Genomic DNA, 55,567 nt, shown 5'->3' with positions numbered 1-55,567 from the left:
GTCGGCAATCCGGATTCGCACCTCGCCGGGTTCCAGTGTCGTCAGGCCGACAACACCGGAGCTGATCCACTGAACCTCCAGGTGTTCCAGCGCCGGAAAGCGGTCTGTCAGCGGTGTGGTCAGCGTGTTTTGGTCAGCAAGCCCGTTGCAGGACAGCGACTGGAAAATTTCGAGATCACTGTGGCCGTTGGCAGTATGGCCCTGCTGCCGGCTTGTCTCGGGCCAGGCGCTCTGAACGCTGGCCTCCTCTGTTATGCAGTTGCCCTCCACAGTGTTGACCAGCGGCGTTGATGTTGCCCACTGTTCCAGACCCGCCAGCTGTTGGCGCTGCTGCCCGGTGCGTGGCGAGTGCTCGAGGCCCAGCAGGTTATAGGCAGGAGAGCGCAGAATGACCTCCGCGGTATTACCGTCGATGGCAATCTGGAGCACGGCGTGCCCGTGTTGATGGGCGCCGGGATTATCTGCGGCGTGCGTAACCACCGGAGCCAGCAGGATGCCTGCAAGTGCCGCGGTTACCCGGGAGGCGCTGTTTTTGTGCATGGCTTGTTCTCGTTCGTAATTGATATGTTATAACATTTTCAATCTGGCGTAAGAGAAAAGCAAGCCCCGTCTGCCCCGGTATTCGTGCCAGGATTTCCCCGGAATGCTAGGATAGAGTCCTCATCGGGGCGCAGCTCCGGCACGTATCTGAACGTGAAACCCACTGTCTGAAGGAATTTGCCTGTTCATGTCCGAAACCGATACCTCTGCAGCCCACGGGGCTGAATTCGAGCTCTGGGCCAATGTGTTTACCGCACACAAAGCATTCAGTCACCCTTCTGAACTGCACGGCGTGCTGTGTGGCCGTCTGGCGGCCGGCGCCCGAATTCAGGAAGCGGACTGGCTGGCCATGGTATGCGAGCACATGGGGCTGGCGGATGAGGCCGCACAAGAGTCGGATGATCTCGCAACGTTCATGAATGAGGCGTACGGCAAGGCGTTGCAACAATTGCAGTCTACCGATATGAGCTTCCAACCGTTGCTGCCGGACGATGAATACGCGCTGGAGCAACGGCTTGAAGCGCTGGTGGCCTGGGTTCGCGGGTTTCTTGAGGGAATGGCGCTGGCGGCAGGTGCGTCGCTGGGGCAGGCCCCGGACGAGATCCGCGAACTGATCGAAGACATGGTGGCCATCAGCCAGCTGTCTGAAGACGAAGAAGCGGATGACGAGAGTGAGCAGCAGTTGCTCGAAATTACCGAATATGTGCGTCTTGGGGCGTTGTCGGTGTTTACCGAATTCAATGCGCCGGCGAAGCCGGCAGGCGATGCGCCCACTTTGCACTGATCAGGAGCTTGTATGGCTGTGACGATTTCCACGAGAGAGTTTGCCGAGCGCCGCCGCAAGTTGATGGATCGAATGGCGCCAGACAGTATCGCTATTCTGCCGGCGGCGCCGGAGCGGGTTCGAAATCGCGATGTGTTGCATCCTTTCCGCCAGGACAGTGATTTCCAGTATCTGACCGGCTTTGGCGAACCCGAGGCCGTGCTGGCGATCATACCGGGCCGCGAACACGGCGAAGCGGTGCTGTTCTGCAAGGAGCGGCACCCGGAGAAAGAGCTCTGGGACGGTTTTCTGGTTGGCCCTGAGGGCGCGATCGAGCGCTATGGTCTGGACGATGCCTTTCCCATCGCCGATATCGACGACATCCTGCCAGGCATGATCGAGGGGCGCAGCCGGGTCTATTACCCACTGGGCAAGGATCCGGCGTTTGATACCCGGGTTATGGACTGGCTCAAGGTTATCCGCAGCAAGGTGCGCTCCGGCGCTCACCCGCCGGGGGAGCTGGTGGCGCTGGAGCATTTGCTTCACGACCTGCGGTTGTACAAGAGTGCGGCGGAGATAAAAGTCATGGCCAAAGCCGGTCAGATCAGCGCCGAGGCCCATCGCCGTGCCATGAAGCGAGCTCGCCAGGGAGGTTACGAGTACAATCTGGAAGCTGAGCTGATTCACACGTTTATGGCGCACGGGGCTCGCTCTACCGCCTATCCTTCGATAGTGGGCAGTGGTGCGAACGGTTGCATCCTGCATTACATCGAGAACGCGGCGCCGTTGAAAGACGGCGATCTGGTACTGATTGATGCCGGCTGCGAGCTCGAGTGCTACGCCTCGGATATTACCCGGACTTTTCCCGTCAGTGGCAAGTTCAGCCCAGAGCAGAAAGCCGTGTACGAAGTGGTGCTGGCGGCCCAGTACGCTGCGATTGACGCAGTGAAGCCGGGTAATCACTGGAATCAGCCCCACGAAGCGGCGCTCAGAGTGCTCACGCAGGGGTTGATCGACCTGGGCCTGCTCTCCGGCAACCTGGACGACGCTCTGGCAAACGAGGCCTACAAGCCGTTTTTCATGCATCGTACCGGTCACTGGCTGGGGTTGGATGTCCATGATGTGGGCGATTACAAGGTGGGCGATGCCTGGCGGGTACTGGAGCCTGGAATGGCGCTGACGGTGGAGCCCGGCTTGTATATCGCGCCCGATAACACCAACGTAGATGCTCGCTGGCGTGGCATTGGCATTCGTATTGAGGACGATGTGGTGGTGACCAAAGACGGTTGCCGCAATCTGACCGAAGACGTGCCCAAGTCCATCGCCGAGATTGAAGCCCTGATGGCAGGTTGACACTTTGGACAGCAAAACCGTGGATACTGATCTGATCATTGCTGGTGGCGGCCTGGCCGGGGCCACGCTGGCGCTGGCGCTGGCGCGGCTGGTTCCCGAGCTGAAGGTGACCGTGGTCGAGAGCTTTCCGCTTTCGCCCGAGGCGCCGCCTGAAGATTACCAGCCCAGTTACGACAGCCGCTCGACCGCGCTGGCCTGGGGTTCGCGGTTGATCTTTGAACAGTTGGGGCTCTGGCAACGGTTATCCGAGCACGCCACCCCCATTCGTCACATCCATGTGTCTGACCGCGGCCGGTTCGGTGCTACCCGTTTGCACGCGGAGGAGCATGGGCAGGATGCCCTCGGGTATGTGGCCGACAACCGCTGGATGGGGCTTTGCCTGATGCGCGCCCTGGGTGATACCGGGGTGCGCTGGCAGGCGCCGGCAGCGGTGACGGGTATGCAGCCGTTGGCCGGCGGCGTGAAAGTCGCCATTGATCAGGAGGGCGAACACCGGGAACTGACGGCACGATGCCTGGTGGTTGCCGATGGCGGGCGCTCGGGCCTGAGGGAGAAACTCGGTTTTGTTCCCCGCACTGAGCCCTACGGCCAGAATGCCCTGATTGCCAATGTATCCACCAGCAACAGCCACCAGTTCACCGCGTATGAGCGTTTCACCGAGAGCGGGCCGATGGCGCTGTTGCCCCACGGTGCTCCAGGCCAGGCCGGTCATCAGTCGGCGTTAGTCTGGACGCTGTCAGACGACAGGCTGGACCATGTGCTGGCCATGTCGGATGAAGAGAAATGCCAGGCGTTGCAGGATCGCTTCGGATGGCGCCTGGGGCGTTTTACCCGCATTGGGCAGTGCCATCATTACCCTCTGAAACTGACCACCGTGGATGAACCGGTGCGCCCGGGCGTTGCCTTGGTGGGCAATGCGGCCCACGCGCTGCATCCGGTGGCCGGGCAGGGGTTCAACCTGGCACTGAGAGGCTTGATGGCACTGGTGGAACAGTTTCGTCGTGCCGTGGATGACGATATTGCCATTGGCGACCTGGCTGTTTTGGGCCGGTACCAACAGCGGCATCGTCAGGATTGGCGGCAGACGGTGCAGTTCTCTGACTCGTTGATCCGGATTTTCGGCCAGTCCCTGGCACCAGTGGCCGTCGCCCGGGACGCTGGCCTGGTCGGGCTGGATCTGCTGCCAGGCGCCAAACGCCGGTTCGCGCACCAGGCCATGGGCACCGGAGGGCGAAAGATCCTGGCCGGCGTTGATTCACCCGTAACGGGGACAAAGCATGATGACTGGTAATTCGGTGCAATCGGACCGTTTTGATGTGCTGGTGGTTGGCGGCGGAATGATTGGTTCGGCGTTGGCCCTCGGGCTGGCTCGCCAGGGATGGTCGACCGCGCTGGTTGATGGAATGCCCGCCGCGGAGTTGCTATCGCCGGTTGAAACCGCCGGACAGGTTGATGATTTCGAGCCCCGGGTCAGTGCCATCTCGCTGGCCAGCCAGCAGCTGTTGGAAGCGCTGGGTGCATGGCGGCACGTGCAGGGCGGCCGACATTGTGCCTATCGGGGCATGACCGTCTGGGATGCCGAGGGCACCGGGCGAATCCACTTCGATGCCGCAGAATTGCACACCGATGCCCTGGGCACCATTGTCGAGAACCGATCGATTGTCCGGGCTCTGTATACCGAGCTGGCGAATAGCGATGTCGCGTTGTTTGACGCTGTGCAGGTGCGTGGCTGGAAGCCGGAGACCGGAATTGAGCTGGAGGATGGCCGTACGCTGGGCGCGACACTGGTGGTCGGGGCCGATGGTGGCCAGTCGCGGTTGCGACAGTGGGCCGGCCTGGCAACGCGGGAGTGGGACTACAACCAGCAGGCTATTGTATGCACCGTACGTACCCGGCAGCCACACCAGTACACCGCGTGGCAGTGTTTCTCCACCACCGGACCACTGGCGTTTCTGCCCCTGCTGAACGAGGCCGGCGATGCCCATTTCTGTTCCATCGTGTGGTCCCAGGATACGGTGGAAGCCCGGCGCCTGATGGCGCTTGACGCCGAGACGTTCCGGGCAGAGCTCGAACGCGCCATTGAACAGCAGTTGGGGCCCATTGAAACCGTATCGCGCCGTTTTGCCTTCCCCTTACGACAGCGCCACGCCAAAGATTATGTCACCGCAGGGCTGGCGCTGGTGGGCGATGCGGCCCATACCATCCACCCGCTCGCAGGGCAGGGGGCCAACCTCGGTTATGGTGATGTGGCAGCCCTGCTGGATGAACTGGGCCGGGCCCGGCGCCTGGTGCTGTCTCCGGCTGACCAGGCCGTGCTGGGGCGGTATCAGCGCCGCCGCAAAGGTGAAAATCTGAGCATGATGGCGGCGATGGAAGGGTTCAAGCAGCTTTTCGCCCGGGATGAGCTGCCGTTCAGATGGCTGCGCAATACCGGTATGCGCTGGCTGGACAATCTGGCACCGCTGAAAAATCGCGTTGCTGCCGAGGCCATGGGCATCAAACGCTAACGCTGTTCCATTCCTGGCAGCCGAAACTGTTCTCCGGCCGCGTGTTTTCGTAAACTCCGCGCGCTCTTTTCTAATCTGCAAAGGAACTGTTTATGGCTGCCTCCAGTCTGCTTGTCTTGCTTGATGATATTGCCACCGTACTGGATGACGTGGCGGTGATGACCAAGGCCGCCACCAAGAAAACCGCGGGGGTGTTGGGCGATGACCTTGCACTGAACGCGCAACAGGTCACCGGAGTGCGCCCGGCCCGCGAAATTCCGGTGGTCTGGGCGGTTGCCAGGGGCTCGCTGGTTAACAAGGCCATTCTGGTGCCGGCGGCGCTGGCGATCAGCTTCTTTGTTCCCTGGCTTATTACCCCTCTGTTGATGCTCGGTGGCGCTTTCCTTTGCTATGAGGGCTTTGAAAAGCTTGTTCATAAGTTTTTTCACAAAGAGGAAGAGGCCCAGCGCCGGCAGGCCCGGCGTGACGCGCTGAAACGCCCTGAAGCCGATATGAAGGCACTCGAAAAAGACAAGATCAAAGGCGCCATTCGCACAGATTTTATTCTTTCGGCGGAAATCATCGCCATCACGCTCGGCACTGTTGCAGACAAGAGCTTCGGGATGCAGTTTGCGGTGCTGACTGTCGTGGCTTTGATGGTGACAGTCGGCGTTTACGGGCTGGTGGCGGGCATTGTCAAGCTGGATGATGCCGGCCTTTATCTCAGCCAGAAAGCCAGTGCCTTCGCCCAGAAACTGGGGCAGGGCATTTTGTGGCTGGCGCCCTGGATGATGAAAACCCTGTCGGTGCTGGGCACCGTGGCCATGTTTCTGGTGGGTGGCGGTATCCTCACCCACGGCATCCCGGTGGTATCTCAAACCATTCATCATTGGGCTGAAGCGATGTCTGGGTTGCCTATGGGGCTGGTGACCATGTTGGGCGATGGGGTTTTCGGGTTGCTGGCAGGGGCATTACTGGTGGCGGTTATAACCCCCATAGCCAGGGTCTGGTCGCGTCGGGAAGGGTGACCGTTTTATGGTCGGGCCACCGTCGTGTCAGAGACAGGGGTCGAATAGCCGGCTAACCAGCACCGGCACGGCGGTTTCCACCCGCAGAATCCTGGGGCCGAGATGCACGCTTTGGCAGCCGGCTTCTTCCAGCTTTCCGACTTCGTAATCGGTAAATCCACCCTCAGGGCCGATGCACAGAGCGGTTGGCTCATTGAGGTGGGTGGGGCAGGGGGTGGCCATGCCCGGATGTGCCACCAGGGCGTGCTTGCCGGCCAGCAGTGCCGGCAACTCATCTTCAACGAAGGGTTTGAACAGCTTGCGGATATGCACCCGGGGCATCACCGTGTCTTTTGACTGTTCAAGCCCGAGTGCCAGGTTTTCTCTCAGATGCTCGTCCGAGAGCCAGGGGGTTTGCCAGAAGCTCTTTTCTACCTTGTAGCTGTTGATCAGCCAAAGGTCTTTTACGCCCAGCGACGCGCAGGTCTGCAGGACGCGCCGGAACATCTTGGGCCGGGGCATGGCCAGAATCAGGGTCAGTGGTAACGCCGCCGGCGGCGTCTGGTCCAGCACCACCTGCAGCTCGGCCTCGGTGTCGGTCAGAGACCGTATGTCGCCATAACCCATCAGACCGTTTACTCGGCCGACCGGGATGCGATGGCCCTCGCCCGCCTTGAGCACAGTCTTCAGATGATCCAGGCGACGCCCGGACAGCCGGACACAGTCGGGGGCAATGAAGTCTTCCTCAAACAACAGAGCCAGGTTCATCAGGCTTCAGGCTCTTCCTCGCTGGCTGCCACACGCTCACGGTGAGCCAGGCGGCCGAACAAAATACCGAACTCAAAGAGAACCCACATGGGGAGGGCCAGCAAGGTTTGCGAGATGATATCCGGCGGTGTCAGCAACATACCGATGATAAAGCAGCCCACCACAACGTATGGCCGCTTCGCCGCCAGGTCTGAGGGTGTGGTCGCACCGGAAAGAATCAGCAAGACGGTGGCAATCGGGATTTCAAAGGCAATACCGAAGGCGAAGAACATCTTCAGCACGAAATTCAGATAACTGCTGATGTCGGGGAGCTCGACGATGCCCTCGGGGCCAATGGCGGTGAAAAAGCCGAACACCAGCGGAAATACCACGAAATAGGCGAACGCGGCGCCGGCGTAGAACAGTAGAACCGAGGTGAAGAGCAACGGAAAGGCCAGGCGCTTCTCGTGGGCATAAAGCCCGGGGGCGACGAAGCTCCAGAGCTGGTACAGGATAACCGGAATGGCCACGAACACCGCCAGCACCAGTGCCAGTTTCAGGGGGGCGAAAAACGGCGAGGTGATGTCGGTGGCGATCATGGTCTGGCCCACCGGCAACAAGTCCCGCAAAGGCTGGGACAACAGCAGATAAAGCTCGTTGGCAAACGGGTAGATGATGGCAAAGCAGATAATCACTGCCAGTACCATTTTCAGGAGCCGGTTGCGCAGTTCAAGCAAATGCTCGATCAGGGGCATATCCGGCTGTTCACTCGATGTCGGCTGACCGTTTGGCGTAGAACTCATGAATCCTTATCCGAAGGGCTGGATGCGTCGGTCTTGCGATGGCGGTTATCGGCCGGTTTATCGATATTGGCCTGCCCTGGCGCGTGGGCATTGTCTGCATCGCTGCGGCCTTCAGCGGCGGAGCGTGGCGTTTCCCGATCGCCCGCCGGTGCCGGGCGGACTTTGGCTGCCGGGTCGTCTGGCAATATCATGTGCTCGTACTTTTTGGCTTCATCCAGTGCGCCACGCACGGTTTTCTCGACATCGTCCAGGCCGACATCGCCGGCCTTGCGCAGTTCTTCACGCAATTCCTCGGCTTTCAGCTGTCGATCAAGCTCGGAGGTGAACTGGCTGACCATGCGCCGGGCACCGCCAACCCAGCGGCCCGCTGCCCGTGCCGCTGTCGGTAAGCGCTCGGGGCCGAGCACAAGCAATGCAATCACGCCGCAAATCAGCAGCTCCAGAAAGCCGATGTCGAACATTCAGATGGTGCTCAGCCTTGTTTTTCTTTGGGCTTTTCTTCGGCCGGTGTCTGCTGCTCGGCGTTCTGCTCTTCCAGTGGTTTCTGGTCTGCAGATTTTTCCTCCTCGTCACTCATGGATTTTTTGAATCCACGGATGGCGCCGCCGAGGTCGCTGCCGATGTTGCGGAGTTTCTTGGTTCCGAACAGGAGGATGACGATGCCGAGTACGATGAGAAGTTGCCAGATACTGATACCCATAAGGGTTCCTCATTCAAATGTTGCTGTTCAGGTTATTGTACGCCAACCGCGACCCCATGCGGAAATACCCGTTAGGGGTACTCCCTCATGATTTCCGCGACGCCTTTTCTTCCAGGCCTGACAGATCGAAGCGACCGGCAAGCTCCTCCAGAACGTCCTGCGGGCCCAGGCCCAGTCGCGACAGCATCACCATGCTGTGAAACCACAGGTCGGCTGTTTCGGAGACCAGCGCCCGGGTTTCTCCGGACTGTTCCGCATCTTTGGCGGCCAGCAGGGTTTCAGTGCACTCCTCTCCGACCTTCTCCAGAATCTTGTTCAGCCCCTTGGCGTGCAGACTGGCGACATAAGATGTGTCGGGAGCCGCTTGCTTCCGTTCTTCGAGAACCTGTGCCAGTCGTTCCAGTACATCACTCACGTTGTCTGCTCCTCAGTTACTGCCGTAGATGCTGGCCGGGTCTTTCAGTACCGGATCGGTACTTACCCACTGGCCGTCTTTCAGGGACCGGTAAAAACAGCTCCGCCGACCAGTATGGCAGGCAATACCCCCTTTTTGTTCCACTTTCAGCAGAATGACGTCGGCATCGCAGTCAAGCCGGATGTCCTTGAGCACCTGCTGGTGGCCGGAGCTCTCTCCTTTGCGCCATAGTTTGCCCCGGGACCGGGACCAGTACACAGCCTGAGCTTCTTCTACCGTCAGCTGCAGGGATTCCCGGTTCATCCATGCCATCATCAGGATATCGCCGGTTTCGGCGTCCTGGGCGATGGCAGGCACCAGGCCATCGTCTGTCCACTGGATGTCGTCAAGCCAATCAGGCTGGACGACGTTAGCGCTGGAATCTTGCATATTGATGAATCCTGATTCTTTGATGGTTCAGCGGCTGCCCCGGAGCATGACGCCAGTGGCGCCGGCAAGCAATGCCCAGCTCCAGACCGGCAGATCAGCCGCCCACTGGCTTGCCTGTGGCTGGCTGCCCAGGATCGCAATGCCTGCCAGCATGGCGGCAACGAACCCGCGCCGCCAGCGGCGTTCGGTGCGTTGCTGCTGCTCTTTCATCAGCGCCAGTGTGGCCCGATTCTGTTCTTCGGTCGGGCCACTGGCGCGCAACTGCAGCAGCGCATCATGCACCAGCTGGGGCATTTCCGGAGATTGCTCGAGCCAGGACGGCAAATGGCTCTGCAACGACTTGATCAGGCCGGAGGGGCCAACGCGTTGGCGCATCCAGTTTTCCAGAAACGGCTGCGCCGTGCTCCACAGGTCCAGATCCGGATACAGCTGGCGGCCCAGGCCCTCGACGTTCAACAACGTCTTCTGCAGGAGTACCAGCTGCGGCTGCACTTCCATGTTGAACCGCCGGGCAGTCTGGAACAGGCGCAGCAGGAAATGGCCGAACGAAATGTCTTTCAGGGGGCGCTCGAAAATGGGTTCACATACCGTGCGGATGGCCGCTTCAAACTCGTTGACCCGGGTATCCGCGGGCACCCAGCCGGACTGGATATGCAGTTGCGCGACCTGGCGATAGTCCCTGCGGAAGAAGGCGAGCAGGTTGCGGGCCAGATAGCTCTGATCATCCGGTGCGAGCGTGCCGACAATGCCAAAATCAATGGCAATGTATTTCGGGTCGGCGGGGTTGGTGACATCCACGAAGATATTGCCCGGGTGCATATCGGCGTGGAAAAAGCTGTCGCGGAACACCTGGGTGAAGAAAATCTCGACGCCCTTTTCCGCCAGGACTTTCATGTTGGTCCCCGCCGCCTCCAGAGCCGGAACATCGGCAATGGGAATGCCGTGAATCCGCTCCATCACCAGCACCGATTTGCGGGTGTAGTCCCAGTCGATAAACGGAATGTAGATCAGTTGGGAGTTGTCGAAATTCCGGCGTAACTGGCTGGCGTTGGCCGCCTCCCGCTGCAGATCCAGTTCATCGTGAATGGTGGAGTCGTAGTCTGCGACCACCTCCACCGGATGCAGGCGCTTGCCTTCAGACCAGTATTTCTCCAGCAGACCAGCCATCAGATACATCAGGGCCAGATCCTGGCGAATCACTTTTTCAATGCCCGGGCGCAGGACCTTGACCACCACCTTTCGGCCATTGGGCAAGGTGGCCGCATGAACCTGAGCGACCGAGGCCGAAGCCATCGGGTCTGCCGAAAACTCGGCAAACAGTTCGGACACCGGAGCGCCAAGCGATTGCTCGATGATGCCCCGGGCCTGGTTGCTCGGGAAGGGCGGCACCCGATCCTGCAGCTGTTTCAGGGAGGCCGCCATGTCGTCGGGTAGCAGATCCCGGCGGGTAGAGAGAATCTGGCCGAATTTGACAAACACCGGCCCAAGTTCTTCCAGCGCCAGGCGCAACCGGTCACCACGGCTCAGTTTCGGTTGCGGAAACAGGTGCCAGGGGGCCAGCAGAAAGAAAATCTTCAGGGGCGTTGGTAATTCAGACAGCGGTAAGAATGTGTCCAGCCGGTAGCGGCAGAATACCCAGGCAATTCGGAACAAGCGTTGCAGGCGGGTCACAGGGTCTCCGTATCGTTGTTGCTGCCGGGTAGTGCCAGTTGGTTTAGGCGCGCTTCCAGGCGTTCGGTGCGCAGGTTCAGTTCATCAATGTCCCGGAATGTCGCTTCCAGTTCTCGACGGCCGGGCAGCGCGCGGCTCTCCTCGTGGATGTATTCTTCCACGTTGGCATTCATGGTCTGGATGGCTTGCCGGCTCCACTTGACCGAATGCCGGATGCGCCTGCCGAGAAAGTGGGCAGGTACATCGCCAAGGTGACCGGCCATGGCGGCTTCCCAGTCCGGTTGCAGTTGGTCAAGGGCCCGCTGCAGCTGATGGGCGAGGGCGGTATCGCCTGCAACGGTCAGGCGCTCGTCGGCGAATACCCGGTCATCTCCCAGGGCCAGTGCAGCGAATGCCACCGGGCGTCCGCAGATGGTAAGCACCGGTGACTGCTCTGTGGTGCTGCTCACCCGCACCCGTCGCTCGCCAACGCGATCCAGCGTCCAGTGCACAGTCAACGGCCCGGTAACGGTGAATCGTACCGGCCCCGAAAGGGCTTCCAGCAGGGCGCGCTGGCCTGCCGGGTCCAGTCCCAGTGCCCGGTTCAGTGCGCCCTCGATTACGGCGCCAACGGCGGACAGCAGAGTCGGGCCGGGAAACATCAGGGCTTGATTCCCACGTGCAGGGCCACGATGCCCCCGGTCATGTTGTAATACTTGCAGTTCACCAGGCCGGCATTTTCCATCATACCTTTCAGAGTTTCCTGATCCGGATGCATACGGATGGACTCGGCCAGGTACTTGTAGCTTTCGCTGTCCCCGGCAATCAGCTGTCCCATCAGGGGCAGAGCGGTGAAGGAATAGGTATCGTAGGCCTTGCTCAGCAGCGGGTTGGTGGGCTTGGAGAACTCCAGCACCATCACCTTGCCCCCTGGCTTCAGAACCCGGGCCATATCCCGCAGCGCCTGGTCTTTATCGGTGACGTTGCGCAGGCCAAAGGCAATGGAGACCGCCTGGAAGTTGTTGTCCGGGAACGGCAGATGTTCGGCATCGGCCTGCACGTACTCGATGTTGCCAGCGTAGCCCCGGTCCGTCAGCCGGCTACGGCCCACTTGCAGCATGGACGCGTTAATGTCGGCGAGCACCACTCTGCCGGAGGGGCCGACCAGATCCGAGAATTTCATGGTCAGGTCACCGGTACCCCCGGCAATGTCCAGCACCTGATGGCCGGGGCGGACACCGCTGAGCTCGATGGTAAAGCGCTTCCACAGGCGATGGATGCCCATGGACATCAGGTCGTTCATGAGATCGTACTTGCCGGCCACACTATGGAAAACCTGGGCCACCTGGCCGGCTTTCTGGCTCTTTGGTACATCGCGGAAGCCGAAATGGGTCACTTCGTCCGGGCCATTGCCTGGGGTGCCCGGTGCTTGCTGCTCACTCATGGGAGTTGGTCCTGTCAGAATCTGAATGCCATATTCTAACCGTTGAGGTCTTGGCTACAAGTTTGTTCGCGGCTTACACTGTAAAACCGTTTCCAAATTACCGAGAAAACTGATTCATGTCTGTTATCGATATCCATCGCGCCCATTCCCTGGACAAAGAACACGCCCGTGCAGCGGCCGAAGCTCTGGCCAAAGACTTGTCCCGGCAGTTCGACGTCAATTATCAGTGGGAGGGTGACCTGCTGAAATTCAAGCGCAGCGGTGTCAAAGGGCAATTGGATCTCTCCGAGCACGACTTGCACGTGCATCTGGAGCTCGGTCTGATGTTACGGCCGTTCAAGTCCCGTATTGAGCAGGAGATTCACTCCCAGCTGGATCAGATTATCGGAGCCTGAGCCGCACTAGAGGTCATCCGGCAGCTGAAAGGGGGCGGGGTGACCGGCCAGAATGTTGTCCATCACCCGTTGCTCCCGGCTGATCAGGCGATGGATCAGGGCATCCACCCGATCCATCTTCCGAAAGGCGCTGTAGCCCCGGTGGAGAAAGCTGTGCAAATCGCCCAGGTCGGCCATCTCAGCCGGGCCCCGGGCCATCGACAGTAGCCAGCCCAGCGACCGGTTGCGAACGTAGCGATCCAGTTCATGGCCGGTTTCGGCCACCAGTGCCAGTTGGCGCTTGCGGACGGGTAGCTGGCCGCTGGTCCGGTAGGCATCGCAATAGCGCTGATCATCCAGGCAGCCAGCGCTGATCCCCTGTTGATCCAGCTGTTCCGCCAGTTCCAGATCCAGACTTTGGGTGATCAGGTTCAGCTCGACCAGGCCCGAGAAGGTGGCGAGCAGGTGATCGGGCAGCCATTTCACCATTTTGGGGAAAACCCGATCGATATTGTCGTCCCGGCGGGTCATGCCCGCGGGGGCATAGAGATCGGTCAGCAGAAATTCCAGGCCGGTGTGATACCCCGGGTGCCGGTAAAGGTCCTGGTGGGTGCGCTTCAGTCGCCCGGCTTGCCAGTCTGCAATCCTGTGGGCGTTATCCCGCAACGAATGAGCCGCCTTGTGCTGGCGAAAATCGTGATACTCCAGCAGCAGACGCTTCAGTCGATGGGCGTTTTCCGTCTGGACCTCGGTGGCTACCAGCCGTTCGCGATACATTGCACACTCCAATCAACCGGGCGGAAAAACACCAGTTTATCGAAGCGGCAGGGAACGCGCACCTGCCGGTTGCCTGCGGGCTCAGGCCTGGACGATGGCTCCCAGGGTTTCCAGGCCGGGGACCCACTCTTTGCTGTCGAGAATGATGAAATGGCTTGGGGCTTCGGTTTCCACGATGCGCATGGTGGTGGGGCTGGTTCGGGCGCTGGCGATCATGGCCTGACGATCGAGAATCCGGTCGGTTGCCGGAATCAGGAAGGTGCCATGGCGGACATGGCGGTAAACGGAGGTGTCAGTCCGTGCCATCCATTCCATGATGTTCTCGATGTTGCGAACGATGGTCAGGTGGTCTTTGGTGGCGTAGAACAGTTTGCCCAGCAATTGCCGCTTGCGCGGGTTCATGCGGCCGAAGAAGGTTTGCCCGTAGGCAGACTGGGGGGCGCTGTTGATCAGGCGGATCAGCCAGGGCCACATACCATGGCTGACGGGCTCGAGCAGCGTTGTCACCAGGGCGTGGATTTTGCCCTGGGGTAGTACCGGTGCTTCCAGTACCACTTCCACGTTGTCATAAAGCTCCGGCCGTTGCTTTATTGCCTCCAGAATCACCGCCCCACCCCGGGAATGCCCGTGAACCCGAACGTTATCGGTGCTTGGCAGGTTCTGCAGTGCCTGATTCAGCAGGCAGGCATCGTATTCAATGGTGCCTTCAAGGTGTTTGACCGGGACTTCCCACTCCGGATTCTCCGGTGTGACGCCATTAACCGGGATATGGTAATTGCTGCAAGTGAGCAGGATCAGTTCGGTGGTCGGGCCATCGTAAGCCTGGGTGAAGTAGCAGTGATTCTCCAGAAAACCATGAACACCGATCACCGTGTGTTCGGCAGCGCCACTGTGATTGCGCACAGACACGGCTCCGCGGCCCAAGCGATAAACGCGACCGGAGAACATTTCCGAGTAGGCGCTCTCAATCGGTTTGATCAGTTTGCGAACATGACTGGCTTTCATGACTCATCTCCCTCCGGCCGCTTTTATTGTGTTTTGGTTGTGCGGTGCCGGTTTGACATTTGTACCGCGAATGCCGAACGGATTTAGTGGCCCCCGTGCCTCAGAAAGAAGAGTGCCGGGGCCAACGGCCTGATGCGGACGACAGGCTATAACCATTGCATCGGGCGTTATAACCAGTATAGGACTGAACAGTTACTCACGTGTAATTTTTTGTAACTCTGTGCGCCATGCAGGATGATGGAGCGGGTATGCCGACTCTGGCACAATGCCCGATTGGTTTTCTTTTCAGCAGGCACGTTATGGATCGGGGATAATCAGATTTGAGCCAGGAGCAATCGCATCTCATGCTGCCTTCGGATTCGGCCTGGCTGGCTCTGGAGCGGTCTGATAACCCGATGACCATTACCATCATGCTGCGGGTCGATGGGCTCACGTCCGGCCGTTTCCGGGAGTTTCTTACCGTTTACTGGCTGGCCTGGGAGCGTTTCCGCTGCCGGCCGGTGTGGCGTGCGCCGGCCTGGTACTGGGAGAAAGATCTCACGTTCTCCGCGCCCCAGCACCTGGATGTGGCGCTCGACCGTTTTGAACCGGAGCAGTTGCAAGACTGGGTTTCTGAGCGGTTGAATGAACCTTTGCCGCTGTATCGTCCCCGCTGGAAATTCTGGCTGGCACCGAATGCGCGCGGGGGCGCCGCGCTGGTTTTGCGGCTGCACCATTGCTACGCCGACGGCCTCTCCCTGCTGGGCATCTTTGATCGTCTTTGCCCGGCGTCACCGCGCCAGTACCCGGCGGTTTACGGAGCCCGGGAAGAACCGCGGGCAAGCGCCTGGATGGCGGGCGCACAACGCTGGCTGGAGGCGCGTCTGGCCGAAACCATGCCGGCAGGCACCGGTTCAGTGGATGCCATCCCGGCCGGAGGCAAAAGCGTGGCGGGCCGGGCGGTGGAACAGGGCCTGCGCCTGGTGCACGAGTTCAGCGAGTTTGTTGGCACTCCGGACGATTCGCCTTCAGAGCTCAGGCGCCCGTTGCTGGGGCGACGTAGCTGCCGGTGGTCCTCGCCGGTGCCTCTGGCCCGTTTCCGCGATATTGCCCGGGCCACGCATACCACGATCAACGACGTCTTGCTGGCCTGTGTGGCGGCCGCGGTCAAGCCTCGCCTGGGACTCACGCCGGAGCAACTGGAGGATGCCGTGATGCACGCGGCGGTGCCGGTGGATATCCGGGCCCGCCTGCCGGACGACATCCGGCCTGCAGACGGAGAACCGGGCAACTGCTTTGGCACGGTGTTTGTGCCCCTGCCGGTCGATGGCGAGAGCGCTCTGGAGCGGTTATTCCGGATCAAACACGAAACCCGAAAGCTGAAAAAGAGCTGGCAGCCGGGCCTCGCCTGGGGTTTGACCAGCTGTGCGGCACTGATCCCGGAAGCCGGCCGAAAACCGTTGGCAGACCTCTTCTTCCGCAAGGCGTCAGCGGTTGTCTCCAATGTGCCCGGTACGCCGGAAACGCGTTATCTCGCCGGTTGCGCCATCACCGAGCAGATGTTCTGGGTCCCTCAGGCTGGCGACATTGGCCTGGGTGTCAGTATCGTCAGTTATGGCGGGCAAGTGCAGTTCGGGGTAGTGGCCGATGAGGCGGTGATGGTTCATCCGGCCTCGTTCGTTGAAGATTGTATTGCCGAGCTCGACCGGTTCGATTTCTGCTAAGACCAATGGCTAGGTCATTTGCCCAACGCCGGAATACCCATGTACCGGATTGGGGTCTACCTTTGTTGTGTTACTGCAAAAGGCTGCAGTGTTCTGTGGCAATCACAACAAGAGGCAGAGAATATGATTTACGCACAACCGGGAAAAGACGGCTCCGTTGTTTCCTTCAAATCCCGTTATGAAAACTTTATCGGCGGCGAGTGGGTGGCGCCGGTCAAAGGGCAGTATTTTGATAATATTACTCCGGTCACCGGTACGGTTATCTGTGAGATACCCCGGTCCAGTGCTGAAGATATTGATCTGGCACTGGATGCGGCACACAAAGCCGCACCGGCCTGGGGCAAGACCTCAACCACCGAACGCTCCAATATTCTGCTGAAAATTGCCGACCGCATTGAGGCCAACCTGGAGAGGCTGGCGGTGGCCGAAACCTGGGACAACGGCAAAGCGGTGCGCGAAACGCTCAATGCCGACGTTCCGCTGGCGGCCGATCATTTCCGTTATTTTGCCGGCTGCATTCGGGCCCAGGAAGGCCATGCCGGCGAAATTGACCACAACACCGTGGCTTACCATTTTCATGAGCCGCTGGGGGTTGTTGGCCAGATCATACCCTGGAACTTTCCGCTACTGATGGCGGCCTGGAAGCTGGCACCCTGCCTGGCCGCCGGCAACTGCACGGTGCTCAAACCCGCCGAGCAGACTCCTGCCAGCATTCTGATTCTGATGGAGCTGATTGGCGATCTGCTGCCGCCCGGTGTGCTCAATATCGTGAACGGATACGGGGCTGAGGCAGGTCAGGCCCTGGCGACCAGCAAGCGTATTGCCAAGATCGCGTTCACGGGGTCGACGCCGGTTGGCTCTCATATTCTCAAGTGTGCCGCCGAGAACATTATTCCCTCCACTGTGGAACTGGGCGGCAAATCGCCGAACATCTACTTTTCTGACGTCATGCAGGCCGAGCCCGAGTTTATCGACAAGTGCGTGGAGGGGTTGGTGCTGGCGTTTTTCAATCAGGGCGAGGTTTGTACCTGTCCGTCCCGTGCCCTGGTTCAGGAGGATATGTTCGAAGCCTTCATGCAAAAGGTGCTCGAGCGCACCAAAGCCATCAAGCGCGGCAATCCGCTGGATACCGATGTCCAGGTGGGGGCCCAGGCGTCGAAAGAACAGTTCGACAAGATCATGTCGTATATGGAGATTGGTCGTCAGGAGGGGGCAGTTGTGCTGACCGGCGGCGATCGTGAGCATCTGGAAGGCGAATTCAATAACGGCTTCTATATCCAGCCCACCCTGTTCAAGGGTGACAACAAAATGCGCGTGTTCCAGGAGGAAATTTTCGGCCCGGTGGTGGGTGTGACCACGTTCAAGACCGAAGCGGAAGCGCTGGCCATCGCCAACGATACCGAATTTGGCCTGGGGGCGGGCGTGTGGACGCGTGACACCAATCGGGCTTATCGCATGGGTCGCAACATCCAGGCCGGCCGGGTCTGGATGAACTGTTACCACGCGTACCCGGCCCATGCCGCTTTCGGCGGCTATAAGAAGTCCGGCGTTGGCCGTGAAACCCACAAAATGGCGCTGGAGCACTATCAGCAAACCAAGTGTATGTTGACCAGCTACGACAGCAATCCGCTCGGCTTTTTCTGAGCACTCGGGGCGCGGCGGCTTCGGTGTTCCGGAGCCTCCGGGGAACGGTTTCAGTATTTTAGTAGACAACCGGTCTAAATTTTTGCGATATTAATTAGACACTCGGTCTAATTTGAGGATTCGATGAGCCAGACACCAGTCAAACGCGGGCGGGGCCGACCGCCAAAGTCGTCAAACGCGCAGTACCAGAACACCCGGCAAGCGTTAATCGGCGTGGGCCTGGCGGCGTTGACGGAGAAAGGATACTCCTACACCGGGCTGGATGAGATTCTGCGCCAGGCGGGGGTGCCCAAGGGCTCCTTCTACCACTACTTCGACAACAAAGAGGCGTTCGGCCAGGCATTGATTGAGGCCTACGGTCGGTTCTTTGCCGACAAACTGGAGCGCTCCCTGTCTGATCACTCGCGATCACCGCTGGCGCGTATTGAGGCCTTTGTCGAGGACGCCAAGGCCGGGATGGCCAGGTTCGACTATCGGCGAGGTTGCCTGATTGGCAACCTGGGCCAAGAGATGGCGGCCTTGCCGGAGAGTTTCCGCAGCCTGCTCAGCCGGGTGTTCCGGGATTGGGAAGGCCGGATTGCCCGGGTTCTGGAAGAGGCGCGCCAGGCCGGGCAGGTGCCGGAAAGCCTGGTGGTGGAGCAGATGGCAGAGTTTTTCTGGATAGGCTGGGAGGGTGCGGTTCTGCGCGCGAAGCTTGAACAAACACCGCAACCGCTGGATCAATTTGCCCGTGGTTTTCTGGCATTGGTCCGTGGTTGCTGATTGATGCAATTCACGTAACCGAATCTGTGGAGGCAATATGTTTAAAGCAATTTTGATCGAAGGCAGCCGGGCTGACCAGCAGGTGGCCCTGAAATCCGTTGACGAGGCCCAGTTGCCGGAAGGCGACGTGACCGTTGAGGTGGCCTACAGCACCCTGAACTATAAAGATGCGTTGGCGATTACCGGTCGGGCGCCCATTGCCAAGAGCTATCCGATGGTTCCGGGCATTGATCTGGCCGGGGTGGTGACGGAGTCCGCCAATCCTGACTTCAAAGCTGGTGATGAAGTGGTGTTGAACGGCTGGGGCGTGGGCGAGAAGCATTGGGGTGGGCTGGCCCAGAAAGCCCGGTTGTCGGGCGACTGGTTGATTCCGTTGCCATCGGCATTCACGGCCCGCCAGGCCATGGCCATCGGGACCGCCGGTTACACCGCCATGCTGTGTGTGATTGCCCTTGAAAAACACGGGGTGACACCGGATTCCGGCGATATTCTGGTTACCGGAGCCACCGGCGGCGTCGGCAGCGTGGCCGTTGCTGTACTGGCCAAACTGGGATACTCGGTGACCGCCGTGACCGGCCGGCGTGAAGAAGAAGCGTATCTGAAATCTCTCGGTGCCAGCCAGATACTGGACCGGGCCGAGCTGAGCGAGCCCGGCAAGCCGTTGACCCGCGAAAGCTGGGCGGGGGCCATTGATGTGGCGGGTGGTCAGGTGCTGGCCAATGTCTGCGCGGGCATGAAATACCAGGGAGTGGTGGCCGCGTGCGGTCTTGCCGCAGGTATGGATTTCCCGGCAACAGTGGCGCCGTTCATTTTGCGCGGGGTAACCCTGTGTGGCATCGACAGCGTTATGGCACCGAAAACCGAGCGCCTGTATGCCTGGGAGCGCCTGGCACAGGATCTCTCCACCGAGCTGCTGGACGATATGATGACCGAAGTGCCTTTTGACGATGCCATTGAGGCTGCCAGCCGGCTGATGGACGGCAAGATTCGCGGCCGGATCGTGGTACCTGTGGCCGGCTAAACCCCGGCTGTTCCCGGTCTTTTCCTTCGGGGAGCGTTCTCACGGCGGTGTAAGACGATCTTACAGACTCCTGGAGCGCTCCCCGCAATACTCCCTGAAGCCGGCCAGGTTCCGGTCATAAGAATGCCATTCAGGGAGTGATACATGAAAACAAGAACGACGGGAAACAAACCACTTGCCGGCACTTTTCGCTGGTTGTTGGCGGGCGCCGTGTTCCTGGCCATTCAGGGCTGCGGTGGCGGGGGCTCCGACTCCTCCGATCCCTCAGACTTTGATGCCCCGGTTGATCCGGTAAACATCGGCGGCAGCGCCGACCTCTACGCCCCGGACCGGTTGCTGGAGGTAGATATCCAAATGTCTGCCGGGGACTTCGCCCAGTTGCGAGCCGAGGCGCGAACGCTGGCGAGTACCGACCGCGAGTGCACACCGGAATTCGATTACACCGAATTTACCGCCAGGGTAACCATCGATGGTGAATCGATGGATGACGTTATCGTGCGCAAAAAGGGATACATGGGATCCCTGAGCCCGAGCATTCCCTCTCTGAAACTGGATTTCAACGACCTGAAAAAAGGCCGTACCTATCAGAATTCCAGCCGGATGACTCTGAACAACAATCGCCAGGACCCCTCCAATGCCCGCCAATGCCTGGCCTATGACCAGTTCCGCGCGGCCGGTATCGCTGCTCCCCGGTGCAACTACGCCAGAGTTACTGTCAATGGTGAATCCCTTGGCGTTTTCACCAATGTGGAGCCGATCAAAAAGCCGTTTTTGAGGCGGGCCTTCGGCAATGACGAGGGGAATCAGTACGAGGCGCAAACGGCCGATTTCGGCACCTGGCTCAACCGCCGCTTCGAGAAGAAAACGAACGAAAAAGAGAATGACCGGAGCGACCTTCAGGCCGTGGCAGACGCGTTGGCCTTGCCCGATGAGCAAATGATGAACGTGTTGCCCCAGTTGGTTGATGTGGAGGAATTTATTCGTTTCTGGGCGGTAGAGACCCTGCTGGGAGCCTGGGACTCGGCCACCGGAAACGCCAATAATTTCCATCTTTACCGCAACCCGGAAGACGGCTTGTTCCATTTTATTCCCTGGGGCGCCGACACGGCCTTTCGGGGGGACCATCCGCTTAAGCCATTAACCGGTGTTTTCTATCGTAATTTCCGACTGGCCGAACGCCTGTTTGCGATACCGGAATACCGCTCGGAATACGACCAGGCGTTGGAAGAGCTGCTGGCCACGCAGTGGGATGAGGTGGCCCTGACAGAGCGTCTGGCCGCCATCAGCGAATTGACCGGCACCGGTGAGGGCGCGACGGCCAGCCTGAGGTATTTCATCCTCGGCAAGGGCGAGCCGGGCCAGAGCGATTACCAGCCGGCCCGCCGGGAGGTTCTCGAACAGGCGATGGCCGCAGATGCAACGTCTGGCACCGTGTCACTGCTTGCGGATCAGGAGCCGGATTGCAGTGCGCCGGCGACCACAGCCCTGACCGGTACCATCAGCTCCCGGGATGGCAATGACCGGGGCGCGTTCAACTTCACCTTGCCAGGCGGGCGCGATGTCAGTGCCAGTCTGACCCTGGCCGCCTTTGGCGCGGACAGCCTGGTGACTTCCGTCGACCGGGAATCCAAGCCGGCGGTTGTCAGTCTTCTGATGATCGGTGTAGATGCTGCAGATAGGTATAAGCCTTACGTACTCCAGGTGTTCATTGAATCGTCTGACTATGTGCCTGGAACCCACGATTTTCATGGGTTTGCCACCAATGCTCTGCTCTTTGAGGTGGATGAGAGCCTGCCGGGCGATGTTCGCACCCTTGCGCTGGGCGCCACCGGCCAGATCAGCCTGAGCAGCGTGGGTACCGGTGGCGACGCCGGGGATGTGTCGCTCTCGCTGGATGCCACTCTGGAGTATGTGGCTCAACAGCCATGAATATGGCGGTATGGAGCCCGGCAGCAGGTTTTGCCGGGCACTCTCTGGCAGAGCAAACGCGGGCCCCGTTAATGGACCGTATCGATACCAAGTTTATGGTGCCGGTGGCTGAGCTTGGCCAGTGTCTGCGGGGGCTGGAGCCCGAGTATTCGATGCTCGAGATTCACGGTACCCGCAGCTTCCCTTACGACACCCTGTATCTGGATACACCGGACAACCGGCTGTACCTGGATCATCACAACGGCAAGCTCAACCGGTTCAAGCTTCGCATACGCCATTACCGGCAAACCGGGGAAAGTTTTCTTGAGGTCAAGAAGAAGTGCAACCGGCAACGCACCCTCAAAAGCCGGTTGTCATTACCTGCGGGTCGGCCTGACCTGCGAGCCATCAAGAGGTTTCTTTCCGGGCAATTCGGCCTTCCGGCGGCAGGGATGCAGCCGGCTCTTTTTGTTCGGTATGACCGGATGACGCTGCTCCGGCGAGACGGTCTTGAGCGGGTGACCGTGGATACCCGGCTGGTATTCGAGTCACCTGACTGCCAACGCGCCGTGCCGCTGCCCGGGCTTGCGATTCTGGAAATCAAGTACGACCGGAAAGGCTCAGACTCGCCTTTGATGGCGAGACTGGCCGGCCTTGGCTATCGGCCAGTGACCTTCAGCAAATACTGTGTTGGGCGGGTCCTGCTGAATGGCGAACACCTGAAAAGTAATCGCTTTAAACCGCTGTTGAGGAGCGTTCATGGAATCTGCAGTTGACCTCCATTTTGTCATCCGGCTGCTGATCAATGCAGCTTCGGTACTGGTACTGATCCGCTGTTATTACCGGTATTCCCGTCATCGGGAGAATGCCGCGTCGTTCATCCTGTTTGGCGTTGGCGTCTTTCTGGTCACCGCGTTGCTGCACTCGGTGACGGTCACCATGGGGTTCGCCTTTGGCCTGTTTGCGGTGTTTTCGATGCTGCGCTATCGCACCGAGGCGCTGGGTATCAAGGAGATGACCTACCTGTTCCTGGTAATCGCGATGGCCTTGCTGGCGGCGGTTGGAACCATGCACCACCTGGAGCTGGTGCTACTGAACGGGCTGGTCATCGCCCTGGCGGTTGTGCTCGAGACCCGCATCCTGTTGCCACGACACGGTGAGAAGGAGGTGGAATACGAAAAGATCGAGAACGTGCACCGGCAACAACAGGCAGCCTTGATTGCCGATCTCAGGGAGCGCACGGGGCTGGATGTGTTCCGGGTGGACGTCGTATCCATCAGCTATCTGCGGGACACCGCCATGTTGCGTATGCATTATCGCCTGGAGGTACCGCATGATTAAGCAAGCCGGCAGCCTGGTCATGCTCGTCATTCTGTGGGTGATCGCCGCCGGGGTGCGGGCGGACAGCACAGAGCCGGCGTTCACCGCCGACGTTGGCGGCTATTTTGCCGCCGGGGTTGATCATTACCGCGCCTTCCATAGCGAAGAGGGTGAAGAGGCGACCACACGCGGCGTTCTGCGCAACGCCAAGCTGCAGCTGGAACTGGCCTGGGGAGAGTCGTGGGAGGCGGAGATTGATGGCAGCTACAAGATTGAGGGAGATAAAAAAGAGTCGGAATTGGGTGATGCCTATATTCAGTACACGGGCGATGCCCGATGGCTGGTGCGCGTGGGCCAGTTCAAGGAGCCGTTCGGGCTGGAAAGGCTCACCAGTTATGCCAGCTTGAGCACCGGGGAACGCTCAATGGTCACCTCGGTCTTCGCCCCTGGCCGGTCGTTGGGCATGATGGTTGGGCAGTATCAAAAGTCGTCAACCTGGGCGCTGGGCGTATTTACGGATGATCGGCAGCCGGGGAATGATCCGGGGGCGACGGCCAGGGTAACTCGAGCTCCTGTTCGTACCGATCAACAGGTGGTTCATTTCGGCTTGGCGGCGTCTTGGCGGCAATTATCTGAACCGCGATTCCAGATCAAGGACGAGGCGGAGGTCTTCAGCGCCGACAATGTGGTCCGAAGCGTTCGCTTCAGCGCCCGTGAAAGCCGGCGTGCGGGGCTGGAGGCGGGTTGGCAATTCCATCGCTTCACGCTGATGGCTGAAGCCATGGCACAGGAGATCCGCCAGGAAGGCGGCCAGTGGTGGCGGTTTACCGGCGGCTACGTTCAGCTGGGCTGGTTACTGACTGATGATCGGCGCCGTTACCGGAGTGGTGAATTCAAACGGGTCAAACCGCAGGCCGGTCGCGGAGCCTGGTAGCTGGTTGCCCGCTACAGTGCTGTTGACCTGCGTGATCGCGGTATTGGTGCGAAGGCCAGTGTCGCCAACCTGGGCCTGAATTATGCTTTTGGCAACGATCTTCAGGTTCGGCTCAGCTATCTGCTACCGGAGATCAGTGGCAATACCCTGTCGCCGGATCCTGAGGGCAACGCCGCCACGCTGCGGGTGCTTTACTATTTCTGAGCCGGTTGACGAGGTTGGCTGGCGCTTGTCTCCGGCCGCCGGGGCAATTCCAGAACAACATCGGTCCACTGGCCCGGTTCGCTGGTGATGGCCATGGTTCCACGGTGATGGCGCATGATGGTGTGGCAGATGCTCAGGCCCAGCCCCAGGTTGTCGGGGGTTTCGCGGGTGGAGTAAAAGGGGTCGGTCAGGCGCAGCAGGTCGCCATGTTCAATGCCTTTGCCGTTATCGCGAATGACGATGCGGGTATTGGCGGCGGTTAATTCTGCCGTTATCCGGATTTTCGGGGAAGTGGGCCGGGCTGCGCGGATGGCCGACGACGCGTTCATCAGCAAGTTGACGAACACCTGAATCAGGGCGGAGGGGAAGCAGGCGACAGAGAGCCCATCAGGAATCCGGATGGTCACTTCAGCGTCTTGCAGCTGGTGCCGGCAGAATCGCAGCGCCTTGTGCACCAGTTTATCCAGGTTTGCCGGCTCTGGCCCGTGGTCCGGCGCCGGGCGGGAGAATTCGATCAGGTCGGATACGATCTCGGCAATTCTGTGCTGATGTGTTGCAGCATCGTCCAGTGCTTCGGCAACGTCCGGATTGCGGTTGATTGTGGCGGAGAAGTCCACCGCCTGTATGGCGCAGTTCAGCGGGTTGGTGATTTCGTGCAGCAGTCCCTTGGCCATATGGCTCAGGGCCTGATGTTTCTGCTCCCGGGCGAGTTTGTCTTCGGTAGCCTCCAGCGTCTGCAGGGTGCGGGAGAGCTGCCGGTTGCGGTCTCGCAGCAGAAACTGCAATGCCAGCAGGCTGCGCAGAAATTGTGAAAAGAACCAGGCCGACAGGGGCGCAACCACCAGGCACATCAGAATCAGCCAGTTGGTGAGAACGCCGACCAGAGCGGTGATTAGCTGATCCCCGGGCACGGCGACACCGGTGGCCAGTACCAGCAGAACCAGGTTGACGGCCAGGATGATACTGGTGTGTGTCAGCGACAGCGTGATGATGCCCACCGAACTGATGAAAAAGAACAGCCCGACAATCGGCGCGATGGCCGCGCCCGATCCGACATAGCCGAGATAACTGAACGCCGCCATGTTAATGAATACAAGGTAGACAATCATTGGCGCAGCGCGCCTTAACCGGGTAAAGCGGTGGGCCAGAATGAGCGTGGTCAGTATGACGGTGTAAAGCCCGTAGCCGGCAAGAACCCCGGCCTCGACCGGGTGCCTGAGTTGGCCGGCGAGAAATAGCAGCGTGCCAATAAAGGCGATGGCCAGGTAGACATCGGCAAACAGCGGAAGTACCCGGTGCCGGTACTGGGTGCGAAAAAAACGCTCGAAGCGCCTTTGGCGATCGGCAGGCAGCTGTTTGATCTGCTCCATGCCGGATAGCAGGTTCATGATAATGTCCGCTGGTGGTGTCGTTGCATAAACAGGATCAGCTCTGGGAGTCGTTCAAACCCGAGCTTCACGAATATCCGGTCCTTGTAGGAGTGCACGGTCTTGCAGGACACGCCAAGCTCCTCTGCGATGTCACGAACCGGCACCCGCCTCGCCATCAACCGGGCCACTTCCCGCTCGCGCCCCGACAGAGCCTGATAGGCAGACAGGCTTGTTTGGGCCTGGTCGCGTGTTGACTGCCAGTTGCCGAGATAGACCTGCCCGCTGCGAATGTAGAACAGGGTTTTGATCAGTTCCTGGACCGATTGCTGTTTGGAGATAACGGCCTTGATGCCGGCCTCCAGATAAATCGCCATGCGGGTGCTGTTCACGGGGGTGTCCGAGAGCAGCAGCACTGAGAGTGAAGGGGACAGGCTGAGGGCATTTTCGGCAATGGTCAGCCCGTCGTTGTCGCTCAGATTCTCTTCAATCAACAGCACGCCGGGGCGGACGCCGGGCAGGCGTTGCAGGGTCTCGACTCCGCTTTCGCATTCGCCCACCAGCTCGATGTCGTCATGGTGAAGTAGCTGAAACAGCAGGCTGTCGCGGAACAGGCGATGGCCGACGGTGGCGAACAGTCGGAGTCTGCGCTGGCGGGGGAGGGTCACGCGCCCGGCCCCGGGGGTGCTGGCAGGATAATGTTCAGGCGCAGGGACTGGCCTTGCACGCTTGTGGTGACATCTCCCCCCAGCAGGCTGGTGGTTACGAATACCATCAGGAGGGCGACCTGCTGTTCCAGTAAGGGGGTCGAGAGCCGCGTGAGTGGCGCCAGGAGATGACTGAAAATCCTGAGTGGTGCCGGGGTCGTGATATTCCGCTGTAGCCGGGTCTCGGTGATCTCCAGGTGGTTCCAGTCGAGCCCGGAGGTGCGAAGCAACGTGTTCAGTGCCTGCCCGAGCCGTTCCGCAGCAGTGCCAGTCTGGTGGTGCGTCGCTGGCTGTTCTGGATGGCTGCCGTCCAGAAAGGTTGTGATCGGCACTGGCGCCTGCCCCTGGCTTATACGCCCAACCTGTTGTTGCACCTGCTCGCCGAACTGGCGAACGAGTTCGGATTCCAGTTGCGTGTCCTGGCTGGCTCGCAGGTGGGCTTTGGCGGCCGGCACGTGCTCTATGCCGGCCAGGGTGTCGAGAAAGGCATTCAGAATGCGAAACGGGACGAGGGTGTCGAGATCAGATTGCAGCTGATCCAGCAGACGCTCACGCCGCTGCAGGCGGAGTTCGGCAAAGCGCTTGCGGGTTTCGCTCCGGGTGTGGTTCAGTGCGGATGCCAGTTGCCGGTGGCGCGCTATGGCTTCCCGGAACAGCAGAAGCAGGGTCTGCGCCTGCCAGGGCTTTTTCTGGTAGCGAAAAATGCGGCCCTCGTTCACGGCATTCAGGGCCACGTCTACCTCTCCCCACGCCGAGGTGAGAATGCGGACAACCGCCGGATGGGATTGTCGCAATTCATCCAGCAGCTCTTTGCCTTGCATTCCCGGCATACGTTGATCTGTCATCACCACGGCCACGGGTAAATCCGGGGTTCTGAGGTATTCCAGGGCGTCTTCGGCACTGTCGGCGCACAGCAGTGTGAATTCATCCTGTAGATGCTCGAGCTGGCGTATCAGGTATTTGGTGGCGGCCGGCTCGTCATCAACGATGAGTACCGCCGGTCTCGGTTCCGGCGGTCCGCTGGCTGCCAGCGGCGGCTGGGCCTGGCGGGACAGTTCCGCACCGGTCAGGGCTGCGGCGATCAGATGCGAACGGATCAGGTTTGGGTCCAGGGGTTGGTCGAAGCAGCGATCAATCATCTGGGTGTCGAGTAACGCCATCAACTCGTTCAGGGCAATGCGCTCGGTAATCAGAACCTTGAGCAGGCGCGAATGCTGCTGTTTCGCCGCCAGTAGCAGATGGGAATGAACCGCCACCGATGATGGGCACCCGGTGACCACGACGGCCGCTGGCGAGGCCTCTGCTGAGTCAAGATAGTGGAGCGCGGAATCATCCGAATCAAAAGCGCGGATCGAGAAGTCCCGTTCAAAAAACCCTTCAAAAGCCTGCTTTGCCTGTTCGCTGTAATAGCGGAGTAAAACGGTTGGTGAGTGGAAGTCGCCCATGGCTACGGTCGTTCCTTGATATCGATAGCGGTAAGAGACGTTATCAGTCTGTGTCGGCAAGTTGCGTAAGATTTTCCTACAAAACGCCGCTCGGGTGGCGGTTAATGCTTGCTTCTGTGACGACTTTGGCAATCGACCGGGATCAAGGCCGGAGAGCGACTACACTTAAAGCTGGATGTTTTCAGGAGGAAGCGGTGATGACCACGCAAGACAATCTGACCAATCATGAAGTCACAATCTGCCTTGCCGGCGGCGCAGTGCTGGGGCCGTTCAATGCCACCTGGAATCAGGATTCCGGTGGTGATGTCCGGGAACTGGTACGCCAGTACGATGGCTTCCTGCAGGGTGAGAAACAGAGCCGGTTCAAATTTCATTTGCACGATACCTACACCAACACCGTGCATACCCTGATTCTCAATTTTGAGCAGGTAACCGGCATCTGCGACCATGTTCGCCTGAGGTCCCACGGTAACGGCAACTGACGGTTGCTGTGGGAAGCCATGGAGAAACGCTTGAGGAGGGTGTGGTGACTGACGTGAGAATCGAGAAAGACAGCCTGGGCGAGGTGCGGGTTCCATCGGATGCTCTCTGGGGGGCTCAGACTCAGCGGGCGGTGGATAACTTTCCGGTGAGCGGGCAGGCGATGCCGCCCGAATTCATTGCTGCCGTTGTTCAGGTCAAGCGGGCGGCGGCTCAGGCCAACGCCTCTTTGGGCCTGTTGGCGGAGGATCTGAGGGACGCCATTTGTGCGGCCTGTGACCGGTTGCTGGAGGGCCAGTATGCGGACCAGTTCCCGGTGGACCGTTATCAGACCGGTTCCGGCACCAGTACCAACATGAACGTAAACGAGGTGATTGCCGCGCTGGCCCGCCGGCAGGGCCTGGAGGTGCACCCGAACGATCATGTGAACATGAGCCAGAGCTCTAACGATGTTATCCCCACGGCGATCCACATCAGTTCGGTGTTGGCGGTGAAGACCCGGCTGCTTCCGGCCTTGTCGCACCTGCGCGGAGTGATCTATGGCCGAGAGGCTGAGTTGTCGGGCCAGGTAAAAACCGGCCGTACCCACCTGATGGATGCCATGCCCGTGACTCTTGGCCAGGAATTGCGTACCTGGCGAGAGCAGCTGATCGCGACGGAGCAGCGCCTGGAGCGGGCCATGGAGGATCTGGGCGGGTTACCCCAGGGCGGCACGGCCGTGGGTACCGGAGTCAATGCGGCCTCTGAGTTTTCCGGCCAGTTCGTGAAGTTTCTCCGGCAGAATACCGGTTACCCGTTCCGTTCGCTGGAGCACAAATTCGTGGCCCAGAGTGCGGTGGATGCGCCGATGGCTTTGTCGGCACAGTTTCGCGGTACCGGCGCCGTGCTCACCAAAATGGCGAATGATCTTCGCTGGATGAACAGCGGGCCGATCCATGGGCTGGCGGAAATCAGCCTGCCGGCACTTCAGCCGGGTAGCAGCATTATGCCGGGCAAGGTCAATCCGGTGATTCCGGAGTCTGTTGCCATGGTTGGGGCCCAGGTGACCGGGCTGGACACGGCGGTTGCGATGGCCGGGCAGTCGGGTAACTTTCAGCTCAACGTGATGTTGCCGCTGGTTGGCGCGAACTTGCTGGATATGTGTGGATTACTGGCCAATGCCTCTGGCCTGCTGGCCGACAAAGCCCTGCAGGGCATGACCGTCAATGCCGATAACCTGAATGCCGGCGTAGGCCGGAACCCGGTTCTGGTGACGGCCCTGAATCCGGAAATCGGTTATGCCCTGGCGTCGGACATTGCCAAAGAAGCCTACCGTTCTGGTCGGCCGGTGATTGATGTTGCTGAGGAGCGCAGCGGCTTGAGCCGGGATCGGCTGGAAGACTTGATGGACCCGCTCAAACTGACCCGCGGCGGGCTGACCTGAATGCTTGGTGACTTGCGTGCTGCTGTCTCTTGAATTGTTCGTGATGCTGGTGCTGGCTAACGGAGCTCCGGTGATTGTGGCAAAGCTGTTTCATCAGCACGGTAACTGGCCCATCGATGGGGGGCGGCAATGGCGGGACGGTGAGTTTGTATTGGGGCCTAGCAAAACCTGGCGCGGTTTGGTCTCAGGAACGCTCGCCTGCGCCCTGTTCGCCTTCTGGACCGGGTTGTGGTGGCTGTTTGGCGCGCTGTTTGGAGGGCTGGCCCTGCTGGGGGATATGCTCAGCAGCTTTATCAAGCGCCGGATGGGGTTGGTCTCCAGCGCGCGGGCCGTTTGGCTGGATCAACTGCCCGAAGCCCTGTTGCCCATGCTGTTCGCCTGGTACTGGCTGGAGTTGCCGGGCTGGGAAGCCGGGGCAATTGCCCTTCTGTTCGCACTGTCCAATATGCTGTTTTCACCGCTGCTTTACCGCCTGGGGATTCGCAAACAGCCGCACTGAGCCTAGCCAGCAGGCCCACTGGTGAGTGTGTGAATGGTTACTTCCGGCGGACAGTTCAGGCGAACGTTCAATACCGATGTCCCCGCGCCGGCGGAGGTATAACCCTGCATACCGTTGACCTGCCAGGCGCCCCGGCCCAAACGCCTGGGGCAATCGGAATCGAGGGTTAACGGGATGCCTCCTGGCAGGCAGATTTGCCCGCCATGAGTATGGCCACACAGGAATAGATCGTAGCCGGCATGGGCCGCTTCACGCCAGATCTCCGGCGTGTGGCTGAGCAGCAGGCTAAGTGCGCCTGCCGGTATGTTGTCTCCGGCCCGGTGCAGATTATGGACCTTATAGTAGTGGGCGTCGTCGACCCCGGCCAGGTATAAACGACTGTCGCCCCGTTCCAGCGGCACCATTTCATTCATCAGCAACCGATAGCCCATGTCTTCAAGTGCCGGCACCATCCGCACGCTGTCGTGATTGCCCAGCACCGCGTAGGCGTCGCCGTGGATGGCCTCGCGCAGCCGGGCCATGCCGTCCAGGGCGTTGTCGATCGGGCCCCAGGTGCGTTGCCGGTAATCACCGGTGAGCACGCAGAGGTCGTAATCCAGTGGTGCGATCTGTCGTATAACTGCCTGAAGGTTGGCCTCGTCCATATCCACGTGCAAGTCGGTTAAATGGAGGATGCGGTAGCCTTCGAAAACACCGGGAAGATCGGCCAGTACTACCTGGTTGTGCGCCGTTCTCAGTTTCAGACTGTTGGACTGGGCCCGGCGCAGCAGTCCCACGGTTTGCAGGCAGAAGCGGATCAACCCGGGCGCGTTGGTCAGGTTCTCCAGGTGGAACGAATGGCGGTCGCGGCCGAACACCCGGGCCTCGGTTTCCTGTTCAATGCCCAGCCGCTGTCGGGCGTGAACGGGGCCAAGCCGCAGGCTCAGGCGGTATTGGAGGAGTTCTTCCTGGCTTTCTGGTGCGCGAACCCTTGCGGTCATGCTGGTATCCCTGATGCCGAGCGGAACCTTATGGCTGGCTCCTGTTTTAAGTATGGTCGCTGTCCGGGGTAGTGCAAATTACCAGTCCTGATTTGGCATTTCATGTCCCAGACGCCACAATCAGACATCATTCGACGATGTATAACGTAGGGAGTGCTTCCATGTCCGATGCCTGTAACCTGCCCGGGCTGAGTGTGCCCCGGGGCCGTTTTCCGGATCCGGAACAAGATCTGCCGGAGGAGATCGGCGAAGCCCGCCTGGTGCTGGCTGGTGGCTGCTTCTGGTGTATCGAGGCGGTCTTTCTGGCCGTGGATGGCGTGAGCAGTGTGACCTCCGGCTATGCCGGAGGCGAGGCCGAGACGGCGAATTACGAGGCGGTGTGCACCGGGAAAACCGGCCACGCTGAGGTTATCGAGGTGCGTTATCAGCCCTCGACAGTCAGTTTCGGTCAGCTTTTGAAGGTGTTCTTTTCGGTGGCTCATGATCCGACACAGCTCAACCGCCAGGGAAATGATGTCGGTACCCAGTACCGCTCGGCCATTTTTTACGAGACGCCGGAACAGCGAGCCGTTGCCGACGCTTATATTCGGCAGCTGGAAACGGCCGGCGTGCACCAGGGTAAAATTGTCACGACGTTGGAGCCTCTCGATGAGTTTTACCCGGCCGAGGCACATCATCAGAATTTTGCGGCCCGCAACCCGTGGCAGCCCTACATCATGGCAGTGGCGGCGCCCAAGATGGAAAAGCTGGCCAATACCTGGCCTGAGAAGCTAAAGCCGGAATACAGCCAAGACGATCCCGATCAGGCCTGAGGAGGCGACAATGACCGTATCTGCAGCAGGTTATGACCTGACTCCATTGACCAAAGCAGAGGTCGATGCGCTCGCCGGGCAGTTAACGGCCGAGGAGCGCCGGGTTTTGCTCGACCATGGAACCGAACGGCCGTTCTGTGGCACGTTACTGGACAACAAAAAAGCCGGGACCTACTACTGCCGGTTGTGCGACTTACCCTTGTTCAGTTCTGATGCCAAATTCGATTCCGGCACCGGCTGGCCCAGCTTTTTCCAGCCGTTTGATCCTGACCATATCCGCTATCTGGAAGACAATAGCCTGGGCATGGCCCGTACCGAGGTGCGTTGCCCGAAGTGCGACAGTCATCTGGGCCATGTCTTCCCCGACGGCCCGCCACCCACTGGCCGGCGTTACTGTCTGAACTCGATAGCCCTGGTATTTAACGAATCCGAGTAGTTTGCCGGTCCGGGCGGGGTGCCCATCGGCGAATAACGGGTGCTACTCCGCTCCATCGGTGATGGCCTGACCAGGCCGTTACCGGTCGGGCTTCAGTTCGTATTCAGCTTTCCATACAGCCGCTATACTTGTCAGCCCAACGCCCGCCAGTGCTTGTTGGTCGCTGTGTATAGAGGATTTGAGGAATGATGAGACTGAATCTTAGCCCGCTGACAGAATCCGCCACACTTGTTCGGCGTGTGGGCGTGGTGCTCGGGTCGGTGGGCCTGACGGTGATTTATTCGCTGCTGGTATTGTTGCGGGCGCTATTTGGTCAGCTGAACCGGCCGATTGTCGACAAATATTGTCGGGAGTGGTCGGCTGCACTGTTGCGGCTGGTGCGAGCCAGCCTCAGTGTGCGCGGCGAAGTGCCGGATTTCAGCGATGGCCGGCGGTACATCATCATGAGTACTCACGCCAGCCACTATGATATTCCGGTCAGCTTCGTATCTTTACCCGGTTCGATCAGGATGTTGGCCAAAAAGGAGTTGTTCAGTATTCCATTGCTGGGCCAGGCCATGCGGGCGGCCGAGTTTCCGTCCATCGACCGCAGTCGCCGCAATCGGGCGGTTCAGGACCTGGAAAAGGCCCGGCAGATGATGGAGAGCGGCGTGGTACTTTGGGCGGCCCCGGAAGGGACCCGCTCTCCGGACGGCCGATTACTGCCTTTTAAAAAGGGCTGTTTCCATCTTGCACTGGATACCCAGGCCGTAATCGTGCCGGTGGCCATCCGCGGCATTTACCGGGTGCTGCCCGCGCGCAGCTGGCAAATCAATCTGGGGCAGCCGGTGGATGTCCGGGTGGGCGCCCCGATTGATACTGCGGGTAAGAGCAAGGAGGACCTGGTCGCTATTATGGCGGATGTGCGGTGCAGCCTCGAAGCGTTGCTTGGCAACGGCGAGGCCGAGTAGTCGCCTCCGCCGGCGGCGATCAGGCCGCAGCGGACACCACGGTAAAGAACAGGTAGCCGGTGTAGGCAAAATAGACCGCCACCAACAGGGCGCCGTCTACGCGGGAAACGAGTTTGCGCCATCCCGTCAGCCCAAAGCCCATCAATAACAGGGCAAGGGTAAGCCCCAGCATGAGGGTCCAGTCCCGATAGAGTACCTCCGGGTCGACCGACAGCGGTTGAATCGCGGCGGCAAGCCCCACCACCGCCAGGGTATTGAAAATACCGGAGCCCAGAATGTTGCCAAGAATAAGATCGTGCTCGTTCTTTTTCACCGCGGCAATGGCCGAGGCCAGTTCAGGCAGGGATGTGCCGATGGCGACAATGGTCAGGCCTATGATGAGGTCGCTGACTCCGAGGCTCTGGGCAATGTCGACGGCTCCCCAAACCAGCAGGCGGGAGCTGGCTACCAGCAGAATCAGGCCGACCACCAGCCAGATGACCGCCGTTTTCAGAGGCATCGGGTGCGCGACGATTTCCGCATCGGCGTCGCCTCCGAGTGGATCGCCCTTACCGCGAATACCCTGATAGATAGACCAGCCCATGACCGCCGCAAAAACGCCCAGCAGAACCCAGCCGTCCAGCCGGCTCAATTCCCCGTCAAGCAGCTGCGCCCCGGCGATCAAGGTCAGTACAACCAGTAGGGGCAGCTCCTTCCGGATGACCTGGGAGTGAACGGCAATGGGCGCGATAATGGCTGTAAGGCCGACAATCAGCGCAATGTTGGTGATATTGGAGCCGTAACCGTTGCCAAGGGCGAGCCCGGGGTTGCCGTCAGAAGCGGCCATGGCGGACACCGCGAGTTCCGGTGCCGAGGTGCCGAAGCCAATAATCACCATGCCGATTAACAGGGTGGGCATACCCAGATGCTTGGCAGTCGCGGCCGCGCCGTCCACGAATTTGTCTGCACTCCACACCAGAAGAACAAGACCGGCAATAACGGCACCAATGGCCATCACCATAGAAAAACCTCAACAAGCTAGATGTTGGAAATACCGGCTGATGGAGCAGCGCGGAATCTGTGGCGCACAAGATACCGTATAAGGGGGCGCCTGGTCAGCATTGCAATGGTGTGGAATGCCGGGAAAGCCCGATGATCCATTGTGTTGGCTGATTGGTATCAGACTAAAGTGGCGCTGATATTGTTAACAAAAAGGGAGACAATCTCGGCAAAATCACAAGTACAGAGGGCGCTGTGCCGGGGCATTTGCCCGCGTTCGCAGGCGTTTCCGGCCGCGCTCCACGCCGACACGCATCAATTGATAATCGCAATTTATTCTTGCTACGAAAATCGGGATAATTGCGCGCAATTTCAGACCGGAAGCTCACGGCAGCGCCGTCTACCTCGCGCCGGGCCGGCTTCCGACAGGCCACTTTGCTGATCGTGGAGTGGCAAAAGGTTTCAACACTAAGCTAGGGTGAAAAACCGATGGCCGTTAGACAGGCAGATGTAGTGCTGGTCGGAGGGGGCGTCATGAGCGCAACCCTCGGCATGATGCTCAGGCAACTCGATCCGTCTCTGGATATTGTCATGGTGGAACGTCTTGATCACGTTGCCCATGAAAGCACAGACGGATGGAACAACGCGGGAACCGGCCATGCCGGCTACTGCGAGCTTAACTACACACCCGAAACGGACGATGGCGATGTGGCCATTGAGCGGGCGTTGCAGATTAATGCCCAATATGAGGTGTCGCTGCAGCTGTGGTCCTATCTGGTTGAGCAGGGCATCTTGCCGGAGCCTTCGACTTTTATAAACCGGACGCCTCACCAGAGCTTCGTCTGGGGAGAAAAAGACGTCAGTTTTCTGAAGCGTCGGTTCGAACGGTTAAGCGCTCACCACCTGTTCCGGGAGATGGAATACACCGAGTCTCCGAAAGATCTCGAAGAATGGATTCCCCTGATCGTCCAGAATCGGGACCCGATGCAGCGGGTTGCGGCAACCCGGATCAAACACGGCTCCGATGTGGACTTCGGTTCCCTGACCCGCAGCATGGTGGCTTGGCTGGAAACTCAGCCGAATTTCGAGCTGATGCTACATTCCCCGGTGCATTACATCGATCAGCGCGATAACGGGCGCTGGAAGCTCCGGGTCAAAAACCAGAAGACTGGAGAACTGACCAAACTGGAAGCGGGCTTTGTTTTCCTCGGTGCCGGCGGTGGCGCTCTTCCTCTGCTGCAGAAATCCGGTATCGACGAAGCCAGGGGATATGGGGGGTTCCCGGTCAGTGGCCAGTGGCTGGTCTGCCGCAAGCCCGAGATTGTTCAGCAGCATCACTCCAAGGTCTATGGCAAAGCTCCGATCGGAGCGCCGCCCATGTCGGTACCCCACCTGGACACCCGGATTATCAATGGCGAGCCAGCGTTGCTGTTCGGCCCGTTCGCCGGATTCACCACCCGATTCCTCAAGCAGGGCTCCCTGTTCGATTTGTTTGGTTCGGTGAAGGCGACGAATCTGCGGCCGATGCTGTCTGTCAGCAAAAGCAATATGGACCTGACCCGGTACCTCATTGGCGAAGTGTTTCAGTCCCATCGTGACCGGGTTGAGTCGCTTCGGAATTTTTTCCCGGATGCTCAGGAAGACGACTGGGAACTGCGGATGGCAGGCCAGCGCGTTCAGATCATCAAGCAGGTGGATGGCGGTGGCGGCAAGCTGGAGTTCGGTACCGAAATCGTGGCGGCGAAAGACGGTACTCTGGCGGCGCTGCTTGGGGCATCGCCAGGCGCCTCGACGGCCGCCAATGCGATGATCAATGTGGTTGAGCGCTGCTTCCCGGAGAAAATGAAAACGCCGGAGTGGCAAGCACGCATGAAAGAGCTGGTGCCGTCTTACGGCCAGTCTCTGGTCGACGACGAAGCGTTGCTGACCAAAGTGCGCGCCAGGACGCTGTCGGCGCTCAAACTGGGCTGATATTCCCAATCGTTCTAAAAAAACCGTTAGGCACTGGCACTGCTGGACTGGCTCCCTGCAGTGCCGGTGCTTTTTGCGTTTTAAATGGCGGCAGAGTTTGCGATTTCACAGCTTGCGCGTAGGGTTATATGAAAACGCTAAGGAAAGGAGAACGCCTGTGAGTGAGCAAAACTACAACCCCGATAAGGGCTATGTCGCGTTGTTGGGTTGGAGCCTGAACGCGGTGGAAGCGGCCGACAAGTTTGATCGTCGCTACGTTGTTGTTGCACCGGACTGGGCCGAGGCCTACTGCGAAGAACACGACATTCCTTACGTTCCCTGGAATTTCGAGCGCCTGAACGACCGCTCGGTGGAAATTGCCCAGACCCTGAAAGATATGGGTGTGGATGTGGCCATCCCCCTGTTCGAAGAAACCGTCGAGTGGGCGGGTGCCATCAACTCGGTGTTGATGGACAAACCCAAATTGTTTGGCCAGGCCATGCTGCTGCGGGACAAGGCCCTGATGAAGCGTCGGGCCCAGCTGGGGGGTATCCGCGTTGGTATTTTTGAAGAGGCGCACGACAAGGGCGATGTTATCCGGTTCCTGAAACGGGTAAACCAGACCCTGCTCAAGCTTGACGGTGACCCCAACGACCCGATTCACCTCAAGGCGTTTGATAAGGCGGGCTGCCTCGGGCACCGGGTTATCCGGACGCCGGATGAAGTGGACACCATACCCGAAGAAGAGTTTCCCGTGCTGATGGAATCGCACCTCGACGGCTGGGAATTTGCGGTCGAAGCCTGGATTCACAACGGCAAGGTCGCCTTTCTGAATATCTCCGAATACGTCACCCTGGGTTATTCGGTGTTCGTACCGGCAACTCCGGACCTGGAAAAGTACCGCGACCAGATCAAAGGTGAAATCGAGAAGCTGATCAAAACCTTTGATATCGATTTCGGCTTTATCCATCCGGAATACTTTGTTACCAGCGACAGCACCATGTACTTCGGCGAAGTGGCCTATCGCCCGCCAGGTTTCAAGGTATTTGAACTGCTGGAGCGTGCCTACGGCTTTAACGCCTATCAGGGCATGATCATGACCTTCGACCCGAAGACAACGGAAGAGGAAGTCAAGGCCTTCTTCCCGAAAGAGGTGGTGGATGCCACAGGGTATGCCGGTTGCTTCGGGGTGTACCCGCGCCGTCGGGTGGTCAGCAAGCTGGAAATTCCCGAGGAAACCGAGAACCACGAGTATTTCGAGTCCCACGAGCTGACGCCACCGTTGGAGGAAACCGTTACCAAGCGCACGGCGTTCGGCACCCATTGGGGGCTGGTGTATTTCTTCGGTGAAGATCCGTACGTTATGCGGGATCTCCTGAAACATCAGGAAGACCTGGATTTCTATGTATAATCAGGAGCGATATTAACAACAACGGGTTTGGTCCCAGGCCCTGAGGATAATCGTTTGAACGATCACCAAGCGGGCAACGCATCACCAGCGGTCAACCTTGATCGTCTGGTGCAGCGGCTGGATGAGTCGATCCGGTTGCTGGAGGAAAGCCGGTCTTTTGCCAAAGCCGGCAAACTTCCGCGTGTTCTTGATATTGCTCGCAGAGTTCTGCTGCAGCCTGAGGGCTGCAGCATCATTGAGGACCGGGCTCAGCGCCTGGAAGCGGCCGGGGTGTTCGACGGCACGGACTGGGCGGAGCCCGGTATTCTGCTGCCGACGCTGACCACGCATTCACTGCAAAGCCAGAACGCAGACACCGTTGTGATCGAAGCGTTCAGTGAGCTGAGGCTGCTTGCTGTGGCCCGCGGACGTTACCTGCATCCGACGGTGTCTGTGGAGCAGGCTCATCATTATCTGACCCAGGTTCTGGCGATCAATCTGGGCCTGCTGTTCGGAATGACCGGCGAGGCCGAGCGTGAGCAGGGCCGTCTTGCACTGATCAGCCAGGCTCTGGTTCAGCACATCGCAGCGCACATTGGATACGAGCACGTGATCGACAGCCTGATTGAGGAAATCTGGCGCATTGTCGAGCAGCGTCCGATTCAGGTGACGGATGTGCGTAAAATGATTACCCAGATCGCCCTGTGCCGCGCTGATCCGCAAGCGGATCTGGGCGGAGCCGGTCGCGGCGCTGACCGATTGATTTCCAGCCTGTATGGCCCCACGCGTGCGTGCAGTGAAGATCCGGGAATTGTGGTTTACCAACAGCGCCTCGAGTCCATGGACGCCCAGGCACTGCAGAATGAAGCCACCGGGTTTGCCCGCTCGATGCACGACACCGGCCTGGTGTCGCCGTACCATGCGTCCTTCGTGCGGTACATTCTGGCGGACCAGGATACTCTGCTGAGTGAGGCGCTGGGCTTGTCCAGCACCGGGCGAGACTGCCTGCTTTGCTACCGTGAGCTGGTTCATGCCCTGATTGAGGAAGGCGTTTATCCGGAGACGGCCCAGGGCCTTTATGGCTTGTCGCTGTTGCTCGAACGGGGCATTCTCTACCAGCCGCCCGTTGCCCCCGGCCTTTGGCGCCAGGCGCGGCTATCGCTGTGCCCTGAGGCACGTGAACGCCTTGAACTGGCTTACGGCTACCAGCCTCAGCCAGGTGCCTGGCTGATCCAGGGCGTGCTGAATATGCTGGGCCAGCCGCTGGGCGTGGGGCAGGGCAATAACCCGACCTGTCAGTCTGCCCGGGCGTTGTCCATGTGGGCTTATAACGACCCGGACTATCTGCTGCAGATGGTTGCCTGGGCAGCCCGGGATAACGAAATCGTCATCCATTTCGAAGGCAATCCGGTGTCTTCCGCCCAGAGTCTTGGCGGTGTCGCTTCGGAGGTCACTCTGGATCTGGACCCGGTTTCGCTCGTGGTCGTGCCGCACCTGGACCGGATTTACGCGGAGATGGGCCGGCTCGTTGCGGGCCGCGAGGGCGATCCGCACAAGTGGGTCAATCCTGAGTTCCACGGCTGGTCCGCCGGCCGGGGCTTCGCCATCAACGTAGATGTGGCAACAGGCAAGCTGTCGGATCTCGAGGGGTTTATCCGGCATTTTTACGCCAGCTATCACCCCTACTATAACGGCAATCAGCCTTTGATCCATCCGCAACCGGCGGGCATTGCGGTGACTGACAGTGCAGCGCGTTTTATAGGCTGGCACGCCATCACCATTCTGCGGGCGGCGTTGGACCCGGATGGCGAGATGCGAGTGTATTTCTTCAACCCCAACAACGACAGTGGCCAGAACTGGGGCGATGGTGTTCAGGTGAGCACGTCCGGTTATGGCGAGCGGTTTGGTGAGTCCTCACTGCCGTTCGAGCAGTTCACCTCGCGGCTGTACATTTTCCATTACGACCCACTGGAACGGGGCGAACCGGCCAAAGTGAACGATGACGAACTCCGGCGCGTAATTGATGGAGTCTATCGCAGCTGGGGCGTCGATCGGGTACCTGCAGATGTGTTGCAGGCCGAGCCGCCGAAAACCGATTGATCGGAAACCCCCGGCATCGGGAACGTATTGATCGAGAGGAAGTCCATGGCCAACGAGCAAAATCCTGCCCGTAATGGGGCCGAGCTGTTTATCCGGGCGCTGGAAAATGAAGGAGTCCGTTACATCTTCGCTGTGCCAGGCGAGGAAAACCTGGCCTTTCTGGAGGCGCTCAGAACCTCCAGCATCAAACTGGTGCTGAACCGCCACGAGCAGGCCGCGGGCTTCATGGCCGCCACCTACGGTCGTCTGACCGGGCAGGTGGGGGTGTGCCTGTCAACGCTTGGCCCGGGTGCGACCAATCTGGTCACTGCGGCCGCCTACGCTCAGCTTGGTGGTATGCCCATGCTGATGATTTCGGGGCAGAAACCGATTAAATCCTCCAAGCAGGGTCTGTTTCAGATTCTGGATGTGGTGGATCTGATGCGGCCTTTAACCAAGTACACCCGGCAAATCAGCAATGCCAATACCATCCCGGCCAAAGTGCGGGAGGCGATCAGGCTGGCGTCTGAGGAGCGCCCCGGCGCAGTGCATCTGGAGTTGCCTGAAGACATCGCCGAAGAGGCCGCTGAGCCTGGCACCCACATCTTCAACCCCAGTGACGCCCGGCGCCCGACTGCCAGCGAGAAAAGCCTGGAAATGGCGTGCGATATGCTGCGCCGGGCCCATCACCCGTTGATCATGATTGGTGCAGGGGCCAATCGCAAGCGGGTGTCCAAGGCTCTGCTGCACCTGGTGGATGTAACCGGCATTCCCTTCTTTACCACCCAGATGGGCAAAGGCGTGATCGACGAGCGTCACCCCGGGTACATGGGCAACGCTGCCCTGTCTGCCGGGGACTTTGTGCACTGTGCCATTGATCGGGCAGATCTTATTATTAACGTTGGCCACGATGTGGTCGAAAAACCGCCGTTCTTTATGACTCCGGGTGGCAAGAAAGTCATCCATGTGAATTTCAGTGGCGCCGATGTCGACCCGGTGTATTTTCCCCAGCACGAAGTTGTCGGCGACATCGCCAACAGCGTGGAATACCTGGCCGAGCACTGTGGCCAGTGCGCCAACCATGACTTCACCCGTTTGATGGAGGTAAAGCAGGCGGTGGACGCCCACGTGCAGGAACGGGCGGAAGACGGCCGGTTTCCCGTGATTCCGCAGAGGATCGTTCACGATGTCCGCCAGGTAATGCCGGACGACGGCATCATTGCCCTCGACAACGGGATGTACAAACTCTGGTTTGCCCGCAATTATCCGGCCTACGACAACAACACGGTGTTGCTGGACAATGCGCTGGCCTCCATGGGCGCCGGCCTGCCCAGCGGCATGATGGCTTCGATGCTGTACCCGGAATTGAAAGTCATGGCGGTGTGTGGTGACGGCGGCTTCATGATGAACAGCCAGGAACTGGAAACCGCCGTGCGCCTGCAGCTCAATCTGGTTGTGCTGATTATCAACGACAACGGCTACGGCATGATCAAGTGGAAGCAGGGCCAGGAAGGCTTTGCCGATTTCGGTCTGGATTACCGCAATCCGGACTTTGTCACCTACGCCCAATCGTACGGTGCCCGGGGGCACCGTATTACCCAGACGGAAGACTTGAAGCCAACCCTGGAAAGCGCCCTCTTGGAGGGCGGTGTTCATCTGGTGGAAGTGCCGGTGGATTACCGCGAAAACCGTCGGGTCTTTGACGAGCAGTTGGCGGAACTGACCTGCAGGCTCTAGCCGACTTCGGCGGCGCCTCGCAGCATAGCCTGCAGCAGCTCATCAGCATCAAACTTGGTCAGGGCCTCATTGGCCCCGACCTGATTGGCATAGCTCAGGCTCATTTCACTGTTCAGTGACGTGTGCAGAATAATGTAGGGTTGCCTGAGCGACGAGTTATCCCGCACATTGAATGCCAGTTCGTAACCGTCCAGGCCTGGCATCTCGATATCGCTCACCAGTATCTCGATCGGATGCCCCAACTCGTGCTCTTTCAGTAACACCTGCAAGGCCTCGTCGCCGTTGCTGGTAACGTGGTAGCTGATGCCTTTGCTGTCCAGCGCATCGGACAATTGCTTGCGGGCAACCTGAGAGTCGTCCACCAGCAGAATGTTCAGAGACTTGAGGGTTTCACTCTGAACATCCGAGAGCACTACATCCTGGGTGTCGAGCGATTCCGGATAGACCTTGGCCAGCAGTAATTCCACATCCAGCAGTTGGATGATATCGCCTTCCACATCCAGCAGGCCGGTGATGAACGCATTGGTGCCCAGTGCTTTGGGCGGGGGCATCACGCTTTTCCAGTCGGTTTCGATAATTTGCTGGACACTCCGCACCAGAAAGCCGATTTCCTGCCGCTGGATGTCGGTCACGATGATAGACGCCTTGTCCTGCTCCTCTTTGGTGAGGGCCGGATAACCCACGGCCGCGGCCATATCGATGACCGGCACGGCGGAACCCCGGAAGGTCGCAGTGCCAATCACCGCGTGGTGGCTATGGGGCAGCTTGGTCAGGCGCTGGAAAGGCAATATTTCCCGTATTTTCAGCGTGCCAATGCCAAATAGCCGAGAGCCGAACAGGCTGAACAGCAAAAGTTTCTGGGACTGTTTCGCTTTGCTGGACATAAACCGATCCTTGCAAACAAGAGCGCTGCTGTGCAGCGGAACTCGCAATGTTCATAGGTGCGTTGAAGACCAAAGCACAGTGCTTCGGCAGGCAGAAGAGTATTACTTAATGGTAGCAGTTTTGTTGCAGACTGTTCGTTACCCGCTTTGTATCAAATGGTGACAGGTGTGTGTCGGGCGGTTCACCAGGGCAGGTTGGTAAGCACAAACCAGGTGGTGCCGGTGGTGGCGGCGATGGCGACCAACGCCAGCAGGCCGTCCCGGGCCACAATAGACAAACCAAAGGCCATCAAAGCCAAGCCCCCGCCGTTGGCGCTGAAGGGAATAAGTTCCATCACCGGCATGGCGGCCGCGACCGCCATGCAGAGCAGTGCCATGAGATACTGGCCAGCGCCGGACACCAGCCAGGGCAGGCGCGGTTTGGTCCAGCGGTCGATGAACGCTGCGGGTTTATCTGCCCACTCCAGCCCTTTGAGAAGTTTTTGCCTGGCAACATGGCGTTGTGCCAGCCGGGCGGGCACCCAGATGGATGCTCTTTGGCAAAGCAGCTGGCCCAGCGTGAGAAGAACCAGAAGCCCCAGCAGCGTGGGCACGCCCGGGATGTCGCCGATGAGCGGCGCCACGACGATAATGCCGGCCATCAGCACCAACGGCCCAAAGGAGCGCTCGCCCACGGCCGACATCAGATCCCCGATCGAGACCCGCTCCTGTTGGCGGGAATAGTCCCGGATTCGCGCCACCAACTCGGTCAGGCTTCCGGGATCGTCTGAGTGCTTCATTTTGGTGTGTTCACATTTAAACGAAAAAAGCCCCTGAAATCAGGGGCTTTTTTCTGCAAGGTGGTGGAGACGGCGGGAATTGAACCCGCGTCCGCCAGCACTAGGCCTTGAGGTCTACATGCTTAGTGTCCTTCTATTGATTTAACCTCTAGCGACCCGAAGGTCAGGGTGCAAGAGGCGAGCTCTTTGATCTTAGCCGAACACCAGTGAGCTCTGATGAACGGAGCATCCTATAAGCGATGACGTCCTGGGATGTTGCTACTGAGTTATAGGCGCCTCAGCCAGGACGACTAGCAGCTTACGCTGCTAGTGCGTAGTTTTCGTCGTTTGCGACTATTGCGTTGCAGCTTTGGATTAACGAGATTGGCTGCCATCTCGGCATGCACCCAAGGGTTCGTCACCAGCGTCGAAGCCATGTCGTCCCCTTGTTAGTTCAGTATATGTGTCCGGATTGCCGGACTTCAAGGGTTCTTTTCAAAACAGCCCTACTATTTAAGCGTATGAGGCTTCATAGCCCGCTACGATGCGTGGCGAAGCGCGTTTACGTCCGCTTGTGCCATGGCCGCCCGGTACAGTTGCCAGAAGCTGTCGTGGAAGTAGTCCATTACAGCAGCTGGCTCCGCCTGGATGCCTTTGTCTACGGTGATGCCAAACTGCACGGTGCCGGCGTAGCTGAAAATGCTCATGCCAATGCCGATGTTCCCGCTTTGCGGCACCCAGAACATCGGCTGAACGAGCTTGCTGCCTGCGAGGTAGACGGCATGGCGAGGACCTGGGACGTTGGTCAGTACGGCGGACGCCTTGTTGCTGAGCAGGGCGAGGGCACGCCTTTCGAGTATATCGGGGCCGCGGCCGAACAGGTCCAGCAGGCTGTAGGTTACCTGGGCCTGGTAGGAGCGTTTGAGCCGGTTCATGTTCTCCTGAACCTGATGGAAGCACATGACCGGGTCTGTTACCTCCACCGGCAGGCAAACCAGTACCAGGCCGAACTGATTGCCCAGGGTTTCGATGGGTTGGTCCAGCGGCCGCAGGTTGAAGGGCACTGCCACGCGGATTCCGCAATCCGGGATTGCCTGGTCGTGTTCGGTGAAATGCCGGCTCAGGGCGCCGGTGGCCGCGCACAGCAGAACGTCGTTAACCGTGCCGCCAAGGGCCCTGGCGCATTGTTTGACCGCCTCAAGTTCAATGGGTTCGGCCCAGGCGACGCGTTTGCGGCCAACTAAGGTGCTTTTCAGGCTGGTTTTGGGTTCGAACGGGGCAAGCCCCAGTTTTGCCAGGTCGATGACAATCCCGGCGGCGGTGGTGGCAAGTTTAACGGGGTAGTCCGGTTCTTTGCGGATGGAGTCTACAAACAGGCCGGCCTGCTCCCAGGCAGCCTGGGTGCTATCGACCATCCGGTGCAGAAAGCGGCCTGTTCGCGTGCGTTGACGCTTCGCGCTGGTTGCCGGGTGGGTTACGCGTTCAAGCCTGGGTTCGGCGGTGCGATCGGTCAGCGACAGCATGACTCGCACAAGCGAAATGCCGTCAGCTATGCAGTGGTGAATGCGAATGAGCAGAGCGCAGCCGCCCTTGTAGTTGTCGATGTAGTGGATTTGCCAGAGAGGCCGGCGATAATCCAGAGCCGTACTGTTGAGATCGCTGGCCAGAGCCTGCAGTTCGCCCTTGTCGCCATTGCCCGGTAACGCGATGCTGTGAAGGTGGTTGTCCAGGTCGAACAGGGGGTCATCTTCCCAGAAAACGCTATCCCCTTTGTCGATTACCCGCTGGCGAAAGCGGCGGAATTTCAGAAAGCGCTCTTCAAGGGTTCGTTTCAGTCGTTTCAGGGGGATGGGCTGTTCGAAAACCAGGACCGTGGAAATCACCATGGGATTTTCCGTGGTGTCCATACGTAACCAGGAGCGATCGACCGACGACATGGCCGTCCGTTTAGGTGTCATAAGCCCTCCTATGCCATGAACCAGAGTCCGGGCCGCCTGGTACTGCCTTGGAAGCCAGCCGGTGAAAGACTTCAAAGTATAGGAGGCTTTTTCTGATCAGCAAAGAGGATGGGCTTGCGACACAATGCCCGGGTCAGGTGTTGGCCTCACGCAGGATGCGCTGTTTCTGGCGGTTCCAGTCGCGCTCTTTCTCGGTCGCGCGTTTGTCGAACAGTTTCTTGCCTTTTACCAGAGCAATCTCGCACTTAACCTTGTTCTTTTTCCAGTAGAGCGCAAGGGGGATGCAGGTGTTGCCGGCCTGATTCACCTTGCCCACGATTTTTGCAATCTCTTTGGCGTGAAGCAGTAGTTTTCGGGTGCGGGTGGGGTCTGCAATCACGTGCGTAGACGCGGTGTTCAGTGGTGTGATGTGTGAGCCCAGCAACCACGCTTCGCCGTCTTTCAGCAGCACATAAGAATCCACCAGTTGCGCCTTGCCCGCGCGCAGTGATTTAACTTCCCAGCCGAGCAGGGCCAGGCCGGCCTCGAAGCGTTCTTCGATGTGATACTCGTGTTTCGCCTTCTTGTTCAGGGCGATGGTGTTGCTGGTTGGTGCGCTTGCTTTCTTCTTGCTCATGAATCCTGTCCGGGATCGGAAGAATGACTGGGCTGGTCTCTTCAAGGTGCCAGCAAAGCGGGCATTGTAGCGCAGGAGTGCAAGAAGGGTCACGGATTCGCCGTTACCCCCTGGTTTTGTGTCGTTACCGGCCTCAGGCTTCGGCTACAATGTTGCGCTCTTTACTGGCCGAGGTATGAATGCTGAGCAAGTACGAGACCGCGATTGGGTCGTTCACCCGAAAATCCACGTTCTTCTGGGCCGCCGTTGGCGCTACGGTGGGCCTGGCGAATCTGTGGCAGTTCCCGTACCTGGCCAGTATTCACGGCGGCGGACTGTTCGTTCTGCTGTATCTCGCCTGCCTGCTGCTCGTTACTTTGCCGCTGATGGTGACAGAAGCGGCCCTGGGGAGGCATTCGAGGCACGGCATCGTGTTGGCAATGGATGGCATGGTTAAAAATGCGGGGTGCTCGCCCCTCTGGCGACTGGCGGGCCCGCTGAGTGTTTTCGCGGCCTTCGCGGTGCTGTCGTTTACGGCGGTGTTTGGCGCGATTGTACTGGCCTACCTCTTTTTTGGCGCTGCCGATCGTTTCTCCGGCGCGTCGACTGGTTCCGCCACAAGCGTACTGGCCGGGTTGGTATCAGACTCAGGAAATTACCGGCAGTTCATGGCGTGGCACGTATTTTTTCTGGTGCTCGTGGTTGCGGTGTCCGCCCGGGGGGTGCTACGGGGGCTGGAGCGGTCGATGCGGCTGGTGGTGCCCTGTACCCTGTTTTTGCTGATGCTGCTGTTTGCGCTCACCGCGGTGCGGGGCAATGTGCAGCCGGGCATTGATCAGGTGCTGGCCATGCGGCCGGAGCAGGTGTCCGCTGACAGTCTCAAAGCGGCGTTTTTTCATGCCTTTTACACGCTGGGTCTGGGCATGGGGGTTTGGGCGGTTTTCGGTGCCTATGCTACCCGCCATACCCGGCTCAAGCGCTCCATTCTGGCTGTTGTGTTGATGGATACGTTGGTGGGCATCGTGGCGGGCCTGATGATGTTTTCCGTGGCGGTTGAGGGCGGTAGCTTTGAGGGGGAGCGTGGCTTCAGCCTGTTGTTTGTGTCCTTGCCGGTCGCGTTGGCCGGGTTGCCGTGCAGTCAGGTGGTGATTGCCGCGGTATTTCTGCTGGTTACCCTGATTGTTTGGGCAACTGCGCTCGCTCTGCTGGAGCCGGTCGTGAGCTGGTTTCGGGAGTGGACAGGGGCGCCCCGGGGCTGGTCGGCAGTGGTGGTCGGTGTGGGCGTGTGGTTCGCAGGGCTCGCCTCGTTATTCTCTTTCAATGTCTGGGCGGATTATCGTCTGGCCGGTGCCACCGTATTTCGGTGGCTCGAGCTGGTTGCTGGCGGGATTGTGATACCGGCCGTTGCGGTTCTGATCGCAACCTTTGCCGGCTGGTGCATTACCCGCCGGCTTGCTGCCACCATTCTCGGCCGGGCGCCGGCGCTTTTCCGTGGAATCTGGTTCTGGGTAATGCGGCTGGTGTTACCCGTGGTGGCCGGTTGGATTGGCCTTCAGTACACTTTTTTTTCTTTGAATAATCTGTGTGAGAACGGCAGTGCCGCAATCTGGTGCGAGCAGCCGGAAACAGCTGAGGTAGCGCCGGCAGCAAGGGAGCGCAAAGAGATTGCGCCGGCGAGTGCAGCGCCGAACTCTTCGTCAGAGTCCGCAGAGCAAGAGCAGCGCCCGCAAGGCGAGCCAGAGGAAAAGCCCCCCAAAGAGGGTGATATCCTTTATCATAGCGTCTGATTGGTCCGGCAGGGCTGTAATGATATTAAAATGCAGGAAATCCGGTTTACATGGCACATCAGATCGACAAGACCGCGTTGGTGATGCACTCAGCGGAGCGTATGTTTCATCTGGTCAACGATATCGCCCGTTACCCCGAGTTCCTGCCCTGGTGTGCCGGGGCGGAAGTTCATGAGCGGAATGATGCCGAAATCATGGCATCGCTGGATATTGCCAAGGGCGGTGTTCGCCACCGGTTGACCACTCGTAACCAGTTGCTGCTGCCAGACAGCATCGAGATGAAACTGGTGGACGGCCCCTTCAGAAACCTGACCGGCCGCTGGCACTTTCGGGCGCTGGATGACAATGCCTGCAAGGTTATACTCACCCTGGAATTCGAGTTTTCCGGCTCGCTGTCGCGAATGACCTTTGGCCCGGTGTTCAATCAGGCAGCCAACACCATGGTCGACGCTTTCTGCAAACGTGCAGACCAGGTTTACCTGGGAGGGTTGGGGTAATGGAAGTTGAAGTAGCGTATGCCCGTCCGGACAAACAACAAATCGTACCGCTGGTTGTGCCGCCTGGCTCCACTGCGCTGGAGGCAGTAAAGCTTTCCGGAATCACTGACATCTTTCCGGAGATCGATCTTGAGACGGTCGATATGGGGGTGTTCGGCAAGGTGATTAAAAAGCCGGACGATCATGTCCTGCGCGAAGGGGATCGGGTGGAGCTTTATCGCCCGCTCAAGATTGATCCCAAACAGGCGCGTCTGAACCGGGCGAAAAAGAAAAGCTGAGCCGTCAGTAGGCGGGCGTTTCGTCCATCAGTTGGGCTTCATAGTGGCTCATCTGGCCGTCTTCGTAATAAACGATGATGCGCTGCTCCTCAATGTCTTTGCCGCGGCGCTGGAAGGTGTAAACGTAGTACTCCCGGGATGGATCAACCGGGTTGAGCATCAGCGGTGTTCCCAGCAAGGCATGAACCTGGCTTCGGGGCATTCCCTCAGACAGTGCATCGAGCTCTTCGTCGGTCACGATATTGCCCTGTTGAACATTAATTTTGTAAACGCCCGGGAATGCGCAGCCGGACAAGGATAAAATGCTAATAAGAACGATAGCGGGGAGCTTTTGCATCGCCGGGGGAAATCCTCTATCTTGAAATCGCCTGCGTGGAGCAGGTGTTTAACGGGTTATCCGTTGTATTGCGGCTTCATCATACCGGAAGCCGTCAAGCACACCAAAGAGCGAATGGTAACATGTCAGCTGAAAACGCCGAATTACGAAAAGTCGGTCTGAAGGTCACCCTGCCGAGGGTCAAGATTTTCAACATCCTTGAGAATGCCAAAGAGCATCACCTGAGTGCCGAGGACGTTTACAAGAAGTTGCTGGACCAGGGCGATGATGTCGGGCTGGCCACCGTCTACCGGGTGCTCACACAGTTCGAAGCGGCGGGGCTGGTGCTTCGGCATAATTTCGAGGGCGGCCACGCTGTTTTCGAGATGGCCGGTGATGATCACCACGACCATATGGTTTGCACCCAGACCGGTGAAGTCATTGAGTTCGTGGACGAAGTGATCGAGGAGCGGCAGCAGAAGATTGCGGCAGAACACGGCTACGAGATTGTCGATCACAGCCTGATTCTGTACGTAAAGCCCTTGAAGACCGACAAGTAATAAAAAAGGGCCAGCGAAACGCTGGCCCAATAGCTCTCCGAAGGCAGAGAGGGGTTAGTGATGTGTTGCCTGGCCCTTCACGAACATCTCACGGGCGTGGGCGATGGTCTGCTCGGTCATGTCCACACCTCCCAGCATTCTGGCCACCTCGCCAATCCGGCCCTGATCGTCCAGCGGTTCAATGCGTGAGTAGGTTGCATCCTTTTCAATGGATTTACTGACAAAAAGATGTTGATGACATTGGGCGGCCACCTGTGGCAGATGCGTTACACACAGAACCTGGCCGTTGTCGCCCAGAGACCGCAGCAGGCGGCCGACCACCTCGGCCGTGCCCCCGCCGATACCGACATCCACTTCGTCAAAGACCAGGGTTGGCGTGGTTGAGGTTTGTGCGACAACCACCTGAATTGCAAGGCTGATGCGAGACAGTTCACCGCCGGACGCAACCCGGGCCAGGGATCTGGCCGGTTGGCCGGGGTTGGCACTGACCAGAAACTCGATTTCTTCCATGCCGTGGGGCGCTGGCGTGCTGTCACGGTTTTTGCTCAGGTGGCTGACAAACTGTACCGACGGCATGCTCAGTTGTGCCAGTTCCCCGGCAATGCGTTGATCCAGTTCGGCTGCGGCATTCTGCCGCTTTTCGGTCAGTTCGCTGGCCAGGCGGTCAAAGTGTACCCGCTGCTCCTCCAGCTCTGCTTCCAATTGTTCCAGGCTGCCTTCTCCGCCGTCCAGCTCGGCCAGTTCCTGGCCCAGGCGCCGGTGCAGTTCCGGCAGCTCCTCCGGTGTTATCCGGTGTTTTCGGGCCATCTGATAAATCGCGCTGAGGCGATCTTCGACTTCGGCCAGCCGGGCAGGGTCGGCTTCGTAATCATCCACAAACCGGCGAAGATTGTCGCCGGCCTCTGAAATCTGAATCTGGGCTTCGTTCAGCATCTGGATGGTGTCGGCCAGCGCCGGAATGTCCACCGGAAGTTGTTCAAGCTGCTGAAGCGCCTGGCGCACAAGATCGGATGCCGAGGTTTCGTCTTCCGTGCACAGAAGGGCGGCCTGGTGGCTGCTGTGCCGTATTGAGTCGGCCTGGCTAAGGCTGGCTTGCTCGGCTTCCAGGCTGGTTTGTTCATCTTCGTTCAGTGCCAGTCTGTCCAGTTCTTCAACCTGATACCGAAGCAGTTGCAGTCTGGCCTCGGCTTCGTCGGCGTTATGCTGGCGCTGCTGCAATTTCTGGCTGGTCTGATGCCAGGATTTCCAGGCGGCCTGGGTTTGTTCGGCAAGTGTCCCGGCGCCGGCAAACTCGTCCAGCAGTTTCCGGTGGGTTTCTTTGCGTAGCAGTGATTGATGCTGGTGCTGGCTGTGGATGTCCATCAGTAGCCCGCCCAGCTCTTTCAGTTGTGACAGTGGCCCCGGCTGGCCATTAATAAACGCTTTTGAACGGCCGTCCTTGCTGATGGTTCTGCGCAGTATGCAGTCATCTTTATCGTCAAGGTCATGATCCTCCAGCCAGGACCGGGCTTCAGGGATGCGGGAAATATCAAAGCTGGCGGTGATGTCTGCACGTTTGGCGCCGTGGCGAACCGCCCCGGCATCGGCGCGGCCACCCATGGCCAGCGCCAGAGCGTCAAGCACAATCGACTTGCCGGCCCCGGTTTCGCCGGTCAGGGCTGTCATGCCGCGGCTGAACTGAAGCTCAACACGCTCCGCAATGGCGTAGTTGGATACCGTAAGTTGTGTAAGCATACCGACACCTCCGCTCGTACTTGAGCCCGTTGCAATCCGAATACTGGTAATTCATACAGTGGCTGTGAATATATACAGCCTTTTTTGGGTTTGCAAATCGCGGGTGATGAAAAGATCAAAGAATGCGGGCGCCAAGGTTGAAACACGGAAACCGGGCCCCATATCCGTTCGCAAAGCAATTCTTTCCTGCTTTTCGCGTAAGCAGGGGTGGTTATTTCTGCCGGCCTCCGGGGCCGTGAAAACGTTATCAGGAGTTGTCATGAGTGCTGACGATAAGCGCAACGAACAGGTAGAGGAACATAACGAAGCCGCTGAAGCCGAAACGGAACAGCAGGCCGCAGGCGACCAGAACGCTGACCCGGCGCCGGAAGGTGGCTCGGAACTGGAGGCTTTGCAGCAGAAGCTTCAGGAGCACCAGGAACAGGCTCTGCGCGCACAGGCGGAAATGCAGAATGTGCGCCGTCGGGCCGAGATTGATGTCGAGAAAGCCCATAAGTTCGCACTCGAAAAATTTGTAAAGGAACTGTTGCCGGTGGCCGACAGCCTCGAAAAGGCTGTTGAAAGTACTGAGGGCCACGAGAATGCGGGTGAATTGGTTGGCTCCATCCGCGAGGGTGTGGAAATGACCCTGAACCTGTTCATGAACAGCCTGAAAAAGTTCAACGTCGAGCAGCTGAACCCGGTGGGCGAGCCGTTTGATCCCCAGCACCACGAGGCCATGTCTATGGTGCCGGCGCCGGATGCCGAGCCCAACAGTGTGGTGGCGGTTGTGCAAAAAGGGTATCAGCTCAATGGCCGGGTAGTCCGTCCCGCCATGGTGGTGGTGGCCAAGGCCGATGAGGCGCCAAAAATCGACGAGCAGGCTTGAAAAGTCGAATAGAGCGCCAATATAGCGATTAAACAGCAAATGCCGGGGCAGATATTCTCCGGGACAGCATTCAGAAGAATTGGAGTGATTCAATGAGCAAGATTATCGGTATCGACCTGGGAACAACCAACTCCTGTGTGGCCATCATGGATGGCGACAAGGTCAAGGTCATTGAAAACGCAGAGGGTGATCGCACTACGCCTTCCATCATCGCTTATACAGATGACGGCGAGACTCTGGTGGGCCAGTCAGCCAAGCGTCAGGCGGTCACCAACCCGAACAACACCCTGTACGCCATCAAGCGTCTGATCGGTCGCCGTTTTGAAGACGATGTGGTTCAGAAAGACATCAAGATGGTGCCCTACAAGATTGCCAAGGCCGACAACGGTGATGCCTGGGTTGAAGTGAAGGGCGAAAAGATGGCGCCCCCGCAGGTGTCTGCAGAAATCATCAAGAAGATGAAAAAGACCGCCGAAGATTATCTTGGCGAGAAAGTGACCGAAGCCGTCATCACTGTTCCGGCTTACTTCAACGACAGCCAGCGTCAGGCCACCAAGGACGCAGGCAAGATTGCCGGTCTGGAAGTGAAGCGGATCATCAACGAGCCGACCGCAGCTGCCCTGGCTTACGGCCTGGACAAGAAGAGTGGCGACCGTACCGTGGCGGTATACGACCTGGGCGGTGGTACCTTTGACCTGTCCATCATCGAAATTGCCGATGTAGATGGTGAGCACCAGTTCGAGGTTCTGGCCACCAACGGTGACACCTTCCTGGGTGGTGAAGACTTCGACCTCAAAATCATTGAGTTCCTGGCTGACCAGTTCAAAAAGGACAGCGGCATCGACCTGCGTGGCGACTCCCTGGCGATGCAGCGTCTTAAGGAAGCCGGTGAGAAAGCGAAGATTGAGCTTTCCAGCAGCCAGCAGACTGACGTTAACCTGCCGTACATCACTGCAGACGCGTCTGGTCCCAAGCACATGAACGTGAAGCTGACCCGCGCCAAGCTGGAGTCTCTGGTGGAAGGGCTGGTTCAGCGCAGCCTCGAGCCATGTAAAGTTGCCCTGCAAGACGCCGGCATGAAAGCAGGCGAGATCGATGAGGTTATTCTGGTCGGTGGCCAGACTCGTATGCCGCTGGTGCAGGAAAAAGTGAAAGAGTTCTTCGGCAAAGAAGCCCGCAAGGACGTTAACCCGGACGAAGCTGTGGCGATGGGTGCTGCAATCCAGGCGGCTGTTCTGTCTGGTGACGTGAAAGACGTACTGCTGCTGGACGTAACCCCGCTGACCCTGGGCATTGAAACCATGGGTGGTGTTGCGACTCCGCTGATCGACAAGAACACGACGATCCCGACCAAGAAGTCGCAGACGTTCTCCACCGCCGATGATAATCAGACGGCTGTGACCATCCACGTGGTTCAGGGTGAGCGTAAGCAGGCTGCTCAGAACAAATCTTTGGGCCGTTTTGATCTCGCCGACATTCCGCCGGCAGCACGCGGTGTGCCTCAGATTGAAGTGACCTTCGACATTGACGCCAACGGTATCCTGAACGTTTCTGCGAAGGACAAGGCGACCGGCAAAGAGCAGTCCATCGTAATCAAGGCCTCTTCTGGCCTGAACGATGACGAAATCGAGAAGATGGTCCAGGACGCCGAAGCCAACGCCGAGGAAGATCGCAAGTTCGAAGAGCTTGTCCAGGTTCGCAACCAGGGTGACGCCATGGTTCACGCTGTTCGCAAAACCCTGACAGACGCCGGTGACAAGGTCAGCGACAGCGAGAAAGAGTCCATCGAAGCGTCTATCAAGGAGCTTGAAGAAGCTCTGGAAGGTTCCGATAAAGACGACATCGAAGCCAAGACTCAGAAGCTGACGGAAGTGTCTTCCGAGCTGGCCCAGAAGATGTACGCCGATCAGGCGGACCAGGCGCAGCAGGCCGGTGGGCAGGAAGACGCCCAGGGTCAGCAGTCTGACGACGCCGTCGACGCTGAGTTCGAAGAAGTCAAAGACGACGACAAGAAGTAATTTCCAGCTACATCAAGTCGTTGGGAAAACGCGGGCCTGGCTCGCGTTTTCCTTGTTATAAACACAGGGTTTTGAAGCATGGCCAAGCGCGATTATTACGAAGTGCTCGGGATCTCCCGGGATGCGGACGAGAAGGAAATTAAGCGGGCATATCGAAAGCTTGCGATGAAATACCATCCGGACCGTAACCCGGACGATACGGACGCCGAGAACAAATTCAAAGAGGCCAGCGAAGCCTACGAAATTCTGGCGGATTCCAGCAAACGCGCAGCTTATGATCAATACGGTCATGCTGGTGTTGATGGCCAGGCCGGAGGCGGCTTCGGCGGTGGTGGAGCAAGCTTCTCCGATATCTTCGGCGATGTGTTCGGCGATATCTTCGGGGGGGGCGGCCGTGGTCGCAGCACGCGCGGCGCCGACCTGCGCTACACCCTGGAACTGGATCTTGAGGAAGCCGTTAAGGGCAAAAGCGTCAAGATCAGCATTCCTGGCCATAAAGAATGCGAAACCTGCGATGGTAGCGGTGCTGAAAAGGGCTCCCGCCCTGAAACCTGCGGTACCTGTCAGGGTATGGGGCAGGTGCGTATGCAGCAAGGCTTCTTCACCGTTCAGCAGGCCTGCCCCACTTGCCGGGGATCTGGCCAGATCATCAAGAATCCATGCAAGAGTTGTCACGGCCAAGGGCGTGTTCGCCAGGAGAAGACCCTGTCGGTGAAAGTGCCGCCTGGCGTCGACACCGGCGACCGTATCCGTCTATCCGGCGAGGGTGAAATGGGTGTGGATGGAGGCCCGCCAGGTGACCTGTATGTTCAGGTGGCGGTTCGTGAACATTCCATTTTTACCCGCGATGGTCGAAACCTCTACTGCGAAGTGCCCATTAGCATTGTCGATGCGGCTCTGGGCGGCGAGCTGGAAGTGCCCACGCTCGATGGCCGGGTGAAGCTCAAGATTCCGGCGGAAACGCAGACTGGCAAGTTGTTCCGCTTGCGTAACAAAGGGGTTAGCCCTGTGCGAGGCGGTCCTGCGGGGGATTTGCTGTGCCGGGTGATGGTGGAAACGCCGGTGAACCTGACCAAGCGCCAGAAAGAGCTGATGGAAGAGTTCCAGAAAACTCTGGACGGCAGCAATGGCACCCATCACGCGCCCAAGAAAACCTCGTGGTTTGAGGGTGTGAAAAGCTTCTTCGATGAAATGAAATTCTGAGGGTTTCGCAGATGAGGGTAGCAATTATCGGCGCCGCCGGGCGCATGGGTAAGGTTCTGATCGAGGCCGTGGACGGTACCGAAGGCCTCGAGCTGGGAGCTGCCATCGTCGAGCCTGATAGCAGCCTGATCGGCGCTGATGCCGGCGAAATGACGGGCATCGGTAAGACCGGCGTTAAAATGTCGGGTGGTCTGGACGATGTAAAAGATGACTTCGACGTACTGGTGGACTTTACCTTTCCGGATCTCACTCTGGAAAACGCAAAGTTCTGCAGTGCCAACGGCAAGATGCTTGTTATCGGCACTACAGGCCTGACCGACGCGGAGAAAGAGCAGCTGGCCCTGGCGGCGGAAAATGCTCCGGTGGTTTTCGCGCCCAACATGAGTGTGGGCGTTAATGTTGCTCTCAATCTGTTGCGCACGGCCGCGGCGACCCTGGGTGACGACTACGATGTCGAGATCATCGAGGCCCATCATCGGCACAAAAAAGACGCGCCTTCCGGTACCGCCCTGCGCATGGGTGAAGTGGTCGCCGACGCCCTGGGTCGTGATCTCAAAGAATGCGCGGTTTATGGCCGCGAAGGCTTCACTGGCGAGCGCACCCGAAAGGAAATCGGTTTCGAAACCATCCGCGCCGGCGATGTGGTGGGTGACCATACGGTTCTGTTCGCCACCGAGGGCGAACGCATAGAAATTACCCACAAGGCCAGCAGCCGGATGACGTTTGCCAAAGGCGCCATGCGGGCGGCGTTGTGGCTGAAGGGTAAGGCGCCCGGTTTGTATGATATGCAGGATGTTCTGGGCCTAAAAGGCTGACTCAGGCTTGAATGGGTTGCCCGGCTCTGGTCGGCTGACTCTGAGGGCGAGGGTGCGGGCCTGTTCTCCGGAAA

54 protein-coding genes, 1 other RNA gene and 1 pseudogene (1 of these 56 cut by a window edge) are annotated in these 55,567 nt (G+C 59.0%); 32 read left to right on the top strand and 24 right to left on the bottom strand.

Annotated features, from left to right (window positions below; genetic code table 11):
* A protein-coding gene (locus ACP2AU_RS15130) for a ZrgA family zinc uptake protein (protein WP_426377052.1) crosses the window boundary here: on the bottom strand, positions 1-540 show its 5' portion. Its footprint begins 3 nt before the window's first position; 540 of the gene's 543 nt are visible here — the first part of the coding sequence; it begins with the start codon at positions 538-540; the stop codon falls past the left edge of the window.
* Between the two features lie 187 nt (positions 541-727).
* On the opposite strand from ACP2AU_RS15130, the gene ACP2AU_RS15125 reads away from it, so the two are divergent.
* The 5 genes from ACP2AU_RS15125 to ACP2AU_RS15105 all read left to right on the top strand — a co-directional run bounded on the left by ACP2AU_RS15125 (position 728) and on the right by ACP2AU_RS15105 (position 6,170).
* Positions 728-1,324 carry a UPF0149 family protein gene (locus ACP2AU_RS15125; RefSeq protein WP_426377051.1) on the top strand — a complete coding sequence of 199 codons (597 nt, stop codon included), beginning with the start codon at positions 728-730 and terminating at the stop codon, positions 1,322-1,324.
* A gap of 12 nt (positions 1,325-1,336) precedes the next feature.
* Positions 1,337-2,656, top strand: a complete 1,320-nt coding sequence (gene pepP, locus ACP2AU_RS15120) for a Xaa-Pro aminopeptidase (RefSeq protein ID WP_426377050.1) — start codon at positions 1,337-1,339, stop codon at positions 2,654-2,656.
* A gap of 4 nt (positions 2,657-2,660) precedes the next feature.
* Positions 2,661-3,947 carry a 2-octaprenyl-6-methoxyphenyl hydroxylase gene (ubiH, locus tag ACP2AU_RS15115; RefSeq protein WP_426377049.1) on the top strand — a complete coding sequence of 429 codons (1,287 nt, stop codon included), beginning with the start codon at positions 2,661-2,663 and terminating at the stop codon, positions 3,945-3,947.
* Positions 3,937-5,163: a UbiH/UbiF/VisC/COQ6 family ubiquinone biosynthesis hydroxylase gene (locus ACP2AU_RS15110; RefSeq protein ID WP_426377062.1), complete on the top strand. Its 1,227-nt coding sequence runs from the start codon at positions 3,937-3,939 to the stop codon at positions 5,161-5,163. Before ubiH ends, ACP2AU_RS15110 begins: the two co-directional genes overlap by 11 nt.
* Before the next feature lie 92 nt (positions 5,164-5,255).
* Complete coding sequence (locus ACP2AU_RS15105) at positions 5,256-6,170, top strand: DUF808 domain-containing protein (protein ID WP_426377048.1); 915 nt, start codon at positions 5,256-5,258, stop codon at positions 6,168-6,170.
* Positions 6,171-6,197: 27 nt separating this feature from the next.
* Here ACP2AU_RS15105 and ACP2AU_RS15100 read toward each other — a convergent pair whose 3' ends face one another.
* The 9 genes from ACP2AU_RS15100 to ubiE form a co-directional block, all read right to left on the bottom strand.
* Positions 6,198-6,917: a 16S rRNA (uracil(1498)-N(3))-methyltransferase gene (locus tag ACP2AU_RS15100; protein ID WP_426377047.1), complete on the bottom strand. Its 720-nt coding sequence runs from the start codon at positions 6,915-6,917 to the stop codon at positions 6,198-6,200.
* Positions 6,917-7,699 (bottom strand): twin-arginine translocase subunit TatC, encoded by a 783-nt coding sequence (tatC, locus tag ACP2AU_RS15095; RefSeq protein ID WP_426377046.1) that lies wholly within the window; start codon positions 7,697-7,699, stop codon positions 6,917-6,919. The genes ACP2AU_RS15100 and tatC overlap by 1 nt, the downstream gene beginning before the upstream one ends.
* Positions 7,696-8,160, bottom strand: a complete 465-nt coding sequence (tatB, locus tag ACP2AU_RS15090; protein ID WP_426377045.1) for a Sec-independent protein translocase protein TatB — start codon at positions 8,158-8,160, stop codon at positions 7,696-7,698. Before tatB ends, tatC begins: the two co-directional genes overlap by 4 nt.
* Before the next feature lie 11 nt (positions 8,161-8,171).
* Positions 8,172-8,399, bottom strand: a complete 228-nt coding sequence (tatA, locus tag ACP2AU_RS15085; RefSeq protein ID WP_426377044.1) for a Sec-independent protein translocase subunit TatA — start codon at positions 8,397-8,399, stop codon at positions 8,172-8,174.
* Between the two features lie 85 nt (positions 8,400-8,484).
* Positions 8,485-8,814, bottom strand: a complete 330-nt coding sequence (locus tag ACP2AU_RS15080) for a phosphoribosyl-ATP diphosphatase (RefSeq protein ID WP_426377043.1) — start codon at positions 8,812-8,814, stop codon at positions 8,485-8,487.
* 12 nt (positions 8,815-8,826) lie between these two features.
* On the bottom strand, positions 8,827-9,243 hold the full coding sequence (gene hisI / locus ACP2AU_RS15075; protein ID WP_426377042.1) for a phosphoribosyl-AMP cyclohydrolase: 417 nt from the start codon (positions 9,241-9,243) through the stop codon (positions 8,827-8,829).
* Positions 9,244-9,270: 27 nt separating this feature from the next.
* Positions 9,271-10,914, bottom strand: a complete 1,644-nt coding sequence (gene ubiB, locus ACP2AU_RS15070) for a ubiquinone biosynthesis regulatory protein kinase UbiB (protein WP_426377041.1) — start codon at positions 10,912-10,914, stop codon at positions 9,271-9,273.
* A complete protein-coding gene (locus ACP2AU_RS15065) occupies positions 10,911-11,555 on the bottom strand; it encodes a ubiquinone biosynthesis accessory factor UbiJ (RefSeq protein WP_426377040.1) in 645 nt (214 codons plus the stop codon). Before ACP2AU_RS15065 ends, ubiB begins: the two co-directional genes overlap by 4 nt.
* A complete protein-coding gene (gene ubiE, locus ACP2AU_RS15060) occupies positions 11,555-12,337 on the bottom strand; it encodes a bifunctional demethylmenaquinone methyltransferase/2-methoxy-6-polyprenyl-1,4-benzoquinol methylase UbiE (protein WP_426377039.1) in 783 nt (260 codons plus the stop codon). The genes ACP2AU_RS15065 and ubiE overlap by 1 nt, the downstream gene beginning before the upstream one ends.
* Before the next feature lie 116 nt (positions 12,338-12,453).
* Between ubiE and ACP2AU_RS15055 the strand changes: the two genes are divergently transcribed.
* Complete coding sequence (locus ACP2AU_RS15055) at positions 12,454-12,732, top strand: polyhydroxyalkanoic acid system family protein (RefSeq protein ID WP_426377038.1); 279 nt, start codon at positions 12,454-12,456, stop codon at positions 12,730-12,732.
* A gap of 6 nt (positions 12,733-12,738) precedes the next feature.
* On the opposite strand, the gene ACP2AU_RS15050 is transcribed toward ACP2AU_RS15055, so the two are convergent.
* Entirely contained in the window at positions 12,739-13,488 is a 750-nt protein-coding gene (locus ACP2AU_RS15050; protein ID WP_426377037.1) for an FFLEELY motif protein, read from the bottom strand.
* 81 nt (positions 13,489-13,569) lie between these two features.
* Positions 13,570-14,493 carry an alpha/beta hydrolase gene (locus ACP2AU_RS15045; RefSeq protein WP_426377036.1) on the bottom strand — a complete coding sequence of 308 codons (924 nt, stop codon included), beginning with the start codon at positions 14,491-14,493 and terminating at the stop codon, positions 13,570-13,572.
* Between the two features lie 344 nt (positions 14,494-14,837).
* Here ACP2AU_RS15045 and ACP2AU_RS15040 point away from each other — a divergent pair, with 344 nt between their 5' ends.
* From ACP2AU_RS15040 to ACP2AU_RS15005, 8 genes and pseudogenes are all read left to right on the top strand, one after another.
* Positions 14,838-16,196: a WS/DGAT domain-containing protein gene (locus ACP2AU_RS15040; protein WP_426377035.1), complete on the top strand. Its 1,359-nt coding sequence runs from the start codon at positions 14,838-14,840 to the stop codon at positions 16,194-16,196.
* A gap of 123 nt (positions 16,197-16,319) precedes the next feature.
* Positions 16,320-17,840 carry an acetaldehyde dehydrogenase ExaC gene (exaC, locus tag ACP2AU_RS15035; RefSeq protein ID WP_426377034.1) on the top strand — a complete coding sequence of 507 codons (1,521 nt, stop codon included), beginning with the start codon at positions 16,320-16,322 and terminating at the stop codon, positions 17,838-17,840.
* Positions 17,841-17,963: 123 nt separating this feature from the next.
* Positions 17,964-18,602 (top strand): TetR/AcrR family transcriptional regulator, encoded by a 639-nt coding sequence (locus tag ACP2AU_RS15030; RefSeq protein ID WP_426377033.1) that lies wholly within the window; start codon positions 17,964-17,966, stop codon positions 18,600-18,602.
* 37 nt (positions 18,603-18,639) lie between these two features.
* Complete coding sequence (locus ACP2AU_RS15025) at positions 18,640-19,623, top strand: MDR family oxidoreductase (RefSeq protein WP_426377032.1); 984 nt, start codon at positions 18,640-18,642, stop codon at positions 19,621-19,623.
* A 144-nt stretch (positions 19,624-19,767) separates the two neighbouring features.
* On the top strand, positions 19,768-21,552 hold the full coding sequence (locus ACP2AU_RS15020; RefSeq protein ID WP_426377031.1) for a CotH kinase family protein: 1,785 nt from the start codon (positions 19,768-19,770) through the stop codon (positions 21,550-21,552).
* Positions 21,549-22,307, top strand: coding sequence for a polyphosphate polymerase domain-containing protein (locus ACP2AU_RS15015; protein WP_426377030.1), 759 nt, complete (start codon positions 21,549-21,551; stop codon positions 22,305-22,307). Before ACP2AU_RS15020 ends, ACP2AU_RS15015 begins: the two co-directional genes overlap by 4 nt.
* Positions 22,291-22,872 (top strand): DUF4956 domain-containing protein, encoded by a 582-nt coding sequence (locus ACP2AU_RS15010; RefSeq protein WP_426377029.1) that lies wholly within the window; start codon positions 22,291-22,293, stop codon positions 22,870-22,872. The genes ACP2AU_RS15015 and ACP2AU_RS15010 overlap by 17 nt, the downstream gene beginning before the upstream one ends.
* Positions 22,781-23,989: pseudogene (locus tag ACP2AU_RS15005) on the top strand (OprO/OprP family phosphate-selective porin). The gene ACP2AU_RS15010 and the pseudogene ACP2AU_RS15005 overlap by 92 nt, the downstream one beginning before the upstream one ends.
* Here the strand turns inward: ACP2AU_RS15005 and ACP2AU_RS15000 are convergent.
* The 3 genes from ACP2AU_RS15000 to ACP2AU_RS14990 are packed head-to-tail and all read right to left on the bottom strand — an operon-like array spanning position 23,980 to position 27,568.
* Positions 23,980-25,377: a sensor histidine kinase gene (locus tag ACP2AU_RS15000; protein ID WP_426377028.1), complete on the bottom strand. Its 1,398-nt coding sequence runs from the start codon at positions 25,375-25,377 to the stop codon at positions 23,980-23,982. The pseudogene ACP2AU_RS15005 and the gene ACP2AU_RS15000 sit on opposite strands and share 10 nt — an antisense overlap.
* Positions 25,374-26,024 (bottom strand): LuxR C-terminal-related transcriptional regulator, encoded by a 651-nt coding sequence (locus ACP2AU_RS14995; protein WP_426377027.1) that lies wholly within the window; start codon positions 26,022-26,024, stop codon positions 25,374-25,376. Before ACP2AU_RS14995 ends, ACP2AU_RS15000 begins: the two co-directional genes overlap by 4 nt.
* Complete coding sequence (locus ACP2AU_RS14990; protein ID WP_426377026.1) at positions 26,021-27,568, bottom strand: response regulator; 1,548 nt, start codon at positions 27,566-27,568, stop codon at positions 26,021-26,023. Before ACP2AU_RS14990 ends, ACP2AU_RS14995 begins: the two co-directional genes overlap by 4 nt.
* A 137-nt stretch (positions 27,569-27,705) precedes the next feature.
* Between ACP2AU_RS14990 and ACP2AU_RS14985 the strand changes: the two genes are divergently transcribed.
* The 3 genes from ACP2AU_RS14985 to ACP2AU_RS14975 are packed head-to-tail and all read left to right on the top strand — an operon-like array spanning position 27,706 to position 29,910.
* Entirely contained in the window at positions 27,706-27,990 is a 285-nt protein-coding gene (locus ACP2AU_RS14985) for a hypothetical protein (RefSeq protein ID WP_426377025.1), read from the top strand.
* 44 nt (positions 27,991-28,034) lie between these two features.
* A complete protein-coding gene (locus ACP2AU_RS14980) occupies positions 28,035-29,411 on the top strand; it encodes a class II fumarate hydratase (protein WP_426377024.1) in 1,377 nt (458 codons plus the stop codon).
* Positions 29,412-29,427: 16 nt separating this feature from the next.
* Positions 29,428-29,910 carry a CDP-archaeol synthase gene (locus tag ACP2AU_RS14975; RefSeq protein WP_426377023.1) on the top strand — a complete coding sequence of 161 codons (483 nt, stop codon included), beginning with the start codon at positions 29,428-29,430 and terminating at the stop codon, positions 29,908-29,910.
* Between the two features lie 2 nt (positions 29,911-29,912).
* Here the strand turns inward: ACP2AU_RS14975 and ACP2AU_RS14970 are convergent, their stop codons facing one another.
* Positions 29,913-30,890, bottom strand: a complete 978-nt coding sequence (locus tag ACP2AU_RS14970) for a metallophosphoesterase (protein WP_426377022.1) — start codon at positions 30,888-30,890, stop codon at positions 29,913-29,915.
* A 161-nt stretch (positions 30,891-31,051) separates the two neighbouring features.
* On the opposite strand from ACP2AU_RS14970, the gene msrA reads away from it, so the two are divergent.
* The 3 genes from msrA (at position 31,052) to ACP2AU_RS14955 (ending at position 33,088) form a co-directional block, all read left to right on the top strand.
* Positions 31,052-31,702 (top strand): peptide-methionine (S)-S-oxide reductase MsrA, encoded by a 651-nt coding sequence (gene msrA, locus ACP2AU_RS14965; RefSeq protein WP_426377021.1) that lies wholly within the window; start codon positions 31,052-31,054, stop codon positions 31,700-31,702.
* Positions 31,703-31,712: 10 nt separating this feature from the next.
* Positions 31,713-32,138 carry a peptide-methionine (R)-S-oxide reductase MsrB gene (gene msrB / locus ACP2AU_RS14960; RefSeq protein ID WP_426377020.1) on the top strand — a complete coding sequence of 142 codons (426 nt, stop codon included), beginning with the start codon at positions 31,713-31,715 and terminating at the stop codon, positions 32,136-32,138.
* Between the two features lie 185 nt (positions 32,139-32,323).
* Positions 32,324-33,088, top strand: a complete 765-nt coding sequence (locus ACP2AU_RS14955) for a lysophospholipid acyltransferase family protein (protein WP_426377019.1) — start codon at positions 32,324-32,326, stop codon at positions 33,086-33,088.
* Between the two features lie 19 nt (positions 33,089-33,107).
* Here the strand turns inward: ACP2AU_RS14955 and ACP2AU_RS14950 are convergent, their stop codons facing one another.
* Positions 33,108-34,088: a calcium/sodium antiporter gene (locus ACP2AU_RS14950; RefSeq protein WP_426377018.1), complete on the bottom strand. Its 981-nt coding sequence runs from the start codon at positions 34,086-34,088 to the stop codon at positions 33,108-33,110.
* 467 nt (positions 34,089-34,555) lie between these two features.
* Here ACP2AU_RS14950 and mqo point away from each other — a divergent pair, with 467 nt between their 5' ends.
* The 4 genes from mqo to ACP2AU_RS14930 all read left to right on the top strand — a co-directional run bounded on the left by mqo (position 34,556) and on the right by ACP2AU_RS14930 (position 41,222).
* Entirely contained in the window at positions 34,556-36,037 is a 1,482-nt protein-coding gene (mqo, locus tag ACP2AU_RS14945) for a malate dehydrogenase (quinone) (RefSeq protein ID WP_426377017.1), read from the top strand.
* 157 nt (positions 36,038-36,194) lie between these two features.
* On the top strand, positions 36,195-37,427 hold the full coding sequence (locus ACP2AU_RS14940) for an ATP-grasp domain-containing protein (RefSeq protein WP_426377016.1): 1,233 nt from the start codon (positions 36,195-36,197) through the stop codon (positions 37,425-37,427).
* A 54-nt stretch (positions 37,428-37,481) separates the two neighbouring features.
* Complete coding sequence (locus ACP2AU_RS14935) at positions 37,482-39,506, top strand: hypothetical protein (protein WP_426377015.1); 2,025 nt, start codon at positions 37,482-37,484, stop codon at positions 39,504-39,506.
* 45 nt (positions 39,507-39,551) lie between these two features.
* The gene (locus ACP2AU_RS14930; RefSeq protein ID WP_426377014.1) at positions 39,552-41,222 is read left to right on the top strand and encodes an acetolactate synthase large subunit; all 1,671 of its coding nucleotides are present in this window, start codon (positions 39,552-39,554) and stop codon (positions 41,220-41,222) included.
* On the opposite strand, the gene ACP2AU_RS14925 is transcribed toward ACP2AU_RS14930, so the two are convergent.
* From ACP2AU_RS14925 to smpB, 5 genes are all read right to left on the bottom strand, one after another.
* Positions 41,219-42,106 carry a chemotaxis protein gene (locus tag ACP2AU_RS14925; protein WP_426377013.1) on the bottom strand — a complete coding sequence of 296 codons (888 nt, stop codon included), beginning with the start codon at positions 42,104-42,106 and terminating at the stop codon, positions 41,219-41,221. The genes ACP2AU_RS14930 and ACP2AU_RS14925 overlap by 4 nt on opposite strands.
* Positions 42,107-42,288: 182 nt before the next feature.
* A complete protein-coding gene (locus ACP2AU_RS14920) occupies positions 42,289-42,885 on the bottom strand; it encodes an exopolysaccharide biosynthesis protein (protein WP_426377012.1) in 597 nt (198 codons plus the stop codon).
* Positions 42,886-42,946: 61 nt separating this feature from the next.
* Positions 42,947-43,310, bottom strand: a transfer-messenger RNA (tmRNA) gene (gene ssrA / locus ACP2AU_RS14915).
* A gap of 93 nt (positions 43,311-43,403) precedes the next feature.
* A complete protein-coding gene (locus tag ACP2AU_RS14910; RefSeq protein WP_426377011.1) occupies positions 43,404-44,822 on the bottom strand; it encodes a wax ester/triacylglycerol synthase family O-acyltransferase in 1,419 nt (472 codons plus the stop codon).
* Between the two features lie 133 nt (positions 44,823-44,955).
* Positions 44,956-45,438 (bottom strand): SsrA-binding protein SmpB, encoded by a 483-nt coding sequence (gene smpB / locus ACP2AU_RS14905; RefSeq protein ID WP_426377010.1) that lies wholly within the window; start codon positions 45,436-45,438, stop codon positions 44,956-44,958.
* Positions 45,439-45,617: 179 nt separating this feature from the next.
* Here smpB and ACP2AU_RS14900 point away from each other — a divergent pair, with 179 nt between their 5' ends.
* From ACP2AU_RS14900 to ACP2AU_RS14890, 3 genes are read left to right on the top strand one after another with little or no spacing between them, the layout of a single operon-like run.
* Positions 45,618-47,204 carry a sodium-dependent transporter gene (locus ACP2AU_RS14900; RefSeq protein WP_426377009.1) on the top strand — a complete coding sequence of 529 codons (1,587 nt, stop codon included), beginning with the start codon at positions 45,618-45,620 and terminating at the stop codon, positions 47,202-47,204.
* A 50-nt stretch (positions 47,205-47,254) separates the two neighbouring features.
* Positions 47,255-47,701 (top strand): type II toxin-antitoxin system RatA family toxin, encoded by a 447-nt coding sequence (locus ACP2AU_RS14895; protein ID WP_426377008.1) that lies wholly within the window; start codon positions 47,255-47,257, stop codon positions 47,699-47,701.
* The gene (locus ACP2AU_RS14890; RefSeq protein ID WP_426377007.1) at positions 47,701-47,979 is read left to right on the top strand and encodes an RnfH family protein; all 279 of its coding nucleotides are present in this window, start codon (positions 47,701-47,703) and stop codon (positions 47,977-47,979) included. The genes ACP2AU_RS14895 and ACP2AU_RS14890 overlap by 1 nt, the downstream gene beginning before the upstream one ends.
* Positions 47,980-47,983: 4 nt before the next feature.
* Here ACP2AU_RS14890 and ACP2AU_RS14885 read toward each other — a convergent pair whose 3' ends face one another.
* A complete protein-coding gene (locus tag ACP2AU_RS14885; protein ID WP_426377006.1) occupies positions 47,984-48,316 on the bottom strand; it encodes an outer membrane protein assembly factor BamE in 333 nt (110 codons plus the stop codon).
* Positions 48,317-48,438: 122 nt separating this feature from the next.
* Here ACP2AU_RS14885 and fur point away from each other — a divergent pair, with 122 nt between their 5' ends.
* Positions 48,439-48,855, top strand: coding sequence for a ferric iron uptake transcriptional regulator (fur, locus tag ACP2AU_RS14880; RefSeq protein ID WP_426377005.1), 417 nt, complete (start codon positions 48,439-48,441; stop codon positions 48,853-48,855).
* Positions 48,856-48,909: 54 nt separating this feature from the next.
* Here fur and recN read toward each other — a convergent pair whose 3' ends face one another.
* Positions 48,910-50,589, bottom strand: coding sequence for a DNA repair protein RecN (gene recN / locus ACP2AU_RS14875; RefSeq protein WP_426377004.1), 1,680 nt, complete (start codon positions 50,587-50,589; stop codon positions 48,910-48,912).
* Positions 50,590-50,848: 259 nt separating this feature from the next.
* Between recN and grpE the strand changes: the two genes are divergently transcribed.
* From grpE to dapB, 4 genes are all read left to right on the top strand, one after another.
* Positions 50,849-51,457 (top strand): nucleotide exchange factor GrpE, encoded by a 609-nt coding sequence (gene grpE, locus ACP2AU_RS14870; protein WP_426377003.1) that lies wholly within the window; start codon positions 50,849-50,851, stop codon positions 51,455-51,457.
* A 92-nt stretch (positions 51,458-51,549) separates the two neighbouring features.
* The gene (gene dnaK / locus ACP2AU_RS14865) at positions 51,550-53,475 is read left to right on the top strand and encodes a molecular chaperone DnaK (RefSeq protein ID WP_426377002.1); all 1,926 of its coding nucleotides are present in this window, start codon (positions 51,550-51,552) and stop codon (positions 53,473-53,475) included.
* Between the two features lie 78 nt (positions 53,476-53,553).
* Positions 53,554-54,678, top strand: a complete 1,125-nt coding sequence (dnaJ, locus tag ACP2AU_RS14860) for a molecular chaperone DnaJ (RefSeq protein ID WP_426377001.1) — start codon at positions 53,554-53,556, stop codon at positions 54,676-54,678.
* An 11-nt stretch (positions 54,679-54,689) separates the two neighbouring features.
* Positions 54,690-55,493: a 4-hydroxy-tetrahydrodipicolinate reductase gene (gene dapB, locus ACP2AU_RS14855; protein ID WP_426377000.1), complete on the top strand. Its 804-nt coding sequence runs from the start codon at positions 54,690-54,692 to the stop codon at positions 55,491-55,493.
* The last annotated feature ends 74 nt before the right edge of the window (positions 55,494-55,567 follow it).

The sequence above is a fragment of the Marinobacter sp. VGCF2001 genome (assembly GCF_049943275.1).
Classification (GTDB): Bacteria; Pseudomonadota; Gammaproteobacteria; order Pseudomonadales; family Oleiphilaceae; genus Marinobacter.
This window is presented reverse-complemented; position numbering and strand designations above follow the sequence as displayed.

Bases quoted from the DNA above. Each gene is read 5' to 3' on its own strand.
- ACP2AU_RS15125 (WP_426377051.1), top strand. From the start codon at position 728: ATGTCCGAAACCGATACCTCTGCAGCCCACGGGGCTGAATTCGAGCTC.
- pepP (WP_426377050.1), top strand. From the start codon at position 1,337: ATGGCTGTGACGATTTCCACGAGAGAGTTTGCCGAGCGCCGCCGCAAG.
- ACP2AU_RS15110 (WP_426377062.1), top strand. From the start codon at position 3,937: ATGACTGGTAATTCGGTGCAATCGGACCGTTTTGATGTGCTGGTGGTT.
- ACP2AU_RS15105 (WP_426377048.1), top strand. From the start codon at position 5,256: ATGGCTGCCTCCAGTCTGCTTGTCTTGCTTGATGATATTGCCACCGTA.
- ACP2AU_RS15100 (WP_426377047.1), bottom strand. From the start codon at position 6,917: ATGAACCTGGCTCTGTTGTTTGAGGAAGACTTCATTGCCCCCGACTGT.
- tatC (WP_426377046.1), bottom strand. From the start codon at position 7,699: ATGAGTTCTACGCCAAACGGTCAGCCGACATCGAGTGAACAGCCGGAT.
- tatB (WP_426377045.1), bottom strand. From the start codon at position 8,160: ATGTTCGACATCGGCTTTCTGGAGCTGCTGATTTGCGGCGTGATTGCA.
- tatA (WP_426377044.1), bottom strand. From the start codon at position 8,399: ATGGGTATCAGTATCTGGCAACTTCTCATCGTACTCGGCATCGTCATC.
- hisI (WP_426377042.1), bottom strand. From the start codon at position 9,243: ATGCAAGATTCCAGCGCTAACGTCGTCCAGCCTGATTGGCTTGACGAC.
- ACP2AU_RS15065 (WP_426377040.1), bottom strand. From the start codon at position 11,555: ATGTTTCCCGGCCCGACTCTGCTGTCCGCCGTTGGCGCCGTAATCGAG.
- ubiE (WP_426377039.1), bottom strand. From the start codon at position 12,337: ATGAGTGAGCAGCAAGCACCGGGCACCCCAGGCAATGGCCCGGACGAA.
- ACP2AU_RS15055 (WP_426377038.1), top strand. From the start codon at position 12,454: ATGTCTGTTATCGATATCCATCGCGCCCATTCCCTGGACAAAGAACAC.
- ACP2AU_RS15050 (WP_426377037.1), bottom strand. From the start codon at position 13,488: ATGTATCGCGAACGGCTGGTAGCCACCGAGGTCCAGACGGAAAACGCC.
- ACP2AU_RS15045 (WP_426377036.1), bottom strand. From the start codon at position 14,493: ATGAAAGCCAGTCATGTTCGCAAACTGATCAAACCGATTGAGAGCGCC.
- ACP2AU_RS15040 (WP_426377035.1), top strand. From the start codon at position 14,838: ATGCTGCCTTCGGATTCGGCCTGGCTGGCTCTGGAGCGGTCTGATAAC.
- exaC (WP_426377034.1), top strand. From the start codon at position 16,320: ATGATTTACGCACAACCGGGAAAAGACGGCTCCGTTGTTTCCTTCAAA.
- ACP2AU_RS15030 (WP_426377033.1), top strand. From the start codon at position 17,964: ATGAGCCAGACACCAGTCAAACGCGGGCGGGGCCGACCGCCAAAGTCG.
- ACP2AU_RS15025 (WP_426377032.1), top strand. From the start codon at position 18,640: ATGTTTAAAGCAATTTTGATCGAAGGCAGCCGGGCTGACCAGCAGGTG.
- ACP2AU_RS15020 (WP_426377031.1), top strand. From the start codon at position 19,768: ATGAAAACAAGAACGACGGGAAACAAACCACTTGCCGGCACTTTTCGC.
- ACP2AU_RS15015 (WP_426377030.1), top strand. From the start codon at position 21,549: ATGAATATGGCGGTATGGAGCCCGGCAGCAGGTTTTGCCGGGCACTCT.
- ACP2AU_RS15010 (WP_426377029.1), top strand. From the start codon at position 22,291: ATGGAATCTGCAGTTGACCTCCATTTTGTCATCCGGCTGCTGATCAAT.
- ACP2AU_RS15000 (WP_426377028.1), bottom strand. From the start codon at position 25,377: ATGAACCTGCTATCCGGCATGGAGCAGATCAAACAGCTGCCTGCCGAT.
- ACP2AU_RS14985 (WP_426377025.1), top strand. From the start codon at position 27,706: ATGACCACGCAAGACAATCTGACCAATCATGAAGTCACAATCTGCCTT.
- ACP2AU_RS14970 (WP_426377022.1), bottom strand. From the start codon at position 30,890: ATGACCGCAAGGGTTCGCGCACCAGAAAGCCAGGAAGAACTCCTCCAA.
- msrA (WP_426377021.1), top strand. From the start codon at position 31,052: ATGTCCGATGCCTGTAACCTGCCCGGGCTGAGTGTGCCCCGGGGCCGT.
- msrB (WP_426377020.1), top strand. From the start codon at position 31,713: ATGACCGTATCTGCAGCAGGTTATGACCTGACTCCATTGACCAAAGCA.
- ACP2AU_RS14955 (WP_426377019.1), top strand. From the start codon at position 32,324: ATGATGAGACTGAATCTTAGCCCGCTGACAGAATCCGCCACACTTGTT.
- ACP2AU_RS14950 (WP_426377018.1), bottom strand. From the start codon at position 34,088: ATGGTGATGGCCATTGGTGCCGTTATTGCCGGTCTTGTTCTTCTGGTG.
- mqo (WP_426377017.1), top strand. From the start codon at position 34,556: ATGGCCGTTAGACAGGCAGATGTAGTGCTGGTCGGAGGGGGCGTCATG.
- ACP2AU_RS14930 (WP_426377014.1), top strand. From the start codon at position 39,552: ATGGCCAACGAGCAAAATCCTGCCCGTAATGGGGCCGAGCTGTTTATC.
- ACP2AU_RS14925 (WP_426377013.1), bottom strand. From the start codon at position 42,106: ATGTCCAGCAAAGCGAAACAGTCCCAGAAACTTTTGCTGTTCAGCCTG.
- ACP2AU_RS14920 (WP_426377012.1), bottom strand. From the start codon at position 42,885: ATGAAGCACTCAGACGATCCCGGAAGCCTGACCGAGTTGGTGGCGCGA.
- ACP2AU_RS14910 (WP_426377011.1), bottom strand. From the start codon at position 44,822: ATGACACCTAAACGGACGGCCATGTCGTCGGTCGATCGCTCCTGGTTA.
- smpB (WP_426377010.1), bottom strand. From the start codon at position 45,438: ATGAGCAAGAAGAAAGCAAGCGCACCAACCAGCAACACCATCGCCCTG.
- ACP2AU_RS14900 (WP_426377009.1), top strand. From the start codon at position 45,618: ATGCTGAGCAAGTACGAGACCGCGATTGGGTCGTTCACCCGAAAATCC.
- ACP2AU_RS14895 (WP_426377008.1), top strand. From the start codon at position 47,255: ATGGCACATCAGATCGACAAGACCGCGTTGGTGATGCACTCAGCGGAG.
- ACP2AU_RS14890 (WP_426377007.1), top strand. From the start codon at position 47,701: ATGGAAGTTGAAGTAGCGTATGCCCGTCCGGACAAACAACAAATCGTA.
- ACP2AU_RS14885 (WP_426377006.1), bottom strand. From the start codon at position 48,316: ATGCAAAAGCTCCCCGCTATCGTTCTTATTAGCATTTTATCCTTGTCC.
- fur (WP_426377005.1), top strand. From the start codon at position 48,439: ATGTCAGCTGAAAACGCCGAATTACGAAAAGTCGGTCTGAAGGTCACC.
- recN (WP_426377004.1), bottom strand. From the start codon at position 50,589: ATGCTTACACAACTTACGGTATCCAACTACGCCATTGCGGAGCGTGTT.
- grpE (WP_426377003.1), top strand. From the start codon at position 50,849: ATGAGTGCTGACGATAAGCGCAACGAACAGGTAGAGGAACATAACGAA.
- dnaK (WP_426377002.1), top strand. From the start codon at position 51,550: ATGAGCAAGATTATCGGTATCGACCTGGGAACAACCAACTCCTGTGTG.
- dnaJ (WP_426377001.1), top strand. From the start codon at position 53,554: ATGGCCAAGCGCGATTATTACGAAGTGCTCGGGATCTCCCGGGATGCG.
- dapB (WP_426377000.1), top strand. From the start codon at position 54,690: ATGAGGGTAGCAATTATCGGCGCCGCCGGGCGCATGGGTAAGGTTCTG.